Here is a 54,612-nt window from a genome sequence, read left to right as displayed (position 1 = left end):
CAACGAGCGCAATCTGGTGCGCCTGGTCTCGCGCACCGCCATCGACAACCTCGACGTAGTGCTGTCCAACGACGAGCACCGGCAGCTCAATACCTTGCTGCTCCACGCACCGGATGGTCGGCTGCGGTTGCGCAATCTCCTGCCGGCATTCCAGCCGCACTACGATCTGATGCTGCTAGACACTCAGGGCGCTCGCAGTGTGCTGCTGGAAATGGCTCTGCTGGCATCGCATCAGGCCGTATCCCCGGTGACACCGGAAATACTGGCAGCGCGCGAACTGCGTCGCGGCACTTTGCAACTGGTCGAGGACATCGCGCCTTATCGCAATCTGGGCATCACACCGCCGCCGCTGCATCTGCTGATCAATCGGGTGCCAGCTGTGTCTTCCAATGCCCGCCTGATCCAGCAAACCTTGCGCCTGATCTTCAAGGGGCAAGCGGGTATCCAGATTCTGGACACCGAGATTCCGGCGATCGAGGCATTTCCCCGCGCAGCCACTGGCAGTCTACCGGCTCATCGCGTCGAGCGGCGGCGACCGTCCGGCCGCCAGGCACCGTCCGCCCTGGAGGTCGTGTGCGGCCTAGCCAGCGAGTTGTATCCCCAGTGGCGTGAGCAGTTCGCACACGTCACCGGAAAATCCAGCGGGAGGCATGCCCATGTCGAACGCACGTGAGCTGGCCCGAGGCCACAAGCAGTTGCTGCCGTTTATCGAGTACGCCCTGAACGAAGGCTGGGAGGTCGTTCGTACCGCTGGTGGGCATTTGAAGTTCGCAAAGCCCGGCATGCCACCGATCTTCACCAGTTCCACGGCCAGCGATCACCGCGCCGGGCGCAACGCACGCGCCTTGCTGCGGCGAACACAGCTTCAGTTCGGCACGACGGAGCCATCCCCTGACAAGGGAGGCGACAATGTCTGATGCTTCCGTACAAGACCTCGCCGGTAAGCTGATGAGCGAGGGCTTCGCGCGTCGATCGCCAATTGCGGACGCGCTGACCGACCCGATAGCGGAAACGCCGATGGTTGTCACGCTCGACGAACTGGCGCCCTACGAGCTCGATCCGCGACTGACCCGGAACCCACGCTATGACGAGATCAAAGACTCGATACGCGAGCGCGGACTCGACTCGCCACCGTCCATCACCCGGCGTCCAGGAGCGGCCCACTACATCATTCGCAATGGCGGGAACACCAGGCTGGCCATCCTGCGTGAACTGTGGGCGGAGACCAGGGATGAGCGTTTCTTCCGCATCCCCTGCCTGTTCCGGCCCTGGCCGGAACGCGGAGAAATTGTCGCGCTGACGGGGCATTTGGCGGAAAACGAACTGCATGGTGGCTTGTCCTTCATCGAGCGCGCCTTGGGGGTGCAAAAAGCCCGCGAGTTGTACGAACAAGAGACTGGCAAGGCGCTGTCGCAGTCTGAACTGGCAAGACGCCTCAAGGCTGACGGCTACCCCGTTCCCCAGCCCCATATCAGCCGGATGCAAGAGGCCATCCAGTACCTGCTGCCGGCCATCCCGACCGTGCTCTATGCCGGGCTGGGGCGGCGCCAGGTTGAGCAACTGACCAGCCTGCGGCGCGCCGCCGAACGCGTTTGGTCCAGCCGCAACGCGGCCAGGAACCAGAACATCGACTTCCCCACGCTGTTCCAGGATGTGCTGACATTCTTCGATGGAGCGGCGGGCAGTTTCAGCGTCCAGCGCGTACAAGACGAGTTGATCGGGCAGATGGCCGAACAACTACAGGTGGAATACGACACGCTGGCCTTCGAGGTCACCGATTCCGACAAGCGCTGGCAGTTGCTTGAAACATCGCCGACCGCCGAGCCCGACCCACCGACGCCTGCAGCGGCCCCAAAGCCGCTTGCACCAGCACCGAAAGTGCCCGCACCGTCTGCGGAGGGCGCAGCAGTACCGGCTGCAGCTGCGCCAGTACCTTCGCCGCAACCGGACGGTGCAGCATCGGCACCGCCACAGGAAACCGCCGCACCGCCCGTCCGCCCCCCGAAAGAGACAGTCGACGAACACGAAGACGCCGAGCGCCGCACGACGCGCCTGCAGGAGCATATCGTCTCGCCCGCGGGCACGACCGAGCGGCTGGAGTCGATTCAGCGCCTGATCGCCGACCACACTGGCGAAGCTCGTCCCGACTTCGAGCACAACGTCTTGCAAGCCATCCCGGTGCAGGTGGGCGGGCTCTACCCGATCACCGACATTTGGTACATCGAGCCCGCCCTAGACGACCCGGAGCGGCTTCGTACTCATATCGCCCAATTCGCCCAGGAGATCGCCAGCGAAGCCGGCATCCCGCAGGTCATTGAACCGTGCGAAAGAGGCATCGGCTTCCACTGCCTGCCCGCCGATGACACCACAGCCGATCGGCGCTCACAGCAGACTCTGGCGCTGTTACAAGCCCTGAGCGCACCGTATCTGTCCGGGCAGTCGGGCACTGCGCCCGAAAGCGCCATACTGCCCACGCAGTTGGGGCTTCTGCTCCAGGGTGGGCCGGCCGCCACCGAGGATGACAGCATGCCGGCTCGGCTCAGCGACAACGCGCTGGTGAAGCTGTACCGCCTGCTGCGACTCGCACGCCGATTGCGCGATCACGAGGACGGCACACGAGATGGCGACAACGCCATGTCCGAGCCGTAGGGGGCCATCATGTCCGGTCCACACCCTCTCAATCAGGCGGTGATTGCACAAGCGCTCCATGATCTGCGCAACGGTCAGTTGCGCCGGGCCAAGTCGATGGGCTTCGACGATGAGGATCTCGATGCACTCAAACACCCCGCGTTGGCCAGCGTACTGGCCAACGCCAACGTGTCCTGGTGCTCGGTGGCCATCAATCGCGACGTGCTGCGCCGTCTGCTGCATCAGGCCGATGACGTCACGCAGGAGGTGGTCAGGATCGACCGCCTCCTGCGCCTCGGGGCGAGCACTGAACTCATCAGCAAGTTTTTCGGCCTCACCCACCAAGAGATCGCCTTGCGCCGCAGCGTCATCGGCCTGCCAAAGCGCAAGGGCCGCCACCCGGTGCTGACCGAAGAGCAGGACATCGATCTGTGGAAACGCTGGTCCACCGCCGTGAAGGAGCAGGAAGTCGATACCAACGACGACATGGGTATGCTGGACATTGCGGCGGATCTCGCCGAAACCACTAGCCTTCCGTTGTCCGTGATCTGGAGTGCCGTACGTGGATGGATCGACGAAGGACTCATCTGATGGAGGGGCCGCGCCGCACCAGCGGCCCCGTTCGGCTGGGTGACCTGTTCGACAAGGCCGTCACTCAACTGCAGTCCCAATGGTCCGAACCGTCTCGGACACCTGCGCCGAACCCGCGACTTGCGCCGACCGCGCAGGCAGACGGCTTCCTCTTCAGCGGCAACCGTCATGACAGCGTACCGCGCGCCTTGTTGCAGGATCGCCGCCTGACCCCGCTTGAGCGCAACGCCTGGCAAGTTTTCCACCTGATGCTCACCGACGACGGCATCAGCGCCATGCCCACCTACGACCAACTCGCCCCCTGGCTGGCCTCGATGCCATGCGCGACCCGCGCCTCGCACGAGACGGTCGCCCGCACGCTGGCGGTGCTGCGCCTCACACGCTGGATCAGCCTGGTCAGGCGCCGGCGCGATCCCAGAACCGGGCGCATTCTGGGCAACCTCTACGTCCTGCACGACGAACCGCTCAGCCCCTACGAAGCGATCCAGCTCGATGCCGACTACCTGGAACTGGTCAGCCAGTCGCTGACCCACGCCAGCAAGTCCATCCAGCGCGTTGGCGTGCACACCCTGCAAGAGCTGACCCAAGATCCGATGCTCTGCGGACAGGTACTGCCAACCCGGCTGCAGGTACTGTCGCAGCGTCTGGCTGCTCAAGACTGGAACACGGCCTGCGCCCCCGAGCCTGTGGACAACTACGATTCCGAAGACGGGCCACAAGACCTGCTTCGAAATCCGCGGGGTCTTGCTTCGGATTCCGAAGTGGGCGGTAAACCCGGTGAAACCGGCTCACTTCGGAATCCGAAGACCGCCCGTACAGTACGTAAAGAAGAAAATATAAAAGAAGTACGTACAGTACCGCGCACGCTCGCGCCATTGCGTTTGCCTGAGCGCTTCCTGGCCCTCAAGGTCGAGCAGCAGACAGGGGCGTTGGCAGCGTTGCAATCGGTCGAGCGCGAGCTGCAGCAACCCTTGATCGACGAATGGGAGGCGCGCTGTACCTCCACGGTGATTCGCAACCCCACAGGCTACCTGTTCGGAATTATCCAGAAAGCCCTGCGCGGCGAGTTCCATGCCTGGGCCGCACAGAAGGCGCAGCCCGCGCCAACGCCGGCGCGCAAGGAGCCCGAGCCACCCCCTGTCCCAGCCAGCGCCGAGACCGCGATGGCGCACATTGCACGACTTCGCGATCTGCTGCGCACCTAGACACCTGGCCCAGCCCAAAAGCGGAAGGTATGTCCATGGTGTTCCACCGACGCCTATACCACGGGTATAGCGCAATACACAGCCTTCCGTCCATCAGGGGCACTGTGCTGCCAGAGGCAATACAACGCAGTGTCCACTGAAGTCCATAGCCGCCTATACCACGGGTATAGCGCAACAGGATGCCTTCCCGCAGCGTCAAGAAACAGGTTAGCGCCAGTGCGGTTTGATGACTGACGGCCTTCCTGCGACTGCCGATGCTGGCGACTCGTTTCACTACAGAGAGTCGTCACCATGGCCCAAGAGAACAACGCCGCCGAATCCCTCCAGTTGAACCTGGGGTCACTGCGCAGCGCGATGTCGCTGACCCTCCACACCCACCACGCCTCCCGCATCTGGCATGGCCGAGCACCGGCCGAGGGCAAGCCAGGCATCGTCGGCCTGAACGGCTTCGTCTCGATCATGAACAAGCTCAAGCGCGGCGCCGAGCAAGATGACCCGTACTCGGACTGGTGGATGTTGCGCATCGAAGAAAAGCTCGCCACCACCAAGGAGCAGCTTCAAGCCCTGCGCCAGCAGGTGGATCAGGCACTGGCCGATGTACCGCCAGCCCTGAGTCTTGGCGAAAACCTCAACGTGCAGCCTGTGAAGCTCCCGCTGTTCGTCTCCTCCCAGCTCGGTTTCATGGCTGTCTATTTGCTCGCCGACTACGACGATCTTGCGCGCCGGCTGATCCTGGCTCACCACACGGCCCTGATCGACCGCTCGACTCTGGAGCGCTGGCTCCACGATGGCGCCCATGTCCTGCGCAGCCTGTTCTCGCTGTCGCAGCAGTATCGGTACTCGGGCACCACGCGCGATGATTTCGCCGCGAAAAATGCCGCAGCACGGGCAGCGCTGGAGAAGTTCGGCGAGCTGCCCCAGGACGTGCTTGAAGGCAGCCGCCGCAGCCGCTTCGCGCCACCGATCGTGCGGCGTGGTTCGCAGCAGCGCGCAAGCGCAGAACCAGCCCTCACCGACGAGCCTGAAGCGCTGGATACCGCGACAGCCTCCACCGAGGCAGCGGCCCCCGACGAGGGTGAGCCAGCATGACGGTGCGCGACCCAGCCCAACTCAGGCACTTCCATCCGCTGGAACAGACAGACTTCATCAACCTGGAACAGGCTGCCTATCTAAAAGGCCTTTTAAAGCCTTTTAAAAGTAAGAGAGCACTCTCGGACTGGGCCAGTCAATGCCACGCGCTCAGGGGGCAGTTGATCGACCTAGCGCAGCGGCGCGTGCTGGCGCAGGCACGGGGCTATCCCTTCCACCTGCTGCCTGTAGAGCTGGCCCTGCAACACACTGGCGCAGGCACAAGCTTTCTACGCTGGCGCAAGCATGACCGCTCCGCCATGGGCGTGGCCCTGTGGCAGCACATGATGGCGAGCCCGGCCACACCTGCGAATCTGCTCGACGACCTGCTCGCGCTGGAACAGCAGCGCATCGTGTTGAACATGCAGGTCAGCCTGCTGCACACCCTCGGCCGCCAGGCTCAGGACTGCGCCAGCAAAATGGCCCAGGCGGAGGATGCCTATCTGCGCCGGCTCCAAATCCTTGCCAGTGGCAGCCGTGGGCCATCGTCATGCTGAGCGCGCCGCCATCCGCACCGCGTTGGCTCGATCGCACCCATGCAGGCGACTGCCTGCGCCTGCTGCGGCGCATGCACGCCGATGGCGTCAAGGTGCAGAGTTGCATCACCAGCCCGCCTTACTTCGGGCTGCGCAGCTACCTGCCGCCCGAGCATCCCGACAAGCGTCTGGAGATCGGAGCCGAAGACACGCCCCAGCAATATATCCGGCGCCAGGTGCAGGTGTTCAGGGCCGTGCGCCAGCTCCTGGCCGACGACGGCACCCTGTGGATCGTGATCGGCGACAGCTACGCCGCACGGCGCACCTACCAGGCCGCCAGCACCAAAGGCGGATGCAAGCACGCGGCGGCCCAGGCGGCCGTTGGTGCGATTCGTCCGGGACGCGACATCAAGGCCAAGGACATGCTGGGCATCCCGTGGATGCTCGCCTTCGCACTGCGCCGGGACGGTTGGTATCTGCGCCAGGAACTGATCTGGCACAAACCCAACGTCATGCCGGAAAGCGTGACCGACCGCTGCACGCGCTCGCACGAGCACATCTTCCTGCTCGCCAAGCAGGCCCTGTACTACTTCGATCACCAGGCCATCCGCGAACCCTCTGTCGATCCGCGCGGGCCGGGCAACCAGCGCCCGGTGCGCCAGCCTCCGTACGGACGTACTTCCGGTGTCAACGGCAACCTGCGCGGCAACCTACACAAGATCGGCGCCCGCGAACTGCGCAACAAGCGCGACGTATGGACCGTCGCTCCCCGCCCATACAAAGGCGCCCATTTCGCTGTGTTTCCCGAGCAACTCATCACGCCCTGCGTGCTAGCAGGCTCGCGCGTGGGGGACACAGTGCTCGATCCGTTCATGGGCAGCGGCACCACTGCGACTGTGGCGCGGCGGCTGCAACGGCATTTCATCGGCTGCGAACTGAACCGGTCGTTCATCGACCAGCAGCGCCCACATTGACCAATCTCGATGCGGGCATCTTTCACCAACCAGGAGTCATCCACATGAGTACACATTTCAGTGGCGAAGGAAACATCGGCTCTGCGCCGGAGTTCCACGAATATCCCAACGGTAACGAGGAGCCGCGCCGTGTCCTGCGCCTGAACATCTACTTCGATAATCCCGTGCCCGGCAAGAACGGCAAGTACGAGGATCGCGGCGGCTTTTGGCGGCCCGTCGAATGGTGGCATCGCGATGCCGAACATTGGGCTACGTTGTTCCAGAAGGGCATGCGCATCGTCGTCCGTGGACGCGAGGAGCGCGACGACTGGACCGACGAGAATAACAATCCGCGCACGACCTACCGGGTCAACGCTCGCAGCGTGGGCATCCTGCCGTACCGCCTGGAATCCGTGGTGCTCAGCCCGAAGCAGCAGGAAATCGAGGAGGAAGCGAAGCCGACCGAAGCTGCGCCGCCGAAGGAGGCGAAGGCGAAGAAGACCAAGGACTAACCAGCCCGCGAGGGCGGCTGTAGCAGCTCACAGCCGCCCTCCATGCGCCAGCGCCCGTATTGCCAATGCCCTGTGCTTTTTTCCGCAGCTATACCACGGGTATAGCTCCATCAACGTCCAGCGATTTCCACGCGCTCCTGCGCATTGCGGCTCCCGGTCCGCATGCCCCCGGCCACGCGCCATCCCCCGCACAAGCCATTCCACACCGTGAAAGCGGTTGCCACCGCATTCCCCTTGTTTACTGCCCGACACGCCTCCCCCGGACATGCTGCTGACCATGAACCAGAGCAACCAGAGCAACCAGATGGGGATGGAACAGCATGCGCCTGTACCTCTGCGAGAAGCCCTCCCAGGGTAAAGACATCGGCAACATCCTGGGCGCGCGGCAGCGCGGCAACGGCTGCCTAAATGGCCCCGGCGTCATCGTCACCTGGTGCATTGGCCATCTCGTTGAGACCGCACCGCCCGAAGCGTATGACGAGCAATACAAGCGCTGGTCTCTTGAGCAGTTACCCATTGTTCCCGAGCGCTGGAAGGTCGAAGTCAAACCCAAGACCGCCGCGCAATTCAAAGTCGTCAAACAGTTACTCAAGCAGGCGACCGAGCTGGTCATCGCCACCGATGCCGATCGCGAAGGCGAGCTGATCGCGCGCGAGATCGTCGAGCTCTGTGGCTATCGCGGGGAAATCCAGCGGTTGTGGCTCTCAGCACTGAACGATGCCTCGATCCGCAAGGCGCTGGATGCTCTCAAGCCGTCGTCGGAGACGCTGCCGATGTACTACTCGGCGTTAGCGCGTTCCCGTGCGGACTGGCTGATCGGCATGAACCTCAGCCGCTTGTTTACGCTCTTGGGCCGGCAGGCTGGCTATAACGGCGTGTTGTCAGTCGGCCGCGTGCAGACGCCCACGCTGAAACTGGTCGTCGATCGCGATCGTGAAATCGCGCGGTTCGCGCCCGTGCCGTTCTGGAGCATCAACGTCGCGCTGGCAGCCAGTGGCAGCCATGCCTTCACCGCGCAGTGGGTTGCCCCTGCGTCCTGCACCGACGATGCCGGACGCTGCCTGCAGGAGGCTGTCGCGCAACAGGCAGTACAGCGCATGCGTGCCGCCGGCAGGGCGCAGGTGGTCTCGGTCACGACAGAACGGATGCGTGAAGGCCCGCCGCTGCTATTCGATCTCGGCACGTTGCAAGAGGTGTGCTCGCGCCAGCTAGGCCTCGACGTACAGGAGACGCTGGACATCGCTCAGGCACTGTACGAAACGCATAAAGCGACGACTTATCCACGCTCCGACTGCGGTTACCTGCCCGAGAGCATGCTCGCAGAAGTGCCTGCGGTGCTCGACAGTCTGCTCAAGACCGACCCGGGCCTGCGGCCGGTGATCGAGCAGCTCGACCCCGGCCAGCGCTCGCGTGCTTGGAACGACACAAAGGTCACTGCGCATCACGGCATTATTCCAACTCTGGAACCGGCGAATCTCGCTGCGATGAACGAGAAGGAGCTGGCGGTCTACCAACTGATCCGCGCTCACTATCTCGCACAGTTCCTGCCGCACCATGAGTTCGACCGCAGCATGGCGCAACTGTCGTGCAGCGGAGAAGTACTGCAAGCCGTCGGCAAGCAGATCGTCGTCCCAGGTTGGCGTCTGGTTTTGGCCGAGCCCAATCCCGACGGCCCCGAGCACGGCGATGGCAACGATGCCACCGCCCGCAGCCAGGTGTTGCCGCCTCTGCATGAAGGGCTGGCCTGTCAGCTCGGCAGTGTCGATCTGAAAGCGCTCACGACCAAGCCACCCAAGCCGTTCACGCAGGGCGAACTGGTCAAAGCCATGAAAACCGTCGCGAAGCTCGTCTCCGATCCGCGCCTGAAGCAAAAACTCGAGGACACGGTCGGCATCGGCACCGAAGCGACGCGGGCCAACATCATCAGCGGCTTGATCGCACGTGGCTACCTCGTGAAGAAGGGACGCGTCATCCGCGCTTCGGACGCCGCCTTCACCCTGATCGACACCGTACCGGCAGCAATTGCTGACCCCGGCACCACGGCAATCTGGGAGCAAGCACTAGACATGATCGAGGCTGGCCAGATGACGCTTGACGTGTTCGTCGAGAAACAGTCCGCGTGGATTACTCAGCTCGTGCAGCAGTTCCGTGGCGTATCCCTGTCCATCAAGGTGCCCCAGGGGCCCCCGTGCCTCGAATGCGGCACACCGATGCGTCAACGTCCCGGCAAGAGCGGGCCGTTCTGGTCATGCCCGCGTTACCCGGAGTGCAAGGGTTCGCAGCCCATCGAGTCAGGCAAGGGCAAACGCGGCGCCCCGCGCAAGCGCCGTAGTGGTTCCAAGACCGCCTGACAGGCGCTAAATCCCGCTGCCACGTCGGCTCTCCACGACGTGACCACCGTCCTGCCATCCCATGGCAGGGCTCCCAGCACGCAACGCCTTCGACCGACAGTGTGCGCGCCTCGCTGTGCCAACCCGGACAGCGAGGCGAGAAGGTGCCTTCTCCCCCCATCGCGCCCGGCGCATGTCTTGATCGCGTGTTCCCGTCCGCCGCGAGGGGTCTCCTGGTGCCTTGCCGGTTCGCCGCCAGGCGAGCCACCAGGAGATCCCTTGGGGTCGACGGTATTCGGCGCCGTGCCCAACGGCGAAAAACTGGGCTCCGTTTGTGCGCGGATGTGCGCCAGAAGATGCCGACCCCAGCCACGACACGGGTCGGGTGTGTGCTGATGCAGTGACAGGCTCTACCGACGGCCCGATCCCTGCGCCAGACCATGGGTGGTTTTTTTCTCCTGAGCTGGGGGCTCGCCAACAGGCGGCCTCCGGCCTCTTTTTCTCCTGACTTCCCGCAACGCCCGACCGAGTACGGCCCTGGGCCAACGAACAGGAGATACCCCGATGAACCCCCAACCAACACCCCATGCGCTGCAGTACGGCAGCGTTTGCAGTGGCATTGAGGCCGTGAGCCTCGCGTGGGAACCGCTCGGCCTGCAAGCCGCCTGGTTCTCTGAAATCGACCCCTTTGCCTGCGCCGTGCTCGCACACCGTTACCCGAGCGTGCCGAACCTGGGCGACATGACGGGGATTGCCAGCCAGATCCGCGCCGGCCAGGTCGCCGCGCCGGACATCCTGGTCGGCGGCACGCCTTGCCAATCGTTCAGCATCGCCGGCGCGCGACGGGGTCTGGATGACCCGCGCGGCGCCTTAACCCTTGCCTACGTGGAGTTAGCCAATGTCATCGACCAAACCCGCCGCAAAAACCGCCAACCACCTGTCACGCTCGTCTGGGAAAACGTCCCGGGCGTGCTCAGCGACCGCTCCAACGCCTTTGGCTGCTTGTTGGGCGCTTTGGCCGGAGAAAGCCATGCGCTCGAACCGCCAGGGGCGCGCTGGACGTACGCAGGTTGTGTGTCTGGTCCCAGGCGCCGTATCGCTTGGCGCGTCCTCGATGCTCAACATTTCGGCGTCGCCCAGCGCCGCAAGCGCGTGTTTCTTGTGGCAAGTGGTGGAGACGACATCGATCCTGCCGCGGTACTTTTTGAGCCCGCTGGCGTGCTCGGGGATTCTTCGACGGGCTTCGCGCCGTGGCAAGACGCTGCCCGCACTGCTGGATTTGGCGCTGCGGCAGCAGGCGGCTTCGGAGGACTGAAGCCACCCTATGGCAAGGCCACGATGACGTTTGGTTTCGGCGGTGGAAATACTGCGGGCCCCATCGACATCGCCGCCTGCATGACGGCACAGGTCGGCACCAAAGGCGACTTCGAGGCCGACACCGTGCTGGTTCAGTCGGTCGGGGGCGCCATCAGCCACGCGCTGAATACCGCCAACAACGGCAAGGGCTGCAGTGAGGACGGCACTGGCCGCGGCATTCCGATCATCGCCTTCACCGCCCAGGACTATGGCGCGGACGCCGCGGTGGGACTGGCACCGACCATGCGCACGAAGGTGATGCCCGCGATCGCCTTCGCGCAGAACTCGCGCGGCGAACTGCGCTTGGAATCCGGCCATGGCCAGATCGCGGGCGCACTCTCCACGGGCGGCGGCAAGCCCGGCCAGGGCATGCCGCATGTGCTGATGCCTGACCTCGAAGCCCATTTCCGCTACACGCCGATCAAGCCGGACGGAAGCAACTGGCTGCAGTGGAAGGTACGGCGGCTCATGCCGGTCGAATGCGAGCGCTTGCAGGGAATGCCCGATGGTTGGACTTTGGTGCCGTACCGCGGCAAGCCAGCGGCCGACGCGCCCCGCTACAAAGTCATCGGCAATTCCATGGCGGTGCCGTGCGTGGCCTGGCTGGGCGCACGCCTGCTGCAGGCTCTGGACAACGCGGGCGGTGCGGCTGCGCATTGATGTGCGACATCGCGTAGCGTCAGGCGCATCGTCGCACCTGCATCGCTGATCCGTCAGCTCGTGCCAGCAGCCATGGTCGTTCAGGCTGCGCCGCGGTTACTCCGCGTCGACCGTCCTTGTCCGCACCGCATCGTGCCGCGGACACGCGCCCCCGGCGTCGATGCCGCTTTTCCTTCGGGCCGATCGGCCCATTCCCTTCCGGCAATCCACCTGACCAGTGCCTCACGGCGCCGGGCAGTGTTGTCGGCTTCCACTTTTCCAAGGAGCCATACCATGAGCACCATTCATCTCAAGACCGACCAGAACCGCCTGATCGCCAACCTGCGCCACGCATTCAACCCATCCTCGATGCTGGGCGAATTGTTACAGAACGCCCGGCGCGCCCAGGCCGAGCACATCCACGTGACCGTCGAAGGCGACACCCTCACCGTCAGCGACGACGGCATAGGAATGGACGACCTGCAAGACCTCATTTTCATTGCACATTCCAACTGGTGTGAAAAACTGCAAGCTCGTGAGAATGCTTTCGGCTTCGGCGCGCTGTCCACGCTGTATTTCGCTGACCGCCTGAGCGTGCATTCCCGCGACCTGGCCTTTACCGCCAGAACCGAGCAGATCATCAGCGGCGATAGCGTCGTGGTCTATCACAAGAGCTACCGCCCCGGCACCGAGCTCCGTCTCGAAGGCGTCAAGCCGGCGCAGGCAGGACAGGATCTGACTGCCTGGGTGGAGCAGGAACTCCAGCGCCTGTGCGAGGCGTTTCCGGTGCCGATCTGGTTCAACGGCGCAGAAGTTCCTCGCCCTTTGACCAGGCCCGGCCTGCGCTGGCGGGAGACCTCCATGGGCAAGGTACGGATCAACCTCGCCGGCCGCCATACGCAGTGGCGCTGCTTCCTGCAAGGGCTGCCGATCGGCCGGATGCCCAGCTACAACGAGCACCAGGTCGTTCTGCTACCTGACAATACGCTGGCGAAACTCCCGGATCGCCAGCATCTGCTGAACGAAGCGGAAGAGCACCCGCGTATCCAGGCTGCAGTGAACGAGGCCTACCGCGCAGCGCTGGTCGAGGTGAAACAGACCCTGACCGCGAGCGAGTTCGTCGAACACTACGCCCAGGAGTGCCTCAACTCGCCCAACGCCGATCTGCTCAACGACGTGCCTTTCGTCCCCCGCGGCTGGTTCCGGGATTGGAGTTTTGAGCCGGCCGGGTTTCGTCACTACTGGCGACACTACATGCCCAACGGCATCCTGGCGCGCGAAGTCGTGGAGCAGCTAGGCGTCTGGCAGATCGAGAACGAGGAGGACGACGCGCCGACGGCTGAGGTCTATCTGGAGGCTGCCGGTGCCTTGTTGTTCGAAGAGCCGGGTCTCGATGACGGCCATTGGCTCAAGCGCCTGATCAGAACAGTCACTCCTGAGCAAGTCCAGGTCAAGATGGGCGCTGGCCTTCATCGGGACAGTGACCCTGGCCTGGCCGACTATCAGGTCGAACTGGAACTGGTCGAGACACTGCACGTCCGCCTGGAGGGCGCGCCCGAGTACGCCGTGCCGGCGTTGCGCAAGGGCTGCACACTGTACCTAACCGCAGCGGCGGACGGAGTGACCCGATTGGTCAGCGACTACATCTTTGATGATCGCTATGCCGAGGATCGCGAGGATGAAGACGCCCGCTACATCGCGACCTTCATCGCTGTGGGCTGCTCGTCGTCACCGGATCGCGTCGTCGAGGCCTTGCTGCCGGATGCACTGCGCCATACAGCGCAGCCGAAGCTGGCCGGCGCTGTCATTCACCTCACATTCGATGAGACAGGCAAGCTCCAATCGGTCAGTGCCTGAGCCATATCCATTCTTTACGCCCCCGCACGCCGGGGGCTTTTTTTTGCGCGGGAATCCGGTAGCGCCGATTTCTGCTTTCCGCATGACGCCAGGCCCCTCCAATCCCGATCCTTGTACCCGTGCTCGCTGACGCTGTCAGCAACACGCCAGCAGCCAGGGTGCCAGGCTGCCGTGGAGTTCCGCTCCATGCCACCCACCAGTTCGCCTCCGCATCGCTCGGGCGAACGCTGCCCAAGCGGGCACCGATGCCTCTTTCTCCAACCCTCGGGATGAGTGCCTCGTCCCGCCTGGGGCATGGCGTTTCCCGGCTGATCTCACAGGAATACCCCATGGAAACCACCATCAAGCAAGACCGCATCGCCTTGAAAAACCTCAAGGCTGCGGACTTCGCCAGCGAAGAGACGCTGTGCTTCACCGCTACGGTCCTCTTCGATGGCATCGCTATCGCCGAAGCCCGCAACGACGGGCAGGGAGGCATGACATTTGTTCATGCGCATAAAGGCAAGGCCGTGAAATTGGCCGAGGCCGAGCAATTCGCAAGGAGCCTGCCACCCGACACCCTCGAATGCGGCACCTCCGGCGAGGACGACGAACCGATCGTCATCAACGTCACCCTAGACTACTTGGTCGACCAGTTGGCCGAGGCGATGCACGCCGACCGCAAGCTACGCACCGCGTACGCCCGCAGCATCAATAACAAGGTGCTGTTCGTCAAGAACGGCAAGCTGCTCTTTCTCAAGGGCACCAAGCTGAAGGCGATCGCCGATCAGCCAGCCTTCTTTGCCGCGCTGCGCACACGGCAGAAAGAACCCATCGTCATCCTGGCCGAACTGCCGCCGGACGAAGCCTTCGCCTTGTGGAAGCAGCATGTTCTGGGAGACGAATATTCCTGACCACCGTCGCCCTGCGCGGCCGCTGTTCCAAGAGGAGATTCACCATGCAGACCCATCTGCTTTACTTGAAAAGTGTAAGTCCTTGCCTTACACTTTACGCATCGTGATCCGGTCATTCCGGCACAAGGGATTGCGAGCGCTGCACCAGCGTGGAGACACTTCCGGCGTTCGCGCCGACCATGTCTCCCGCTTGCAGCGTTTGCTGGCATCCCTTGAAGTTGCCAAGAGCCCGAACGACATGGATCGTCCCGGTAACCGGTTGCACCCCCTGAAAGGGAAGCTCGCCGGTTACTGGTCGGTCAGCGTGTCAGGCAACTGGCGCGTCATCTTCCGGTTCGACGGCTCGGATGTAGAGCTTGTCGGTTACCTCGACTATCACTGAGCAGGAGGCCCACATGGCTATGCACAATCCTCCCCATCCGGGTGAAGCGCTGCGCGAGGACGTTCTGCCGGCGATCAACATGACGGTGGCGGGCCTGGCCCGGCACATCGGCTACTCGCGCGGGCAGCTCTCCACCGTACTGAACGGCCACGCAGCTATCAGCGCGGATCTGGCGCACCGGCTGGAACTGGCAGGCCTCGGCAGTGCGCGGCAGTATCTCGCCGAGCAGACAGCCTATGACCTGTGGCAAGCCGAACACCGCGAACATCCACCCATCGCACGGCTGCAGTTCGCCTGATTCCAAGCCCCGCTCGTCGGGGCTTTTTCCTGTCTGGCACAAGGAAATCTCATGCGCGCGCTCAAGCTGTCCAAAGCCTTCACCCTGATGGAGTCCGGCCCGGTGGTATTGGTCAGTACGCACGACGGGCACAAGGCCAACATCATGACCATCTCCTGGACGATGGTCGTGGATTTCACGCCGGTCTTCGCTATCAGCACAGGGGCCTGGAATCACTCGTTCGTCGCCCTGCGCGAACAGCGTCAATGCGTCATCGCCATTCCCACCATCGACATGCTCGATACCGTCGTCGGCATCGGCACCTGCTCAGGTGCGGACACCGACAAGTTCGCCGCGTTTGGCCTGTCCGCCAAACCAGCCAGGCACGTCCGGGCCCCGTTGATCCTGGAATGCCTTGCCAACATCGAGTGTCGGGTGACCGACATCGTTGAACCGCACGGCATCGTCGTCCTGGAAGGCCTGGCCGCTTACCTCGACCGTCAACGAACCGAGCGCCGTGTCATCCATGCCGTAGGCGACGGAACCTTCATCGCGGATGGCCAGCGCTATGATCGCCGCCGCATGATGGCCTCCAAGTTACCTCCCGGACTCTGAGCACATCCTGCCCCAGGATCTGACAGCACCGCCTGCGGCGCACCGGGCAAGCGAACACTCATTTCTGGCACCAATCGGCGCCTCAGCCCCGTCAATGCGGGTCTGACAGAACTCCCTTTCCCACCTGACACCCTCCGAACGGCGGGGCAATCTGCGCGCGTGTGTTGCTGACGTTGTCAGCGCCATGCCAGCAGCGGGGTCTCAAGCTGCGCCGGGGACAGTCCCCTCGACCCACCAGTCCGCCATCGCATCCACCTGCGGACGAGCACCCTCGCGGTGCCGATGCTTCTTTCTTCAACCCTTGCGGGAGCTGCCATCCCGATAAGGGATCAGGCCGTCTCCCCCGCCTCAGCTACGGAGATGCCCATGCCTCGTTCAGCCTCATTCGGCCATCTGGCCCTCAACTACGCCGGCAAATACCTGCCGCTCGAAGTCCTGCACAGCGCTGCAGGTCACTACATCGGCACGCGCGACCTTAAAGGCCCGGTCTCTCGCGAGTCCACCGAGTACTTCCGCAGTGCGGCCTCTGCCCAGCACGCCCTCTCAAGGGGCAGTTGGACTCAACTGCGCACCCCCTTGATCACTGTTTAAAGGAGAACGCCATGAATCAGCTTCTGCCACCAGAAATCGTTGATCAGCTCGTGCGGGAGCAGCGGCATTTTGCATGTGCGCCCCAGGCCTTCTTCTTGGCCTGGAAGCGCGGTGCGCAGATCGCCGGCCACGAATGGTTTGGTGATGGCACTCGCGAAGGCCTGCGTCGCGCCACCAACAAGTCGGATTTGCGTCCGAACATGCTGATGCTCAATGACGCCCTCGGTGTCCTGAGCGGCGGCCAGCGCCTGTTCCTGTCAGCCATGGTCAGTTTCTACGACGCCCGTGAGGGTGCGGCCATGCTGCGGCGCTGCAGCTATGAAGGGCTTGCAGACCTGGGCAGCCTGGATCTGGAACGGCGTGAAGTCATCGCCGATCTTGTTCTCAACTACAGCGTCTGGTGAGTCCATACCGACCTGCCCTCGCATTTTCTTCACTCCCAGAGGGACGTCCGTTCCTCCAGGACGGTGTCCCTCCATTCTTCTTACAGGAGCGATCCATGTCCCGAAATCCATCCTTTGCCGTCGTTCTCGAAGGCGGTCTGTCCAGACCATCGTTGTGCAGGACTGGCCCGATCATCTTCCGCTGCCGCCATTCGTAGTGGTGGACTACGACACCGAAGGCGCGGCCAACGATGAAATCGGCCACTTCGATATCGGCAACACCGAAGCCGAAGCGCTGTGCCGCAGCGACACGCCCACGGTGTTCGAGTCCTTGCCGGACGCGCTTTCACCGCGGGCCGTGCTCGCCGCGCTGGACGAACCAGTGCAGGACGACATGCCGGCACCACTGGCAATCGCCCGCCGTTTGCGTCAGGCCATCCTGGATCTGGATGCCGACATCAATGCGGCTGAGCGCTCGCCAACCGGTGACGACTACAACGACATCTATCTACAGGCCAACTGCGGTCTGATCGAACTGCTGAAGCCCCTGGGCGACCCATCGACTTCGGCGAATAGCGCTTTCTCTACCATTGTCCGAGGCCACGGCTTCGGTTCATCCTCGCGGATGCCACGTCCGCAGGGGCTGGCTCCGCACCAACAACCAGGAGCCTTCCCATGGCGAACAACTACTACGAAGCCACTGGCCTTCTCGTGCTTGATCAAGTCACTCCAATCATCACCGCGCTGTTCGGCGGGCTGAAGCTGGATGCCTCATACCCCGGCGACGGCCAGGCTTACATAGCCCTCAACTACCAAGACAGCTGCGCACACTGGGACACCATCTGCGAAGACCTGGCAGCAATTGCGACATCGCTGGGCCTGTCGAATCCCGATGAGCAGACGCTACCTTCGATAGATCAAATCCTCGAAGTGCTCTCCCACCACTTCGGTGCCGATCAGGATGAAGCGCTGGAAAACCTGATAGAACACCATCCGTTCGAGGATGTCGTCCAGCTCGACGCATTGTTCCTGATCGCAACACGGTTCGACGATGGCCACGGCCTCAAGGAAATCCGCATGCAGGGCTGCTGGGGTAGCAGCAAGCCGCGGCTTTTCGAGTTCGGTGGCGACGGGTATTTCCTTAGCCGCGAATGCACGGTGTCCAGTGACTCCTCGCAAGCGGTGAATCTCGGCAATGACCTCCGCAAGGCGTTGCTCATCAACGACCTGAATGGTGCTGCCGACGTATTCGTGCGTGAAGCACGGCGCATGCTCGATGGCGTGAATGACGACGCGCAACGCGCGCAACTGCAACAGCGCCTTTCCGACCTGCTGCGCTAACGGACAGCACCGTCAGCGCGCGTAGCTAATCGAAAACCGCACCGGGTTCGAGTTCCGGTGCCGCTTTTCTTTCCCAGCGGGGCTCATCCCCCGATGGGGGTTGGCCCTGCGCCAACCCTCACCGGAGAATAGAACCATGGATCATCCATCCAACCCTTTCGCACGCGGCTATTACGGTTTCGAGATTCGGCGCCTCGTCGTCATCAGCTATGACGAGCGCCACCCGCAAACCTTTCTGCCACTGCATCCATCACAGGCCCACCTGGCCGATGACCAGGTGGTGTACCAAGCATGCATCTTCAACGATTATTTCGCGGTCATCACCGAAGGCCAGACAGTGCCGCCCGAAGTTGACGATCTCTGCGGCGGCAGCGGCGCCGTCCAGGCTGTGTACCACAGCATCTATGGCCGAACCCTGGACAGAGGCCTCATCCACATGGGCGACAGCTACACACTGGAATCCGCCCAAGAAGTCGTGCGCAGTCTACAGTTCGAGACGGGCTTCTACAGCCGATGCTGGGAGATCAGTTCCGCGCATATCACCGAAGAGACCTTGCGCTATCTGGCAGGGCTAGTTGTCCTCACCACGCCGATCCGCATGCTGTTCGTCGCGTTTCACATTCCGGACAGCCGAGCGATCGCCGTCAAGTTGATCGCGACGCCCTGGACTGATGAGAACCTGATGGACATCGAAGGCATCACCGCTGACCAGTTGCGTCAGGAGCACCTGTCCAAGGGCATGCCCGAGGATCTGGCCGACGTACTGGCACTGGCCGGGCAAGCCGACATCAGGATGCTGGTGTTCGATGCCGACGCATCACCGCTGGAAGGTCTGCCGCTGTACGAGGAGCAGCCCTGACAGCTTGATCCACTCTTTCATCCCTCTCGCGGGCTTCCACGTCCGCAAGGGCAAGGAGTCCGTTTCATTTTCTCAGGAGCACTCCCAATGCCTGATCGACAGTTCGCGTCTCGCAACCGCGCGAAGCCTCATAAGTCCTCAGCCTCGCGCCCCTTGTACTTACCCGGAACGGTACGCATGCGCCGCTGGTACGGCCAGGGCGACGTGCGTGCGCATCTTCCGGCTTCCGGCTGGTCGGCACAGGCCGTACTGGTCGACATACATCCCATCAGCGGTCAGCCACTGCCGAAGTCGGAGTGGTGGATCGTTGAAACAAAGCTGTAACCGTATTCCCTTTGCACTCCAAGGGAGCTTTCCATCGACCTTGTGGGCCGACACCCGCAGGGTGCCGGTTCGCCCCAAATCAGGAGTATCACCATGCCTCATCAGAACGTGACCTTGCACAGCTTGCTGCTGCAGCTCGCGAACATCGTCTGCGACCTGTGCCAGCGGTGCCAGCGGGGGATCGACAAGGACAGGCCGCTCGACCACCTCAACCTGGAAGTCATCGTTGCCGACCTGCTGCGCGAGCATGGCCTTGAGCCGGACTTCGACCAGCAGCTCGGCACCTGCATCAACGCCATGTCCCAGGAAGATGCTGTGGGCCAGACCCTGGTGTTCGATCGCTACCATGGCAGCTTGCGCATGCGCCAGATCGAAGCGCTGAGCCTGCTCGATGCAGACGTCCAAGCCTACGAGATGGTTTTGTTTGACGGCGGAAACACCCACGGCGATCGCTGGAAGCATGTGTTCTTCCCCGCGCAGCACGTGCATCACTTCGTCTACGAGGATTTCTGACCTCTCCATCGGCCCCTCCAATCGAGGGGCTTTTTCTTTCAATCAGGAACTGCACAACAACAACTGTCGAATGCTTCGTTCGAGCGCCGGCTGGCCTGTCTGGGCAAGATCATTGGTGACACAGTCGCCGCAGCCGAGCCGGGCTAGGCGTTGCATGAACTGGATCGCTGATTTCTCGATGTCCGGGCCGATGTAGAGTACGTCGATGCGACCGGGAAGGTTCCGCGCGGCAGCCAGCGCCCACTCTTCGTCATCCGGCTGGCCGTCGCTGATAACCAGCGTTGCTCGTGGTCGGTGCCGTGCGGCGCAGTCCAGCGCCAAATGCAGCGCCGTGCTCCCGCTCAACGCCTCGCGTGGGAGTTGCGAGATGCCATCGACCGGCGTCCCGGCAAAGGCGATCAGTCGTACTGGTTCCCGAGCATTGCCCAGGATGGAATCGACCGCCTCGCATAGTAGGTCAATCTTGCGCCGCTGGCCCCAGGCCGGGCTTTCCATCGAGCCAGATAGATCAGCCAGGATGATCCGCGGTCCGTCAGTGCGATTGAGCCTTTCCTCGTAGCGGGCAACGGTGCCGGTGGTGGCCGGCAGCGTCGAAGCTGACTTGCGAATGAGCGCCTGCAAAGGATTGGAAAGCTGTTTGGACATGTGAGGTGCTACTCCTTGTGCCAACGATATTCGCTGCCGGATAAAAAGCTGTCGGGTGGCAGTACCGCCGCAGCCGCGGCGCAGAAGTCAATGAGTTCCTGCTTACGCTTGACCAGTGCCTGCACGGTTCTGATGGCTGCCGTCCTGATGTGATAGTCGACCAAGTGATTGCGGGCATAGCGATACCAACCGGGATTGATCATCAGGCGCATGCCGCTGGCGGTGTGGCAGTGCAGGATGCTGATGTCGCCGGGGCGCTTGTTGACCATCGCGGCGGCCTGACGCAACAACGTCATGTCCCGGTGACGCTGTTCTGCGGCAAGTATGCGCGCTCGCTCGGCGGCCTGAGCTGCCGACGCGGCCCGCTGCGAGGCCGTTCGCCGCTCTTCCTCGTAACGTGTCTGCGCGGCGGCTTCGCGGGCTATGCGCTCCCGTTCACGCGCGCGCGCGGCCCGGATTTCCGCCTCGCTGGCCTCTCGCGCGATCCGCGCCTTCTCGGCTTCGGACAGCATCATGTCGCGCATGGCCTGTGCGGACGCAGGGCTGCGTCTGAGCGCCTCCAGGCAACAAGCCCGGGCCAGTTCCACAAGTTGGTCGTCAGTGACATCCGAGAAGTCGAGGCCGTCCATTTCAGTCCTCTTCCCAGGTTTCAACGGCCTCGACCATCACCGCCTCGGAAATACCCAACGCAGCCGCATAGACGGCCTTGGCATTACCGTAGCGGCTCAGCAACGCATGGGTAACAGCATCGATTTGCTTGCGGGTGATGCGCGAGTGGCGGCTTCGCGGGTTCTGCATCGTGTAGACGATGCTAATGATCTTCTCGTCCCCCAGGGTTTTGGCGAGTTCCAGCAATTGCGGGGCGATGAACTCTCCACCCCGCTGGAACAGACCGGTTTCCACGGCGTACTTGTCCGCGTCTCCCGGCATGTAACGGTCATCACCTCGCCGGATGAGGCCCGCCACATAGTTTGTGAAGGCGTCCATTCGGTTCTCCAGTCGGGCGTGTTCCTGTATCTCGCCACAGATGGATCGCGTGCAATCAACCTGTCCCACGCGAAGCCTGCGCTGCGGCACGAACACTGCGTATCCAATCAATGGGTTTTCCAGGGGGCCAAACACGGAATCTCCCGGACCTTTCGGTACTTTCCGGGCAGTCGCAGTTGCTCGCCTTCGCGTGTCCATACTGTGACGACGAAACCGCCGCCCTGATCTTTGTCGGGCAGACGCCGATCCGACTGTTCCGCGACCAGATGCAGGCAATAGGGGGCATCACTGCCGTCCTCGAAAAGTAGCTCCCAGGCATCACGCCCGTCTTTCACCCGCCAAGGCCCCTGGCTCACGATGACATAGTGCGCCGCGCGCATGTCGGGCAACGCCGATACCAATGCGGCCGGTAGAAGGATACGGCCGGCGCCAGCATTCCATGAAAGAAATGCGTAGCCAGCAGCAGCGTGTTGACTATCCCAGTAGTTCGTGCCGGCGATGGCCTGGCCTTCGTTCTCGATGATGTGCACACGGATGTCCTCGTGGAAACGGCTGAACGGACCGGTTCTCGATGAATACGAAACGGCGTGATTCCATTTGTTCATCGACGCTCGCCAGGCACATGGCGAACCATTTCGGCATGTTCGTCGGCGTTGCCGGCTGCATGCCCAGCAGTCGTGGCCCTCTAGACTGCGGCGCGCGTTGTCGCGCGGGCCATCATCATCCACGGACGCATGTCGCGTCCACCACCCACAAGGGATTTTTCTTCCCTTGTGGCGGGAAGTCCCTTGCTTCTTTGGAGACTTCCCCATGGATCATCAAGTCATTCGCAATCAGATGCCGCTACTGGTTCGCGGCCATGTGCCGTCCAATGCCCGTACCTTCAAGTACGAGATCTTCGACGGCCAGCCCAAGGTCTCGACAATGGGCTTCCACATCGATCCCAAGCCTTTCGATGGCAAGATCATTGCCAAGACGGAGGACGCCATCATCGTCAAAACGGGCCGGATCGAGTTCGCGGTGCTCGACCGCTGCCTTGTGACCGAAGACCCCGACGAAGGGGCCAAGGTAGAAGTCGAACCCTATGCCCGCCGCCGCTTCGACGGCCTTCGTGCGGACACGCCCGAGGAACGCACCGAGTACACCAGCGACGGCCAGCCCTACACGCTGCAGACGTACGTGCTCGGCTCCGCGCCGGCGAAGTTGCCGATCCCACAGCCACGCTGCCCGGAACTGCAGGAACTCATCACGCAGTTGGAAGAGTTGCCGGCACCCGATGGCTACCGGCGCATCACGCACCTGCTGGTTGATGCCGGCGCGCGGGATTTCACCTGGCTCGATCCGCTGCCCAAGGACATCATCGCCACGCCACCGGCCATCAGCTTCAACGTGTCCACGATGAAGTTCGAGGGCCGCGTCACAGTGCTGTACGAGCGTGGCGACGACCTTTATGCAGTGGAGCTGAGCCGCGATGGGGAGTTGATCGAACGGGTCGGCGGCGTGTTCTTCGACAACCTCGGAGACTTGCTGCAGGCGCTGGTCGACGATGGAAGCTGGCGCCGCATAAGCGTGCGCACGATCCAAAAGCCGGTGCGGCGTAAACCGCAGGCGGCCTCCGCATGAACGTGTCAGCCGAACCGCAAGAGCACTGACCTCTCCACAGCCCCCGCTTGCGGGGGCTTCCTTGTTTCCGAGGCCACAGCCGTCGCTGCGCGCCCGCACTCGTCTCCAGCCCCGTCCAGGGGTCGCTTCTGCCGGCACCCGCCGGCACACCTGCCCGGAGACAGCCCATGCGCGACCCTTTCGAGATCGACTATCCCACCTGCATCAGTTTCAGCGGCGGGCGCACCAGCGCCTACATGCTCTGGCGCGTGCTACAGGCCAACAGCGGCCTGCCTGCCGACACCGTGGTCTGCTTCGCCAACACCGGCAAGGAAGTCGAGGCCACCTTGCGCTTCGTGCGCGATTGCGCCGCGCACTGGGAGGTGCCAATCCACTGGCTCGAATACCGAATCGAGGAACCGGGCTTTGCGCTGGTCGATTTCGCCAGCGCCAGCCGTGAGGGAGAACCCTTCGAGGCACTTATCCGCAAGCGCCAATATCTCCCTAACCCCGTGGCACGCGGCTGCACGACCAGTCTGAAAATCCGTCCCATGCACAAGTTCGTGCGCAGTCTGGGCTGGACGCAGTGGGATCAATTCATTGGCATCCGCGCGGACGAGCAACGGCGCGTCGCGAAGATTCGCGCCCGCGGTCACTCGACGGAATCGGCCAGTGAAACGATGTGGATGCCACTGGCAGAAAGCGGCGTCACCGTGCGCGACGTGACCGCGTTCTGGCAGGCGCAGCCGTTTGACCTGGAACTGCTGACCGTGAATGGCCGCACCCTCGAAGGCAATTGCGACTTGTGTTTCCTCAAGCCGCGCGGACAGCGCCTGGCGCTTATCAAAGCCAGGCCGGAAGCCGCCGTGTGGTGGATTCGCATGGAATCGCTGAACCTGGCCAGCAAACCCAGCGGCGCCCGCTTTCGCGCCGACGGCCCTGGCTATGCCGAGCTGGCGCGATTCGCCGCCAGCCAGGGCGATCTGTTCGACCCGACCGAAGAGGCGATCGCTTGCTTCTGCGGCGATTGAATGCGGTCAGGTGGCAGTACCCATTGGCGGTGGCCTGCGCATCCGCCCGGTGCGAGGCTTACCTCATGCTTGCTGACGTTGTCAGCGACATGCCACGCAACCACGGTCTTTCAGGTTGCGGTGCGGTGAAAGCCGCATGACCGAGCCAGTTCGCACAGCATCCTCGCGCGAACGACCATCGGCCTGCCGTTGGTGGATGCGATCGTTTTATCAACCCATCGCGGGGTTACGCACCTCTCCCCGCATGATCGGGCTGGTGTGTCTCCGCTTTCATCCTATGGAGATTCACCATGACCAACACCACTTCTTCCGCGAAAGGCTTCTTCGACATCCATACCGATGGCATCGGCTATTTGCAGCGTGCCCGCCTGGTTCCTGTCAAAGGCGGTCGCAAGGCAGATCCCTACCTTGCATGCACCATCGCGGCCCAGGTCGGTCCGGTTCACGATCCGATCACCCGCTACCTCGATGTCAGAGTTGCCGGCAGCGAGGCCAAGAACTTTGTTCGAGGCTATCTCGACACCGATGAGTCCAAGCGCCCGCTGGTTCGTTTCAGGAGCAGCGATCCCTGGGGCGATGCATACTTTCGCACCGGCGAAGGCCATGAAGGCGAGCCTGGCGGCACCCTCAAAGGCCGACTGCTCAAGATCGAACTGTTCGACAAGACTGAACTGGCACAGCTCGAACGGTTTGAACTCATCACCCGAGGTATCGGCTACCTCAACAAGCCTCAAGAGGTCGAGCCCGAAGACCGTGACCCGTTCCTCTCATGCGTCATCGCCGCGCTGACCGGGCCTGTCGATATTGGCCAGGAGAAACGCGAGTACCGCTACTTCGAGACCATCGTCGCCACGCCTGAAACGCGGAATCTGGTTCGCCGCTGCGTGCCAGCCATTGATGACAAGCGCAAGGTATTGATTGCTTTCCGTCTCGACGACATGAAAGCCGATCCTTTCATCTATCCCAAGGGCGACCGTGCCGGCCAGCCTGGCGTGAGTCTGAAATCCACGCTGACCCACATCAGCCTGATCAAGATCGACGGCCACCAGGTTCATCCCAAGCTCCAGGTGCAAGCCGACACGCCGACGTCCGAGGATGCGAATGCACCCGAGGACGAAGGTGTCGACGGCAGCACTGCGGACGTGCCGCCTTCCTCCCCCGCGCCAAGCGAGGCCGAAGTGCAGACACCGGAGCGTGAGCTGGCGCAAGCAGCATCGTTCTGACCCACACGGACCTCGCCCCCCTAGGGCGGGTCCGCTTTCTTCCCTACCCACGATCTGCCACATGCATTGGCGATCCCATTCATCACAAGGAGATTCACCATGGCTAAACCTGCCACTATGTCCGGGCCTCCCGTCACCGTGGGAGGTCATCTCGCTATAGTCACCATCCACGGTCAAAATGGCCCGTTCAAGGTGGGTAACCTCGTCACACCCATCGGCAAGTTCACCGTTAAAGATCCCGAGCTGGATCAATATCCAGAAGGCAAATACCAAGGTGAATTCATCGTCCGTTACTGCTTCATCAAGCCGATTCGGCTTCGGAATGGCGGCATTTTCTTCGAGCATCGCGCCAATCTGGACGGCATGACCTTGTCGGGAATCGACAAACTGAGCAAAGCCGAGGCACGTGCCTTTGTGACGCACGATGTTGATCCGCTCGACGAGGAAACGAGTATGCCACCGGCCATTGAGCCGACAGCACCTACCAAGCCGAAGCCGAAACCGAAGTCGAAGCCAAAATCCAGGCCCGCGACGGTACCGGCGACGGAAGATCCTTCGCTCGACACCACACCTTTCGGTGTTGATCTACCTCCCGCCGCGGTTGCCACCAGCAGCGCTGCAGGCAGCGACGACGCTGCGTTGTTCGGCATCCTCTGGCCGCTGGGAGAGTCCGTGAAGCTGGACTCGACCATCGACCGCCGCACGCTGCGCCTGCAGATCGCGCGGCTGGGCAAGCTGGGCTATGAGATCGACCCGATAGCCCAGCAATGGAACCGAAAGCCTGAACCCCAGGCTGCTTGATCGTCCTGCCGCAGCCGCGGCGCTTCATCCACCCGCCGGGGTTCCGACCCCGCTGGGGAGGACTCCGGTTTCTTCTGGAGGACTCCAGCATGTCCACGATCGATTGCAGTACATCTTCACAAGCCCTCGATACCCGTGTCGCGCTCGACGAAACCGCGTGGCAGGCTGTCTGCGAGACGGCCGCCAGGCAAGCCCTCGATGGCTGCGGACAGTCTCACGACTGGTACGTGGAACTGTTCAGTTCCGAAGTTGACGCGCAAGTACGCCGGTTACCCGAGCATCAGCAGGCATATGCCCTGCAGATAGCACAGGAATACGGGGACTACGCAACACCCGCCGAAAGGCAGGAGACCCAGGACTGGAATGCCGAAAACGGCATTTGCATGCACGGCATCGATCGGGATTGCTGCCCGGCCGGTTGCGGTGATCTTGAGTACTGACAGGCGACTTCATCGCTGCTAACGCGGCATTTCACCGAGCGGGAACTCTGAGTAGCCCGCGTTCATTCATCCCCTCGGGGCAGTCACTGCCCCTGTGGCGGAGCTGCCCCTCATTTCATTGAGGACTCCAGCATGCCTGCACTTTCTTCTACTCCAACCCTCTACCGCATCGACGAATGCAGCGACCTGATGGCCGATGCCTGCGTCTGCAGCGATCAGGGGGATCTGATCTTCCTCTCGGTCTGGGCGCGCGACACGGCGATCCAGCAGTTCATCGCCCGGCTCACCCTGGGCCGCGACCAAGACGGCCTGGATCAGTTTCACCTCTTCACTGAGCAGGGCGGTTCCGTTCCTGTGTTCATCCCATCGGTCGAGCGCCTTGAAAAGCGCCTGACCCGCAGTTATCGGCGCACCTTGTTCGGCTCCATAGTCAATCTATGGCTGTTCGACCGGCGCTGCATCCGGCCCGACAAGAGCACGGCCAACGCGCTCGCGCTGCTGCCACGCTCGGCGGCCGATCCCACGTCGCGCCTGTGGCGACTTGTGCAGGACACGTGCCCGCTGCCTCTGCTGGATCACTGGCAGGAGGCGGTAATGGCGCTACTGCGCTCGCGCGACATGCTCCATGACCTGCCCGTGGCCCTTGGGCCGCTGCAGGGCTATCGCCTGAGCCTGGATGTTCCGGCGCTCACCGAAGCGCTGGGCGATCTCATCCGCGGCAACGTCCTCACGGCCTATCCGTATCCGGCCCGGATCTGGACACCGCAAGCGGTGGCTTGATCGTTCCACGGCAGGCGCACGCTCCGCGCGCCTGCACCTTCATTCATCACCGCCAGACAGGAGAATCCCATGGCACTCATGTTTCCCCGGCTCGCGAGAAATTTCGTGAAAAACGGCTATTTCCCGACCGACGAGCCCACGCTCGAAAGAGCACTCACCGCATTGGCGCCCAGCGATGGGCCGATGTGCATCATCGATCCTTGTGCAGGCGAAGGCGTTGCGATCGCCGAAGCCGCCCATGCCCTCGGGCCTGATCAAACCCGTTCGTATGCAGTGGAGTACGACCAGGAGCGTGCGAACCATGCACGGCTGATGGTCGATCGCTGTATCCAGGCTGATTTGACGGATACGCTGATCTCACGACAGTCGTTCGGCCTGCTCTGGCTCAACCCGCCCTATGGCGACCTGTCCAAAGATGCCAACGGCAACATCGGCTACGACGGCAAAGGCCGCGCGCGGCTAGAAAAGTTGTTCTACCAGCGGACGCTGCAACTGCTGCAGTACGACGGCATCATGATCTTCATCATTCCGTTCTATGTGCTCGACCAGGAAATGGTCGGATGGCTGACGCGCCATTTTGCCGACCTGCGTATCTACCGTGCTGTGGAGGCGCAGTTTAAGCAAGTGGTGTTGTTTGGTCGCCGTGTTCGTCAGCGCGAGCTGATGAGCGACGACGTGAAGTCCATCCGGGCCCGGCTGTTGCAGATCGGCCAGGGCGAACTGGAGGCGGAAGAATTGCCGCCCGAGTGGCCATCGGCTCCGTATGTGGTTCCCTGCACCCCGGCCGAGCCGGAGCACTTTTATCGCATCAGCATGGAACCGGCGCAGTTCGCCGAGGAAGTGCAACGCCTGCGTGGATTGTGGCCGGCATTCGAGACGCATCTCGGTGCCTCCCAACAGTCGCTGCGCCCGCCCGCACGGGCCTTGTCTCACTGGCACCTGGCATTAGCCCTCGCGGCCGGCGCCATCTCGGGTGTCGTGCAGTCCAAGAGCGGCCGCACTCTGGCCGTCAAGGGTGACACCTACAAGCAGAAGGCGACCACGACCGAGTATCGCGAACGCGACGACGGTTCGATTGCCGAGACGCGCATCCTCACCGACAAGTTCGTGCCTGTGATCAGGGCCTGGGATTTGTCCACCGACTCAGCCACGCAGGGCCGGATTCTCACCATCCATTGATCCCCACCGGGCGGCTTGCCGTCCTGCTGTTCTCATCCCACAGAAGGAGTACCACCATGCTTCCGAGGTTTTTCCAGCGGCGTAAGCCGCAGGCCCAGCCTCTGTTCGCACTTGGTTCGCTGCAACTGAGCGAGAAAGTGCACTGGCTCGCAAGCAAAGGCCTGATCGATCCCTTGCCTTATGTACAGCGCCATGTGCGCGGTGATTGGGGAGAGATCGACAAGACCAGTCGTCAGGTCAACGATGTAGCGCTCGATCAGGACAACTCCATGATCTCTCGTTACCGGATCACGCCGCACCTAGTGCTGGTCGTGATGACCAGCGAAGACCACAAGACAACCGTCATCCAGTTGCCCGAAGAGCAGTCCTTGATCTGACGGCAAGCCATGTCTTATTCATTTAGCTGATCGGGAGCGGATTCCCGAAGGGGCGCCGCCCCGGTATGAAAGAAGGAGTGCAACCCATGGCTACCGCCAATCCCAACGGCCACGGCCGCAGCCTGTTGTTCCCCATTGGGGCACTGATCTTCAGCGAAGGCATCGACCGTCTTCTGCGCGAAGGCCGCATTGAGCCGCTTCCCTATCTCCAACGTCACATCCGTGGCGACTGGGGAGACGTCAGCGACGAAGGCTGGCAAGCCAACAATGACGCCCTGCAATTCGGGGCGCGGCTCGAATCGATTTATGTGATCCACCGTGAGCTGAGCATCCGCATCGTTACCGAGCCGGATCGCAGCGCCACACATATCCTGCTGGCCGCCGAACAAACCTAGTTCCACGCCAGCTCATCTTATCCACCCACCGGGGCCATGTACCCCGGTTGGGGGCCATGGCCCTTTCTTCTATTGAAAGGAGTAATCCCATGGCCAATAGCGTCGTTTCTCCACTCCACCTTTATCTTGATCCCCGGGTTCGGTTTTTTCCGGGCGAGATCGTCGTAACCGCAGGCGTGGTTCATCTGATTCAACTACGGCAGCTCGAATCGAGCCGGTACCTGCGTCGCCATCTCAGTGGCGATTGGGGCGACCTCGACGAGAACGACCGGCAGTTGAACGACGCCGCGCTGGCGTCGGGCGAAGACCGGTTGTTTTCCTCCTACCAAGTCGATCGTGACCTGACGCTCTGGATCATCACTGAGTGGGATCGCAGCGTCACCACGCTGCTGTTGCCCAGCGAATACTGATCCTTTCCAGGGCGGCCTGACGCCGTCCTTCCACCCCCAGGGGCATGCCATCGCCCCTGGGGGCGGTGCGTGCCCCGTTTTCTTTGGAGCACCACCATGACCATGCAACTCGAAGCGGCTTCCGCCGCAACCAACGCGCCCGCCATGGGCGATCTGCTCGATCCTGCGAATGACGACCTGTCGATCAGCTTGCAGGACTTTGTCACCGAGTTCGGGGACGAATTGCTGGAATCCCTCAACCGGGCAAATCCTCCCGTATACAGCGGTGTGCCCCGCGCAAACCGTCAGCTCGTACTGGCCGGACTCAAGCGGCAGTTGTTTCCCGCCCAGGCTGAAGTCGTGCATGCGGCTGCGGAACTGCTCGTCAACCAGGGCGAGCGCGCAGCGATCGTCAACGGCGAGATGGGCACGGGAAAAACCACCGTCGGCATCGCGCTGGCGGCGGTGCTCAACGCGGAAGGCTATCGCCGCACGCTCGTCCTCAGCCCGCCTCATTTGGTCTACAAGTGGCGCAGGGAAATTCTCGAAACCGTCGCAGGTGCGAAAGTCTGGGTGCTCAACGGCCCGGACACGCTGCTCAAGCTGATCAAGCTGCGCGAGCAACTGAACGTGCCGGCAGAGGGCCAGGAGTTCTTCATTATTGGCCGGGTCAGGATGAGGATGGGCTTTCACTGGAAGCCTTCATTCGTCCGCAAGCGCACGAGGTACGGCGAGGTCGGGGCCTGCCCGCACTGCGGCACCGTCGTCCATGACCTCGACGGCGAGCCCGTCAGCGCGCTGGAACTGGAAGCAGAAGAGGTTCGGCGCAAGTGCGGAGTCTGCGACAGCGCACTCTGGACGCTGATGCGGCCGCGCAGCCTGTCTGGCAGCGATCAGTCCTCGGCCGTACTGCGGGCACTGAAGCGGATTCCCACCATCGGCGAGGCCACCGCGGCCAAGCTGATGACGACGTTCGGCGACTCGTTCCTTGCCTCGATGCTCGGCGACAACCTGCACAACTTCATCAACCTGATGGACGAGCGCGGGGAGTTGGTGTTTTCAGACCGGCAGGCCCAACGCATGGAACGCGCGATGGCCTCGATGGAATTCGGCTTCGGCGAGGGCGGCTACCAACCCAGCGAGTATGTGAAGCGGTATCTGCCGCAAAGCACCTTCGACCTGCTCATCGCAGACGAAGCGCACGAGTACAAGGCGAGTGGCTCCGCGCAGGGACAGGCCATGGGCGTCATCGCGGCCAAGGCCCGCAAGACTCTTCTGCTCACTGGCACCCTGATGGGTGGCTACGCAGATGACTTATTTCATCTTCTGTTCCGGGCCTTGCCCAACCGCATGATCGAAGACGGCTACCGCCCGAGTGCCAGCGGCAGCATGAACGCCGCCGCAATGGCTTTCATGAGGGATCACGGCGTTCTGAAGGATATCTATTCCGAGAGCGACGGCCCGGCCCACAAGACCGCCAAAGGCTCGAAGGTCACAGTTAGAACGGTCAAAGCCCCGGGGTTTGGTCCGAAAGGCGTTCTGCGCTGCGTCGTGCCGTACACGATCTTCCTCAAGCTCAAGGACATCGGCGGCGTACTGCCGCCGTACGACGAAGAGTTCAGGGAAGTCGCCATGGACGCCGAGCAAGCCGACACCTACCGCAAGCTGGCCACCAGCCTGACGGCGGAACTCAAGGAGGCCCTGCGCAAGCGGGACACCACCTTGCTGGGCGTGGTCCTCAATGTGTTGTTGGCGTGGTCCGACTGCTGCTTCCGTGCCGAATCCGTGCGCCACCCGCGCACGCGCCAGGTGCTGGCCTTCACCCCGGCTCAGTTCAACGAGTTGCAGGTGATGCCCAAGGAGCGGGAACTGATCGACATCTGCCGCGAGGAGAAGGCAGCGGGTCGCAAGACCTTGGTCTATTCGGTCTACACCGGCACGCGGGACACCACCAGCCGGTTGAAGATGCTGCTGGAGCAGGAAGGCTTCAAGGTGGCGGTGCTGCGCGCAAGCGTTGATGCCAGCCGCAGGGAAGACTGGATCGCCGAGCAGCTCGACCGAGGCATCGATGTCCTCATCACGAATCCGGAGCTCGTGAAAACCGGCTTGGATCTGCTGGAGTTCCCGACGATCGTGTTCATGCAAAGCGGGTGGAACATCTACACGCTGCAGCAGGCCGCACGTCGTTCCTGGCGCATCGGTCAAAAGCTGCACGTGAAGGTGATCTACCTGGGGTATGCGGCCACGTCGCAGATGACGTGCCTCGCCCTCATGGCGAAGAAGATCCTCGTCTCGCAGAGCACATCCGGTGATGTCCCGGAATCGGGGCTCGATGTGCTCAACCAAGATGGCGACTCCATCGAGGTCGCCCTGGCCCGGCAACTCGTCGCGGCCTGATGTTCCTTCCTCGGCCTGCTCCCTATGGGGTGCAGGCCTTTTCTTACCATCCGGCAGACATCCTATTCCATCGAAGCAGCCGGCACACCTGTGCCGGCTGTGCTGTGTCCCCTGGGCGACGATGACGTCCAAGGAAACCGGCCAATGGTCATTTCGTATTCTTTGCTGATCGCATCAAAGCGCCAGACGAAGGTATCGGCTCATTGCAACTCGCAACCGAGAGCCGAGCCATGCCAACCATTCCCCCCCCACAGCAACTGATCAGTGCCAGCCTGCTGGCCGCCGCCGCGCTGACCAGCGGCTGCGCGACCACTGCCGCGCCGACCGCGCCGCCTCCCATCGAGGAGGTCGCCACCACCCCAGAGCCCGCTACGCCGGAGCTGATTCCGGTCGTGCGCTACGGTCGCTACACCCTCGTCGAACTGGCGCCTACTGCTGCCCAGCGGGATCTGCTGCTGCAGGTGATCGATGTCAGCATGCCCGAGGAGGCCCGCGCCACCGTCGGCGACGGCCTGCGCCACCTGCTCCGGCGCAGCGGCTACCAGCTCTGCGAAACGGCGCATGCCGTCATCGAACTGTATTCGCTGCCGTTGCCGGCGGCGCACCTGCGCATGGGGCCGCTGACCTTGCGCGACGCACTGCTGACCCTGGCCGGCCCCGCCTGGGATCTGCAGGTCGACGACCGGCGCCGCCAGGTCTGCTTCATCCGCCCCGGCGATTCCCTGGACGTTGCACCGGCGAGCGAGTCCGTAGCCGAACCGGCCGAAACCTTTCCCGTGACGGATGGAGGACAGCCATGAAGCCATCGTACGCCATGCGTTCGCGCGCGGCCTCCGTAGCGCACATCCTGCTGTGGCTGTGGATGACCGGGCTGACCGCGCTGGTTCTCATCAGCTTTCGGGTCGCCGGCGATCTGGCCGCACAAGAACAACTCGATGCGACGCTGCGGCAATTGCAGCTGCTTGAGGTGAGGGTGGGGGAACTGAACGACGCCCATCAGGCTGAGCAGGCACAGCCCCAGGCCGTCACTGCGGCGGTGCTGGAAAGCACGCGCCAGGCCCTCGATGCACGCCTCGGGCAACTGGAGCAAGCCCTGGCCGGACGGGCCGAGGCCGCTGAACTGGAAGCGTTGCGGCGCGAGGTCGAACAGCTCAAGACCAGTCGCACAGTAGCCCGCCCCGCCTCTCCCGCCCCCGCCCGTGCAATCCGGCCAGCCACCGCCGCGACCAAGGAGTCGACGATTCCGTTCCGGATCGTCGGCCTCGATCTGCGGGCGGGACAGCGCACGGTGTCGGTCGCGCCGGCTACCGGCGAATGGTCGGCCGCGCAGATCCAGGTGGTACTGCCCGGCGAGTCCGTGGGCCAGTGGCGCCTGGATGCCATCGATGGCGACACGGCGGTGTTCAGCCGCGCCGGGCAGACACGCCGACTGGCGATCCCCTGACGGAGCGCACGCCATGAAACGCCAGACGATGTTCATCGCGGCTGTGCTGGTCGCACTGCAGGTGCCTGCCATGGCTCAGCCAGCCACTACCACCCAATCCCGTGTCGTGCCGGCCCAGATCGAGCAGCACCGGGACGAACGCCTCGCGCAGGACTGGGGACTGCGCGACGACGAGTGGGCGCGCTACCGCGAACTGATGAAGGGGCCACTCGGCATCTACTCGCCCAACCTCGACCCGCTTTCCGCCCTGGGCATCGAAGCGCGCAATGACGAAGAGCGCCGCCGTTATGCGGAGTTGCAGGTGCAGGTCGAGGCGCAGCGTGTCGAGAAATTGCTGGCTTATCAGCGTGCTTATGACGACGCCTGGCAACGCCTGCACCCCGACGCCCAGCGCGTGAATCTGCCGGACGCGACGCCGGGCGGTTTCGCCGCAACCGGCAGCGGGCGCACGGCGGTGTTCGTCAAGGAGGGCTGTGCCCCCTGCGGTCAGTTGGTGCGGCGCCTGCAAGCCAGCGGCGCCGAGTTCGACGTCTACATGGTCGGCAGCCGCCAGGACGACGCCCGCATCCGCGACTGGGCCCAGCGCGCGCAGATCGATCCGGCGCGGGTGCGCAGCGGCTCCATCACGCTCAATCACGACGGCGGTCGCTGGCTGTCGATAGGGGTGTCCGGCGAGCTACCCGCCGTGGTGCGCCAGGTGAACGGTCAATGGCAACGCCAGCCATGACCCACATGCGCTCGGCGCTGGCCATGCTGATGCTGAGCGGCCTGACGGCGAGTCCGATCCAGGCACAGGAAACGCCGCCACCGGCCTACCAACTGGCCGCGCAGAGAGCCGGCATCCCCGCGACCGTACTCTATGCGGTGGCACTGCAAGAGAGCGGCATCCGACGCGGCAACCGTATCGTTCCGTGGCCCTGGTCGCTGAATGTCGCTGGAGAGTCGCACCGTTATGCCACCCGCGCCGAGGCCTGTGCGGGTTTGCAGCAGGCGTTGCGCCAGGTGCCGCCCACCCGCGTCGATGCCGGCCTGGGGCAGATCAACCTTGGCTATCAGCAACACCGCTACCGCCGCCCCTGCGATCTGCTCGATCCCTATGCCAACCTGGCCATCGCCGCCGAGATTCTGCGCGAACAGCACCAGCCTGGCGAGGATTGGCTGCTCGCCATCGGCCGCTACCACCGACCCGCTGGGGGTGCGCCCGCTGCACGCTACCGACGCAGCGTGTCCCAACACCTGGCCCGCGTGACCGGTGAATCACCGCCAGGCATCGTCAGCGGAAAACAAGGGCCTTGAACGCACTGTCGGGATCAAAGCTCCAGCGCAGTGCCAAGATGCCTGAAGACGGCCGAGACCCGGCGCAGGTGCCGCGACTCCTGATGCGTCAGCACCCAGAGATCGGTCTGGCACTCGTTGATCACCTCGGTGACCTGCTGCAGATCGGAGCGGCCCTTGGTGAGAAACAGCGGCAGGATGCCCGCCCATCCCCATGCCCAGGGCGACCAGCTCCATGACCGTGAGATACCGAAGGATAGCCGCACTCTCCCAGGGCCGTGCCCGTTGAAAAACGGGCACGGAGCAAATCCCATTCCTTGCTGATCCTGTTTGCCCATGGCGTGAAGGTAGCTGCTCCCTGACTCAAGGAGCAGTTTCATGTCCCGCACCGCCCCTGTCCCAACGATCCGGCCCTTCAGCGGCCCGCCATTTCCCCGCAGGCTCCAGGCTGCTGTCGCATTGCTGGCGGCGCTCCTGGCATCGCATGGCGCCAGCGCGGAATCCACGCCGCTGGTCGTCGTGGAAGACCGCGGCGGTGCTTCCGCGCTGCCGTACTACGAAACACTCAACCTGCAGCCACGCTCGCCCGACGCGGCGCGCCCGCCCATTCCCATGCCGGTCGCACTGGCGAAGCTCGCCAGCGAGGCGGACATGCTGCCAGTGCGCAGCCCGACGCTCTCGCCGGGCATCGTTGCTCGTCGCGTCATCGAGGCGCCGGGGCTGCAGCCGTTCTTTCTGATCGGCGACGACGACACCTCTCATGCCTGGCTGCGCCGCCACGCCACGGCGCTGCGCGAACGCGGCGCCGTAGGCCTGGTGGTCAACATCGATACCCCGGCCGGGCTGACCCGCCTGCGCGAAGCGGCGCCCGGATTAGAGCTAGCGCCGGTGGTCGCCGACGATCTGGCCGCGCGCCTGGGCGTACAACACTACCCGGCGCTGATCACCAGCACCGGTATCGAGCAGTGACGCGATGGCGCAGACGCAACCGGTGGAGGTTCTGCTGCGGCCAGCGGTTGAACTGTATTCCGTCGTGGTCTGCGCCGCCGCCGCGGCGTTGTCCCTGGTGGCACCGTGGTCGCTCGCGCTGACGCCGGCCATCGGCATTGGCAGCGTGCTGGCCTTCGCCGCCTTCGGAGCCATTCGCCTGCACCAGGCGCTGGCGATCTTGCGCTACCGCCGCAATATTCGCCGGCTGCCGCGCTACGTGATGCGCAGCCGCGACGTACCAGTCAGCCAGCACCGCCTCTTCATTGGGCGTGGTTTCATGTGGGAGCAGAAGCACACCCACCGGCTGGTGCAAACCTACCGCCCCGACTTCCGGCGCTACGTCGAGCCGACCCCGGCCTACCGCTTTGCCCGGCGCCTTGAGGAACGGCTGGAGTTCGTGCCGTTTCCGCTGTCGCGCCTCGCGCGCCTCACCCGCTGGGACGTACCGATCAATCCGGTTCGGCCGCTGCCGCCCGTCGGCGGCCTGCCGCGCTTGCATGGCATCGAGCCAAACGAAGTCGATGCAAGCCTGCCACTGGGCGAGCGAGTGGGCCATTCACTTGTCCTGGGCACTACGCGGGTCGGCAAAACCAGATTAGCCGAGCTGTTCATCACGCAGGACATCCGCCGCAAGAACGCTGCTGGCGAACACGAAGTTGTGATCGTGTTCGACCCCAAAGGGGATGCGGATCTGCTCAAGCGCATGTACGTCGAAGCCCGCCGCGCCGGGCGCGAAAACGAGTTCTACGTTTTCCATCTGGGCTGGCCGGACATCAGCGCACGCTACAACGCGGTGGGCCGGTTCGGCCGCATCTCCGAAGTGGCAACGCGCATTGCTGGACAACTCTCCGGCGAGGGTAACAGCGCAGCATTTCGCGAGTTCGCCTGGAGGTTCGTGAATATCGTCGCGCGGGCCTTGATCGAGCTGGGGCAGCGGCCGGACTACCTGTTGATCCAGCGTCACGTGATCAACATCGATGCCTTGTTCATCGAGTACGCCCAACACTACTTCGCCAAGCAGGACCCCAAGGCCTGGGAAGTCATCGTTCAGATCGAATCCAAGCTCAACGAGAAGAATATCCCGCGCAACATGATCGGGCGCGAAAAGCGTGTGGTGGCGCTTGAGCAGTACCTTTCCCAAGCGCGCAACTACGACCCGGTGCTGGACGGCTTGCGTAGTGCCGTGCGCTATGACAAGACGTACTTCGACAAGATCGTCGCCAGCTTGCTGCCATTACTGGAGAAGCTCACCAGCGGCAAGATTTCACAACTCCTGGCGCCGAACTATGCCGACCTCAACGACCCCAGGCCCATCTTCGACTGGATGCAGATCATCCGAAAGCGCGCCATCGTCTATGTGGGCCTGGATGCGCTGTCGGACGCCGAAGTCGCTGCCGCGGTCGGCAACAGCATGTTCGCCGACCTCGTGTCCGTGGCAGGTCATCTCTATAAATTCGGCATTGATGACGGGCTGCCCGATGCGCGCCCCGGCGAGCGGGTGCCCATCAATGTCCACGCAGATGAATTCAACGAGCTCATGGGTGATGAATTCGTGCCGTTGGTGAATAAGGGCGGAGGTGCCGGGCTCCAAATCACCGCTTATACCCAGACCCTGAGCGACATCGAGGCGCGCATCGGCAACCGGGCGAAAGCGGGCCAGGTCATCGGTAATTTCAACAATTTGCTCATGCTCAGAGTGCGGGAAACCGCTACCGCCGAGTTGTTGACCAAGCAGTTGCCGAAGGTCGAGGTCTACACCACGACGGTAGTCAGCGGCGCGACCGACAGCTCGGACATTCGCGGTTCGACGGATTTCACAAGCAACACCCAGGATCGGATCAGCATGTCGAGCGTGCCGATGATCGAGCCCGCACATGTCGTGCAATTGCCCAAGGGCCAGTGTTTTGCACTGCAGGAGGGCGGCAATCTCTGGAAAATCCGCATGCCGCTGCCGGCTCCAGACCCCGATGAAGTGATGCCCAGGGATCTGCAACAGCTCGCGGAGTACATGCGCCAGAGCTATACGGAAGCCGGGCGCTGGTGGGAGAACCTGGACACGCCGGGGCGCCAGGAAGAACCCCTGCCGGACGATCTGATCGATGATCTGTCCGAGGCCGACAGCACTGCCGCCGAGACACGTCCATGAGCGACGCCTCCTCCACCGCGCAACAGCAGCAGGGCCGCCGGCACGGCCTGATCGTCGGCCTGATCACCTTGCCGTTGCGGCTCTTCGGGGTACTCGTGGCCTCGCTGTTGCTCTCCATCATCATCGAGTGCATCGGCATGCACACACTCTGGAAAGACCAAGGCTGGCGGCACTCCCAGGCGATGCTGCAATACGAACTCGGCCATCTCTCCAATCATTTCACCCGCAGCGCCATCGTGCGCGAGCCCGGCCGCACGGCGCACCAACTGGTCGATACCGGCTTTGAATGGACGTTCGTCAGAACCGGATTGCTCGACCGGATGAACGACACCGCCGAGCGCGCCAGGCGCCCCGGCCGCGAGAATGCGCGCAACTTCCGCTACTACATCAGTCAAGCCTACATCTGGTCCGAGAAATACCTGATCGCCGCCGCCTTCATCACGCTGACATTTCTGGTGCGTCTTCTGGTGCTGGTGCTGACCTTGCCGCTGTTCCTCACGGCGGCGTTCGTCGGTTTCGTTGACGGGCTGGTACGCCGTGACGTGCGCAAATTTGGGGCCGGCCGGGAGTCCGGCTTCATCTACCACCGTGCAAAAGCCGCATTGCTACCGCTGGCCGTACTGCCCTGGGTGATCTATCTGGCGATGCCGATTGCGGTGCACCCGCTGCTGATCCTGCTGCCCAGCGCGGCACTGCTGGGGCTCGTCGTGGCCTTGGCTGCCAGCAGTTTCAAGAAATACCTATAGCTCTGCACATTCCTTCCTACACGCGCCCCGGCATGATGAACACACAGCGTTGGGTCGCGCGACGGGGGCTACCGCCTACTTCTGGCAGAACCGCAGGATGGCCTCGGCAACGCGCTGCGGCATTTCCCTCTGCGGGAAATGCCCCACGCCATCGAGCACCTGTCGCGCATAGCCACCCTGGAAGAACGCCTCCCGCCCCTTAGAACTGTCGGAATGATTGCAGGTATCGGCGCCACCATGCAGCACCAGCGTCGGCACCGTCAGAACCGGCGCAGAATGCAGACACGCTTCATCCTCGGCATAGGCCGGATCGCCCTCGGCGAAGCCCCAGCGGTGGCGGTAGGAGTGCAGCACGATCTCGGCCCAATCTTCTCCCTGGAATGCACGCGCCGCCTCGTCGAAGTCGGCCGGATCGTACCAGCCTGCCGGCGCCCAGGTGTCCCACATCATGCGGGCGAAGGTTTCACGCTCATCACGCATCACCTGCGCACCGCGCGGCGTGGCCATGTACCAGTGATACCAGTAGTCGCGTGCTTGCTGCAGCGCAAGCTGCTGGTTCGGGGTGTTGGTTCCGTAGCCGATCGACAGCAACACCAGGTGCGAAGCGACACCTTCTTGCAGGCCGCAAGCGTTGGCGGCGGCGCGCGCGCCCCAGTCATGGCCGATCAGTGTGGGCTGTGCCAATCCAAGCGCCTTGATGAAATCCAGCAGGTCGCGCCCCAGGGCGGACAACTGTCCACTGCGCGGCGTAGCTGCCTCGCGGAACCGGGTCGGTGCGAAGCCACGTAGCGCAGGCGCCAGCACGCGGTAGCCGGCCTCGGCAAGAACCGGGGCAACAGACTTCCAGGTCTCGGGGCTATCCGGCCATCCATGCAACAGAATGGCGGTTCGTGCTCCCTGCGGATTCCATTCGAGATAGGCAATGTCGAGCCGTTCGGTCGAAGCAAATTGATAGTTGTCCATAGGATTTGTCTCTCAGCATGAATTTGCCCCGGCGTTGCGGGACGACTGCGTGCGACTTGCAGGACGGGGCGATTTCCGGTGACGGGATCACGCTACCGCGCCCAATCCCCGGTCGATGTAGCTGGTAAAGAGCTTGTAGAGCTTGCCGGGTCGCGTCACGCCCAGTACGAGTTGAATGGCCGGGACGCTGGGTGCGCCATCCTCCGGAGTCAGCACATACAGATCCTCGGACAGCGCGCTCCTGGGTAGCAGGCCAATCCCAAGCCCGCTCGCCGCGGCGCTGCGGATGTTATCGAACGACCCACTCACATAGGAGAAGTAGTACGGGCGCCCGACATGCTCCAGTGCGGACATCGCGCATTTGCGGATGACGCAACCGTCCGGGAAGGTGACCAGCGGCACCTCGTCCATCTCGCTGAAATGCACAGCGCCTGAGCTCACCCAGTGCAGGGATTCGACGCGCAGAACCCGTTCCGATTCGGAGATCAGTGGCTGACCGGCCATGCCCTTGAGGATGACGACATCCAACTGCTGCTGCGCCGCCATGGCCGACAGCACAGTGGATGAGGCGGCCGTGATCTCTACCCGCAGGCCGGGGTTCTCTTCCAGGCACAGCGAAATGATCTCGTGCAGATTTCCTATCTGGAAATCATCAGGCACGCCGAGCGCCACGCGGCCTTTCAGGTGGGTCTTCTTCAACGCGCCAATCGCCCGGTTGGTGCGCAGCAGGATGTCGCGCGCGGCGGGCAGCAACTGCTGGCCATCCTCAGTAAGACCGAGGATGTGCCCCTGGCGCCTTTCGATCAGGCGGCAGCCCACATCCTCCTCCAGGCGGCGAAGACCAGCGCTGAGCGTCGATTGCGTGCGCCCCAACTCCTCGCCAGCACGCCCGAAGCCGCCGTACTCGGCAATGAATACGAACGCGCGCAACTGCTCCAGCGTGATGCCTCGCCCCTCCAGCCTATCCGTTTGTGCCGTCAACTTCATGATGCCCTCGACCTCGCCTGCTATCGACCCAATCGATTATAGCGAGACCATAATTCATTTAACAGATCATGACACCTCAAGCAGACTCATGTAGCCGGCGTTTTCCCAACTCAATACTTCAGGTGAAACATGCTTCATTAAAGGAGTAAGTAAATATGGCCCTTCTCAAATTTCCTGATAATCACACCCCGCGTTACTGTGATTTCAGCATTGACGGAATCCTGGACGAGACTCTCCGGGAAGGCGCAGAGCGCTGCGCTTTCTCCGTACCTGCACAAGACAAGATTCCGCTGATCTCCAAGATTCTCCAGTCTGGGGTGCGGGACATTGTTTATGGGTCCGGCCCGAAAGACCCGACATATCTCATCCAGACCATCAACGATCTTGAGGAAAATGGCGGTCTGCCCGCAGGAACGCGGTTCTCGTTCATCATGTTGCTGAACTGCCATGAACCCATCATGCCGCAGTTCGAGTCTTTTCCGGATGCATTGAAGGACCACCTGACCATCAGCTTCGGCATGGTGTCCCACAAATCGGATGAACAATTGTTCGAGCGCACCACGGGACAATTGCGCGCATGGGGTTTCAATAGTTTCCGCGTCAGTTTGCTAAACAACTTCAGCACCGGCATCGACGAAGAGTCATACGAAAAGATCACCAGGGATATTGATCGATCCATTGCACAGGACATTCAAACCGTCCGCATCAACGATTCCCTTGGCACGCTCTATCCCGAAGCAATGGCGGTACTGGCGGCCAATTTGCGCCATCAGTATCCGGACACCGATTTCTGTCTCCACGCGCACAATGATCGCGGACTGGGCCTGCAGAACGCGCTGGCCTCGCTCTACCACGGATTCAACATCATCGAAGGTGGTTTTGCCGGAACCGGAAACCGTTCTGGCCTGCCGGCGATCGAGATCCTGGATCTGATCTTCAAGGAGCGGAACATCACCATCAACCAACACTCCCTGGACTCTGCTGCAGTCGTCGAGGCAGCACGACTGTCAGAAAGGACATTCCTCTCCATGCCCGACCTGTACCGGCCGGTCAGCGGGCATATCGTCAACCAGGAAAACATGGGGGTGGCCAACATTCCGGCGTTCCTGGGTGCTGCGCGCGACATCCCGTATTTCCTCAACAGCACAGGGCTCCATGACGCCACGGTACAGCGGATTCTTCAGGACGAGGGTCTCGAACCGGAGGCCAACGACGACGCCACCGTGCAACTGGTCAAGCAAAAGCTCGACGCCATTCTGACGGATGCCTATACGAGGAAGCATGAAGAGTTCGAGCGGATACGCGGGGAATTGATCCGGTTCTACACCTCCGATGTCCTCTATGCAGCCACTGTCGGCCAGTATGCAAGGGACTTCATCGAGTAATCACAGGCCGGCCTCGGGACATCCCCGGGGCTGGCTTTTTTCACATTCTGACAATGCGAGGAGGTTCACCCATGTTTCTGATCGTCGCCCCCATCTTTCTGGTCATCCTCGTCGGCTATGGCTATGGACGACTGAAGCCTGACAGCGGCGGTGCAGACAAGCTGATCAACGACTATGTCCTGTACGTGGCGCTGCCGGCCTTGCTGTTCATTGCCGTGGCCCGCGCTGACGCGGGAGAGCTCAAGCAGTGGGGCTTCATCCTCTCCACCCTGATCGGGATCGCAGCGTCCTACGTCATTGCCACCGTGCTTGCGAAAAGCATGAAGATCGGGCTGCCGCAGTCCTCCATCCTCGGCATGGGTGCATGCTATGGGACGACCGGCTACATGGGCGTGCCGATTCTGATTTCCGTCTATGGCGAGCAGGCAGCACTGCCCGCGGCGCTGGCGACGATCCTGCACAACATCCCCGCCATCATGGCCGTGATCATCAGTTGGGACGTGTTCTCCAAGCACGCGCGCGAAGGCCGCACACCGTTGCTGCAAAGCGTGGGCAGTGCAGCGCTGACCACTGTGAAAAACCCGTTGACCATCTCGGTGCTGGCCGGACTCGCCTTCGTCCTGCTCGACATCCGTGTGCCCGTCTTCATCGAATCCTTTGCGCGATTCCTGGGCAATGCGGCAGGCCCGACAGCACTGTTCGCGCTGGGCCTGGGCCTTGCCCGACTCAATGTCAGGGAGCACTTGAATCCCACGGTCGGAAAAATCGTCCTGCCCATGATCGCACTGAAGCTATTCGTGCAGCCTGCCGTCACCTTCGCGGCGGCGGTCTATGTCTTCGGCATGGGGCAGGAGCAAGGCCTCTGGCTGGCTGCAGCGATTGTGATGGCCGCGCAGCCGATTGGCGCCGGCGTGTATGTCTTCGCCAAGAAGTACGACTATCAGCAGGACGTGATTTCGCTGTCCATCATCGTCTCGCTGCTGCTCGCACTGGTAACCATTCCGCTGGTGCTGAACCTGTTTCCCGCGCCATGACGGTCATGCCGCATCCGGGGAGGAACAGGTTCATTCCGGATGCCGGCATGCCCGGCTGATCCCATGCACGCAAGGCCCCGGGCAATCCGCGGCCTCCATGCGCTCACCCATTGCAGGCTAGGTGCTGCGAGTCTGACGCGCCATCAGCGCCTTCCAGGCCTCAAGAGCCGCCACCTGGGCGGTATCCATTTCCTGCCGCAGTTGGGCCACGATCTCGGCATGTCCAGTCTCAGCCTCTTCCCAGAGCGAATAGCGCCGCATCGTATCGAGTGGATCGGGGCCTGCGAAGACCATGGTCTCGAACAGTACCGGAACCTCATCGTTAGACAGCGCATTGTGATTGTGATCCAGGCCTAGGAACACGGTGGAAACACGAAAATCGTCGATCCACGTTTCGGCCACTCGGCGATCAGCAATGGCGAACCATCGCGCCCATTCGGCGATGTCGGGACACGGCACCGCCCGCCTGCCTTCCAACCGGTAGTGCCACATCATGCTCAGGAAGTGTTTTCCGATCATGGGTGGACGATACCCCGCCTTCCTCCCGTTCTCAAAACCCCGCTACAGCCCACCAATACGGTAGCCACGCAGTTCCCATTGTTTGCGGTCTGAGCGCGCCTGTCTCGCCACGATCGAGCCATTGCTGATCTGACGAGGAATTGCGCGATGGTGCTTCCGCTTCGGCTCCGCGCCGCACGCTGCGGCGCGACCGTTCTGTTCATGACCGCCCTGATGGCCGGCGTGCCACTGGCCGCCCAGGCCGACACAGCGGCGCAACGCCAGGAGCTGGCGGCGGCGCTGCGCCAGCTCGACGCGCTGGACCGCTTCATTGCGCAGAGTGCGGCCGATGCGCCGGTCACACCGGGCGAGCGCTACCACTTCGACTACCCGCGCCTGCTCGATGACCTGGCGCGTGTGCGTGCCGGCCTCCAGGCCTACCTCTCCCCCTCTCGTGCCCAGCCGCGCGATCCCGCCGCGCTGACCGGCGACTACCACGTCGACGGCGCGGCCACCGCGATGCCGGAGGCCCGGCCATGACCTCTGCCCAACTCTCCGCCTTCCAGGCCAACAGCGGCATCGCGCCCGCGCTCATGGCGACCGTGCTGGTCGGTCTGGTGTTCGCCGTGCTGCTGCTCTGGGGCGCATGGGCCATTCGCACGGCCTACGTCGGCTGGGCTGAGGACCGGATCAATCAGCGTCAGTTCCTGGGCGTCATCGTGAGGTTCCTCGCGATGTACCTGGTGCTGACTTTTTTCCTCCTCTCGTAACCAGAAAGGGTCAGACCATGGAAACTCGCTTCTCTCCCACCCGCCTCGTCCAGCGCGCCGCGCTGGCGCTGAGCCTCTTCACGCTGCCCGCGCTGTCATTCGCGCAGGGCCTGCCCACGCTGGAAAACCCTTCGCGGGGCACCGGCGGCGGCATCATGGAAACGATCAGGAACTACGGCTACGACATCGTGCTGCTGGTCGCGCTGCTGGTGGTCGCCAGCATGTTTATCGGGGTGTGCTACCACGCGTACGGCACCTACGCCGAGATCCATACCGGCAAGAAAACGTGGGGGCAATTTGGCCTCACCGTCGCAGTCGGCGCTGTGCTGCTGGTGATCGGCATCTGGCTGCTGACTGAAGCCACCGGCATTCTGTAAGAGGCCGTGGCCATGTCCGAGCATCATGTCCGCGCCGACGGCACGGTGTCCTTTCTGCCGCACAGGCTCAACCGGCATCCGGTGGTCGTACGCGGTCTGACAGCCGATGAGCTGTGGATCTGCTGCGGCCTGTCCGGCACGGCGGGACTGCTGCTCGGCGCACCACTGGCCTGGCTGTTCTCGACCATCGCACTCGCACCGACCTGCATCGTGCTGGGCATCGCCTGCGGCGTGTTTGTCGGCGGCGGCATGCTGCGCCGGCAGAAACGCGGCCGGCCCGACACCTGGTTGTACCGCCACCTGCAATGGTGGATCGCGTCCCGGTATCCCTTGCTGGCCGGCTGGGTCGGCGGGCATGTGCTGATCATGCGCAGCGGCTTCTGGTCGAACCGGAGGAACGTGCGATGAGCCGGTTCCGCAACGAGGTGACCCACCTGCAGGCGCACATCAGGACGCTGCGCATCGGCGCCGGTGCCTTGCTGCTGGTCGCTCTGGTGATGGGCGCAGGCTGGTGGAGCGCGCCACGCGATCTGACGATCCACGTCCCGCCCGATCTGCGCTCAGGCAGTACGCGGCAATGGTGGGAAGTGCCGCCGGAAAACGTCTACGCCTTCACCTTCTATGCGTTCCAGCAACTCAATCGCTGGCCCACCAATGGCGAAGAAGACTACGCGCGCAATCTTCATGTGCTCTCTCCGTATCTGACGCCAGCCTGCCAGGCCTTCCTGAAAGCCGACTACGACTACCGCCGCAGTACCGGCGAACTGCGTCAGCGCGTACGCGGCATCTACGAAATTCCTGGCCGCGGTTACGGCGACAACCCCACCGCCCGGGTGCGCGTGGTGTCCGACCGCGATTGGGTCGTGACGCTCGACGTCAGCGCCGATGAGTACCACGGCCCGGAGCAAGTCAAGCGGGCCCTGGTGCGCTACCCGATCAAAGTCGCGCGCGCCGACGTCGATCCCGCCCGCAATCCCTTCGGCCTCGTCCTCGACTGCTATGACGGCGCGCCACAACGTATCGCCACCCCGGCGCCGGAGGCACCGGCACGTGGTGGCCTGGGCACGCAAGGAGAGAACCCATGAAGCATCTACTCATCACCTGGCTGGGTGTGTTGTCGGTGCTGGCAGCACCCATCGCCCAGGCCATGGAGATTCTGCGCTGGGAACGATTGCCCCTGGCCGTGCCGCTGGTGGTCGATCAGGAGCGCATCGTGTTCATCGACCGGAATGTTCGCGTGGGCGTACCTGCCAGCGTGGGTGATCGGCTGCGCGTACAGAGCGCGGGCGGCGCGATCTACCTGCGCGCCAGTGAGCCGATCGAGCCAACGCGCCTGCAGTTGCAGGACGCAGACAGTGGTGCGCTGATCCTGCTCGATATCGCCGCCACACCGGCCAGGGACGGCGAGCCGCCATTAGAGTCGGTGCGCATCGTCGAAGGTAACGCCACGCCACAACGCTACGGCCAGCAGCAGGGCGCTGAGACCGCGACAGACGCCACGGAGCCGGCACGCCCACCCCGGCGCGAGACGCCGGTGCCGGTGGTGCTGACCCGCTATGCCGCGCAGAACCTCTACGCGCCGTTGCGCACCGTGGAGCCGGTGGCGGGGATCATGCGCGTGAACCTGCGCCGCAACCTGTCGCTCGACACGCTGCTGCCGACTCTGCCGGTGCGCGCCTCCGCGCTGGCGTCGTGGCGCCTGGAAGACCAGTGGGTGACCGCGGTGCGCCTCACCAACACCAGCAGCGGCTGGCTCACCCTTGATCCGCGTGCGCTGCAGGGCGACGTCCTCACCGCCACGTTCCAGCATCCCAGTCTGGGGCCACGCGGCACGCCGGAAGACACCACCGTGCTGTACCTCGTCACGCGCGGCCGTGATCTGGCGCAGTCGCTGCTGCCGGCCATCCAGCGCTTCGATCCGGCGGTGCATCTGCCGAATGCGCCCGATGACACCACGGAGGCCGACCATGCGCAGTAACGGTCTCTTGAAATGGCTGATGATCCCGGTGGTGGTGCTGGCGTTGTTCTTCGGCATCCGCCTGTTCTCCGGTGGTGCGCCCGAGTCGGGAACCCTCGACGCTGGCAACCGGCTCACGCCGGAGGAAATGCAGGCGCTGGGCATCGAAGGCGATACCCCGAGCGATACCGTCGCGACCCTCGTTGCACAAGTCAAGCAGCTGCGCACCGAACTGCAGACGGCCACAGCCGACAACCGCACGCAGCGCGAAGAGAATCAGCGGCTGCGCCAACGCGAAAGTGCCATTGACCAGCGCATCAACAACGCGCTGGAAGCTGAACGCGCCAACCTGCGGCGCGACCAGCAGCAACTGGCCAGCGAACGCCAGCAGACCGAGGGATTGCTGGCAGATCTGCAGCGTCGGCTCGAAAGCATTGGCGGCGGCCATACCGATCTGCCCGTCGGCCTCGGCCTGCGCGACGGCGACGCCGAAGGATTCGCCAGCGAGGACGCGATCCGCTGGGTGGAGCCGGACGACGCGAGGCCGAGCGACGGGCGCAGCGGCAGCGGCGGCCTGAATTTCCCGACCAGCTTCGGGCCGGCGCAGAAGACCCTGGAGACGGCTATCGGCAGCGTAGCCGACGCAGGTGCCCGCGCAGCCGGCGTAAGCAGCGCCAAAGCCGTCTATACGGTGCCGACGAACTCGACGCTCATGGGGTCGGTGGCGATGACGGCGCTGATCGGCCGCGTACCGATCGACGGCACGGTCAATGACCCGTACCCATTTAAAGTCCTGGTCGGCCCCGACAACCTCACCGCGAATGGCATCGATATTCCTGACGTCGCCGGCGCCGTGTTCAGCGGTACTGCCAGCGGTGACTGGACGCTCTCGTGCGTGCGCGGCCAGGTGCGCAGCATCACGTTCGTGTTCCACGACGGGACGATCCGCACCATCCCCGAAGACAGCGAGCGCGGCAACCAGCAAAACAACAACCAGGAAGGGCTGGGCTGGATCAGCGATCCATTCGGCATCCCGTGCGTGTCCGGCGAACGCCGCAGTAACGCCCAGCAGTATCTCGGTACGCAGGCCCTGATCACCGCGGCCGGTGCGGGCGCAGCATCGCTGATCGACTCGGACAGCGGACAGATGTCTTACGCCGGCGCCGATGGCTCCATCGGCACTGTTGGCATCAGCAGCAACGAGGCCGTGGGCCGCATCCTCGCCGGTGGCGTGCGCGACATGTCCGATTGGGTCAACAAGCTCTACGGCCAGGCCTTCGCGGCGGTCTACGTCCAGCCCGGCGCGAAGGTCGCCGTTCACCTCGAAAAACCCCTTGAGATCGACTACGACCCCGAGGGCCGGCGCGTCGATCACCGCGCAGGAGAATCCCATGCACTCGAACTGGACTAAGCCGCTGGCGGTGACGCTCGCCGTGGCCGTGCTGGCCGGCTGCGCCACCCGCAAGGAAGACCTGCTGCCGCACGGCAACCGGACCATGCAGGACATCTGGCACCAGGAAGCCGGCGACGGCGGCACTGGCCAGGTGGCCCGCCGCCAACTGCTCGATGCCCGCCAGCAGTTGCGCCGCCCGCTGAGCGATGCGGATGTCCAAGCCGCTGCGGCGGAACAGGTGCGTTACACGCGCACTGCCGCCAACGAGGTTCGCAGCCAGTTCCACCGCCTGCCCAACCCCGATTTGCTGATGTACGTGTTTCCTCATCTGGCGGGCACCGACCCGGTGCCTGTGCCCGGCTACACCACCGTCTTCCCCCTGTACCAGCGCGTGCAATACGCCATGCCTGGCGAGCGCGTGGAGGATTACTGATGACCTGGACGCTGCCCTGGCGCAGGGCGACCGCCGAGCGCAACGACGCTGAGCACGACCACCCGGATCGCTGGCAACGGCATGTCGAAGCGTTGCGTGAAGCCGGCATCCCAGAGCCCGGCGCTGCCATCCAGGGACGCAGGCCGGCCACGCAGGCCGACGAGCAGGCGCTGTACGACACAGCCCCGTCGTTCGTCGAGCTACTGCCCTGGACGGAATACCTGCCCGCCTCGCAGTGCATGCTGCTGGAGGATGGGATCTCGGTCGCAGCGTTCTTCGAGTTGACCCCGCTGGGCACCGAAGGCCGCGAGGCCGCCTGGCTTGCCCAAGCCAGGGATTCGCTTGAAAACGCGCTGCAGGACAGCTTCGATGAACTCGACGACAACCCCTGGGTGGTTCAGTTGTACGCCCAGGACGAAACCAGCTTCGACCAGTACCTGAACACCTTGCACGGCTACGTGCAGCCGCGCGCGCAAGGCACGCGCTTCACCGACTTTTACCTGCACTCCTTCGCCCACCATTTGAGTGCGGTGGCAAAACCTGGCGGCTTGTTCGAGGACACCGCCGTGACACGCCTGCCGTGGCGCGGCCAGAGCCGTCGGGTGCGCATGGTGATCTACCGTCGCGTGACCGGCCATGCCGCGCGCCGCGGCCAGACGCCGGAGCAGGCCCTGAACGTGGTCTGCGACCGCCTCGTCGGCGGCCTGGCCAATGCCGGTATCCGGGCCCGTCGCCTGGACGCTCCGATGATCCATGATTGGTTGCTGCGCTGGTTCAATCCCAAGCCCACGCTGTTGGGGCCTGCCCCCGACGACCGCGCACGTTTCTATCACCTGACCGCGTACCCGGATGCGGCGGAACCCGACGAGATCGAGCTGGCCAGCGGGCGCGATTTCGCCCAGAGGCTGTTCTTCGGCCAGCCGCGCTCGGACACCAGGCAAGGCCTCTGGTACTTCGACGGTCTGCCGCACCGGGTGATGGTGACCGACCGCCTGCGCACGCCGCCGACGACTGGCCATCTGACTGGCGAAACGCGCAAGGGCGATTCCATCAACGCGCTGTTCGACCAGATGCCGGAAGACACCACCATGTGCCTGACGCTGGTCGCCACACCCCAGGACGTGCTGGAAGCACACCTCAACCAACTGGCCAAGAAAGCGGTCGGCGAGACCCTGGCGTCAGAGCAGACGCTGCAGGACGTGCACGAAGCGCGCTCGCTGATCGGCAGCGCGCACAAGTTGTATCGCGCCAGCCTGGTGTTCTATCTGCGCGGCCAGGATGAGGCAGTGCTCGACAGCAGGGGGCTGCAACTGGCGAACGTCATGCTCAACGCCGGGTTGCAACCCGTTCGCGAGGAAGACGAAATCGCACCACTGAACAGCTACCTGCGATGGCTGCCTTGTCTCTACAACCCCGCGCAGGATCGCAAGCGGTGGTACACACAGCTCATGTTCGCGCAGCACGCTGCGAACCTCGCCCCGGTATGGGGTCGCAGCCAGGGCACGAACCATCCAGGCATCACGGTGTTCAATCGGGGCGGTGGCGTCATCACATTCGATCCGCTGAACCGCTTGGATCGGCAGATGAATGCTCATCTTTTCCTGTTCGGCCCCACCGGCTCGGGCAAGAGCGCAACCCTCAATAGCCTGCTCAACCAGGTGACTGCGATCTACCGGCCAAGGCTGTTCATCGTCGAAGCCGGCAACTCCTTCGGGCTGCTCGGCGACTTCGCACGCAAGCTCGGCCTGACGGTCAATCGCGTCAAGCTCGCGCCTGGTTCGGGGGTGAGCCTCGCGCCGTTCGCGGATGCGCGGCGGCTGATCGAGACCCCAAGCGATGTGCAGACGCTCGATGCCGATGCGCTGGACGACGAGCAAACCGATGATGTCGGCCCGGCGGAAGCGGACGAGCAGCGCGATGTACTCGGCGAACTCGAAATCACTGCGCGGCTGATGATTACCGGCGGTGAGGAGCGCGAGGAAGCACGGATGACGCGCGCCGACCGCTCGCTGATTCGACAGTGCATCCTCGACGCCGCACGGCGCTGCTCGGACAAACAGCGCACGGTGCTCACCCGCGACGTGCGCGATGCGCTGCGCGAGCGCGGCCGCGATACGACGCTGCCGGAAACCCGGCGCACGCGCTTGCTGGAAATGGCAGACGCGATGGATATGTTCTGCCAAGGCAGCGATGGTGAGATGTTCGACCGCGACGGTACGCCGTGGCCCGAGGTCGACATCACTATCGTCGATCTCGCGACGTACGCACGCGAAGGCTACAACGCCCAGCTCTCCATCGCCTATGTCTCGTTGATCAATGCGGTCAACAACATCGCCGAGCGCGATCAATTTCTCGGGCGCCCGATCATCAACGTGACCGACGAAGGGCACGTGATTACGAAGAATCCGTTGCTCGCGCCCTATATCGTGAAAGTTACAAAAATGTGGCGAAAGTTGGGGGCCTGGTACTGGCTCGCGACACAGAACATTGACGATCTGCCGAAAGCCGCTGAGCCAATGCTGAACATGATCGAGTGGTGGATCTGCCTGTCGATGCCACCCGATGAAGTCGAGAAGATCGCCAGGTTCCGCGAGCTGTCGCCCGCGCAGAAAGCGCTGATGCTGTCGGCGAGAAAAGAAGCCGGCAAGTTCACCGAGGGCGTCATCCTGTCGAAGAGCATGGAGGTGCTGTTCCGTGCCGTGCCGCCCAGCCTCTATCTCGCCCTAGCCCAAACAGAACCCGAAGAAAAAGCCGAACGTTACCAGCTCATGCAGCAGCTCGGCATCAGCGAGCTGGAAGCGGCCTTCAAGATCGCCGAAAAGATCGACCGTGCGCGCGGCATCACGCCGTTGCCGTACGACGACGTGTTCGCCTGAGACGCGGAGCCGACCATGCTGACGTCACTGCCACCCCTCTCCAGCAGGTCCCGGCGCCGCCGACGGACGCTGTTTGTCACCGGCGCCGTGCTCGCCGCAATCCTGATCGCCGCGCTGCTTGCCGCTCTGCTGGCCGGAAGCAGAACCCCGGCCGCCAAGGACGTTGCCGTGTCCGTCGAACAGCCCCCGCCCGGCCCGCCATGGCGCCATGGCCCCGTGACCGCCCGCTTCACCATCGTGGTGTATGCGGATCTTGAATGCCCATTCTGCCAGGCCTACGTGCCGGTGCTGCGAGCCTGGATCGATACGCAGCCCGACGTCAATCTGCAATGGCACCACCTGCCGCTGTCTCTGCACGAACCTGCGGCGGGAGCAGCGGCCCGCTGGGCCGAGTGCGTGGGCGAGGCTTTTGGTCACGCGCGTTTCTGGGACGCCGTGATCTGGTTCTACCAGCACACCCGCGGCAGCGGGCAGGGCCTGTCGCCAGGCACGGAATTCCCAGAGCGCGACCAGGCCGTGAGCGCCTGCCTGGCGAGCGAGCATCCCTCCCTCGCCGTGGCTACGCAGGTCAGTCAGGCACGCGACGACGGTATCGATGGCACGCCATCGCTGCGCCTGATTGACCACGACAGTCAGCGCACGATGACCCTGGCCGGGCCGGTCGTCGGTGATGCGCTGCTGTCGGCGCTCGACCTGCTTGCATCGCCGATTTCCGATGAGGAGCCTGCCGATGTTCAATAGTCTGGCCCACACCCGCCTGACCGCGACCTGCCACGGCATCGCCAGCGACGATGCCTGCCCGGAAAGCAAGGGCACGCGGTTTTCGCTGCCGGTGGAAATCGGCCACTTCGGCCAGCTTGACGATGCCATGCACGCATCCATGTGCTACGTGGCCGAACAGCGCTACGAACAGCAGCGCGATCCCGAACACTTCATCGCCATGGCGACGCACGTCGATATCCGCGATGAACAAGGCGCTCTGGTGCTGCGCGGCATCGTGCTCGGCGCGCTGGTGGACTGGTGCCCACCGGTGCGCTCGCGCAAGGAGGTGCGCAACATCCGCCAGCAGGTCGATCGGCTCTCCGAGGAATACGTCCATCAGGATTTCCTCGTCGAACGGGAGACTGCAAAGCGCCTGGGCATCGACCATGTGGAGCGCATCGCCGAGCACATCACCGTTCTGGAAGGAGGCCTTGTCGCGCCTGCCTGGCGCGACAAGGCCTCCTGGGCCGTCAAGAAGCACCTGCGGCAAGTAGCGATCGCCCACCCCGAGAAAGCATTTTGACCGCCGATCCCATCGGCGTCATCCCAGGTAGCCGGCAATCTTGAAGGCTACGACGCGGCTTGCGCCACGTTGATTGCACAGCCAGTCCGCATCGCATCCCCTGCGCGGACGACTGCTCGTTTCAGGGTAGTGGATGCTCACTCATCAATGACCCCGGAGGGCTTGCCCTCCAAGGGACGCCTCCGACTCAAACCTGAAGAAGGAGGTAACTCGTGACCAACAACCTTTCCGTCGAAGACAGCGCCAAGCTGCTCGAAATGCTGGATACCCAGCACGAAGACTGGATCGTCGCCCGCGCCATGGAAATCCTGGAGCGGCGAGTTTTCCGCCGGGGCCAGGCAATGTGCGCCCCGGCCGCGGTGAAGAACTTCCTGCAGGGCAAACTGGCTCACCAGCGCAACGAAATATTTGCAGCATTGTTCCTGGACAGCCAGCACCAGTTGCTCGCCTACGAAGAGCTCTTCCAAGGCACGATCGATAGGGCCCAAGTCTATCCCAGGGTCGTGTTGAGCAAAGCGCTGGAACACAACGCGGCAGCGATCATCTTCGCGCACAACCATCCCTCGGGCGAGATCGAACCGAGCCATGCTGACCGTGCACTCACGGCCAAGTTGAGATCCGCTCTGGAGCATGTCGACATTCGTGTGCTCGATCACTTCATCATTGGTAAAGGACAGCCATATTCCTTTGCCGAGCGCGGCTTGATCTAACCACAACTGTGTCCCCATGCTGTGGCGCATCTGCCTACATGGCGTCGGCGTCCGCATGATCCCCAAGGGAGCCACTGGCTCCCTTTTTCATGCTCATGAAGAACGCCAGCCACCCGCCCAGCGCCACTGCGCCATCCCTATCAAAGCGGGAGCCATGGATTCCCGTTTGTTTGTCGTCCGTTTCGCTGTTCTGGAGTCGACTACCGCCATGATCAATTTCGCGGTAGTTCGACATGCAGACACCTGCTCGTGCCTCTATCCCTTGGCGACACACACTCGTCTCCGGCCTGTTCGCGGCGCTGCTGAGCCCGTTGGCACAAGCTGCTGAAGTCCTGGTTGTCACCGACACCCAACATCCCATGCAGAATCTGGGCAGCGCCCGGGTCATCGAACTGGATCGGCCTTCGCGCATCGAGGCCGAACTAGCTGCCGACCTTCCCAAAGACCCGGTTCGCAGCGCAGATATCGTGCAGCAACGTCTGAAAGAGGGCGGCACGGCGCTGCAGCAGCGTATCGGCGAAGCCTACCAGGGGGTTGTCGATGCCTGGAGCCTCGGCATCACCACCATTCCGGCCGTGATCGTCGATCAACGCTATGTGGTTTATGGCCAGTCGGACGTTGCCAAGGCGGTCGCGCGCATCGACGCACACCGGGGGACTCAGCCATGAGACTCCACCGCCGCCTGCGCGCCGGCATCGCCACCATCCTGCTGACGGTGCTGACGGCGGCCACTTCATCGTTCGCCCTCAACACCGCGAGCATCGTCTCCTCGACCTTGTCCCCTGACTGCCTCGAATATCGGGTCACCGGGATCTGTTACTGGCTGTTCTGCACGCAGTTTGGCTGCTCGGTGCGAACTTCCACGAAGGTGCGCCACTACGTGCCGGATGCCGTCGTCTCCAGCTACTCCAACACGGGTGAAAACCCATGGATCGAAGTGCGCTCCATGAGCGCACCTAACGCCACGGCCCAGGCTGGCGGCGATGGCACCACCAACGAAGACCACGAAAACAACCTGGCGAAATTCAAGAATGCCGACGTCGTGGGCCATCCTGGTGGCCAGGTGTTCGGCCAGTTCGCCTCGGCCTCTGGATATGCCTGCCAGGGTGCCGGCACGGCGTTTGTGCCGTACCTGCTGAGCACGCTCGATACTGTCGCGTGGCGCTACAACATCCCCGAAGCCGTGTACCCCGAGGCGCTGATTCCTGGCATGCGCGAGATCGGCGCGCGCACCTCCCTGAACC

The 54,612-nt window shown here is 63.2% G+C and carries 66 protein-coding genes (2 of these 66 running past the window's edge); 57 read left to right on the top strand and 9 right to left on the bottom strand.

The genetic code is table 11. The annotated features are described in order from the left end of the window. From JG725_RS17415 to JG725_RS17305, 23 genes are all read left to right on the top strand, one after another. Nucleotides 1-673 carry the 3' portion of a ParA family protein gene (locus JG725_RS17415; RefSeq protein WP_199379122.1) on the top strand. Its footprint begins 191 nt before the window's first position, so 673 of the gene's 864 nt are visible here — the last part of the coding sequence; its start codon lies beyond the left edge, outside the window; its stop codon occupies nt 671-673. Continuing rightward, nucleotides 657-917, top strand: coding sequence for a type II toxin-antitoxin system HicA family toxin (locus JG725_RS17410; RefSeq protein WP_199379120.1), 261 nt, complete (start codon nt 657-659; stop codon nt 915-917). Before JG725_RS17415 ends, JG725_RS17410 begins: the two co-directional genes overlap by 17 nt. Continuing rightward, nucleotides 910-2,649: a ParB family protein gene (locus JG725_RS17405; RefSeq protein ID WP_199379118.1), complete on the top strand. Its 1,740-nt coding sequence runs from the start codon at nt 910-912 to the stop codon at nt 2,647-2,649. The genes JG725_RS17410 and JG725_RS17405 overlap by 8 nt, the downstream gene beginning before the upstream one ends. Before the next feature lie 9 nt (nt 2,650-2,658). Beyond that, nucleotides 2,659-3,219, top strand: a complete 561-nt coding sequence (locus tag JG725_RS17400) for a DUF2857 domain-containing protein (protein ID WP_199379116.1) — start codon at nt 2,659-2,661, stop codon at nt 3,217-3,219. After that, nucleotides 3,219-4,424: an STY4528 family pathogenicity island replication protein gene (locus JG725_RS17395; protein ID WP_199379114.1), complete on the top strand. Its 1,206-nt coding sequence runs from the start codon at nt 3,219-3,221 to the stop codon at nt 4,422-4,424. Before JG725_RS17400 ends, JG725_RS17395 begins: the two co-directional genes overlap by 1 nt. Before the next feature lie 291 nt (nt 4,425-4,715). Then, nucleotides 4,716-5,513, top strand: coding sequence for a PFL_4669 family integrating conjugative element protein (locus JG725_RS17390; RefSeq protein WP_199379112.1), 798 nt, complete (start codon nt 4,716-4,718; stop codon nt 5,511-5,513). Further along, on the top strand, nt 5,510-6,049 hold the full coding sequence (locus JG725_RS17385; RefSeq protein ID WP_199379110.1) for a DUF3158 family protein: 540 nt from the start codon (nt 5,510-5,512) through the stop codon (nt 6,047-6,049). The genes JG725_RS17390 and JG725_RS17385 overlap by 4 nt, the downstream gene beginning before the upstream one ends. After that, entirely contained in the window at nt 6,043-7,002 is a 960-nt protein-coding gene (locus JG725_RS17380; RefSeq protein ID WP_233356466.1) for a site-specific DNA-methyltransferase, read from the top strand. The genes JG725_RS17385 and JG725_RS17380 overlap by 7 nt, the downstream gene beginning before the upstream one ends. A gap of 44 nt (nt 7,003-7,046) precedes the next feature. Further along, nucleotides 7,047-7,493, top strand: coding sequence for a single-stranded DNA-binding protein (locus tag JG725_RS17375; protein WP_199379107.1), 447 nt, complete (start codon nt 7,047-7,049; stop codon nt 7,491-7,493). A gap of 320 nt (nt 7,494-7,813) precedes the next feature. Beyond that, the gene (locus tag JG725_RS17370) at nt 7,814-9,844 is read left to right on the top strand and encodes a DNA topoisomerase III (protein ID WP_199379105.1); all 2,031 of its coding nucleotides are present in this window, start codon (nt 7,814-7,816) and stop codon (nt 9,842-9,844) included. Between the two features lie 543 nt (nt 9,845-10,387). Continuing rightward, entirely contained in the window at nt 10,388-11,839 is a 1,452-nt protein-coding gene (locus JG725_RS17365; RefSeq protein ID WP_199379103.1) for a DNA cytosine methyltransferase, read from the top strand. A 273-nt stretch (nt 11,840-12,112) separates the two neighbouring features. Further along, complete coding sequence (locus JG725_RS17360; protein WP_199379102.1) at nt 12,113-13,675, top strand: ATP-binding protein; 1,563 nt, start codon at nt 12,113-12,115, stop codon at nt 13,673-13,675. Between the two features lie 329 nt (nt 13,676-14,004). Continuing rightward, nucleotides 14,005-14,568 carry a hypothetical protein gene (locus JG725_RS17355; RefSeq protein WP_199379100.1) on the top strand — a complete coding sequence of 188 codons (564 nt, stop codon included), beginning with the start codon at nt 14,005-14,007 and terminating at the stop codon, nt 14,566-14,568. A 103-nt stretch (nt 14,569-14,671) separates the two neighbouring features. Next, entirely contained in the window at nt 14,672-14,950 is a 279-nt protein-coding gene (locus JG725_RS17350; RefSeq protein ID WP_199379153.1) for a type II toxin-antitoxin system RelE/ParE family toxin, read from the top strand. Nucleotides 14,951-14,963: 13 nt separating this feature from the next. Further along, the gene (locus JG725_RS17345) at nt 14,964-15,248 is read left to right on the top strand and encodes a HigA family addiction module antitoxin (RefSeq protein WP_199379098.1); all 285 of its coding nucleotides are present in this window, start codon (nt 14,964-14,966) and stop codon (nt 15,246-15,248) included. Between the two features lie 51 nt (nt 15,249-15,299). Further along, entirely contained in the window at nt 15,300-15,842 is a 543-nt protein-coding gene (locus tag JG725_RS17340; protein WP_199379096.1) for a flavin reductase family protein, read from the top strand. Between the two features lie 366 nt (nt 15,843-16,208). Beyond that, nucleotides 16,209-16,433 carry a hypothetical protein gene (locus JG725_RS17335; RefSeq protein ID WP_199379094.1) on the top strand — a complete coding sequence of 75 codons (225 nt, stop codon included), beginning with the start codon at nt 16,209-16,211 and terminating at the stop codon, nt 16,431-16,433. Nucleotides 16,434-16,444: 11 nt separating this feature from the next. Then, a complete protein-coding gene (locus JG725_RS17330) occupies nt 16,445-16,837 on the top strand; it encodes a hypothetical protein (protein ID WP_199379092.1) in 393 nt (130 codons plus the stop codon). A gap of 154 nt (nt 16,838-16,991) precedes the next feature. Then, a complete protein-coding gene (locus tag JG725_RS17325) occupies nt 16,992-17,576 on the top strand; it encodes a hypothetical protein (RefSeq protein ID WP_199379090.1) in 585 nt (194 codons plus the stop codon). Further along, a complete protein-coding gene (locus tag JG725_RS17320) occupies nt 17,492-18,157 on the top strand; it encodes a hypothetical protein (protein WP_199379088.1) in 666 nt (221 codons plus the stop codon). The genes JG725_RS17325 and JG725_RS17320 overlap by 85 nt, the downstream gene beginning before the upstream one ends. A 136-nt stretch (nt 18,158-18,293) precedes the next feature. Beyond that, on the top strand, nt 18,294-19,016 hold the full coding sequence (locus JG725_RS17315) for an ABC transporter substrate-binding protein (protein WP_199379086.1): 723 nt from the start codon (nt 18,294-18,296) through the stop codon (nt 19,014-19,016). 153 nt (nt 19,017-19,169) lie between these two features. Beyond that, nucleotides 19,170-19,340, top strand: coding sequence for a hypothetical protein (locus JG725_RS17310; RefSeq protein WP_233356474.1), 171 nt, complete (start codon nt 19,170-19,172; stop codon nt 19,338-19,340). A gap of 93 nt (nt 19,341-19,433) precedes the next feature. Continuing rightward, nucleotides 19,434-19,853, top strand: a complete 420-nt coding sequence (locus JG725_RS17305; RefSeq protein ID WP_233356465.1) for a hypothetical protein — start codon at nt 19,434-19,436, stop codon at nt 19,851-19,853. Nucleotides 19,854-19,895: 42 nt separating this feature from the next. Here JG725_RS17305 and JG725_RS17300 read toward each other — a convergent pair whose 3' ends face one another. The 4 genes from JG725_RS17300 to JG725_RS17285 form a co-directional block, all read right to left on the bottom strand. Continuing rightward, nucleotides 19,896-20,498: a vWA domain-containing protein gene (locus JG725_RS17300; protein ID WP_199379082.1), complete on the bottom strand. Its 603-nt coding sequence runs from the start codon at nt 20,496-20,498 to the stop codon at nt 19,896-19,898. An 8-nt stretch (nt 20,499-20,506) separates the two neighbouring features. After that, nucleotides 20,507-21,127: a hypothetical protein gene (locus JG725_RS17295; RefSeq protein WP_199379080.1), complete on the bottom strand. Its 621-nt coding sequence runs from the start codon at nt 21,125-21,127 to the stop codon at nt 20,507-20,509. A gap of 1 nt (nt 21,128) precedes the next feature. Next, nucleotides 21,129-21,485: a hypothetical protein gene (locus JG725_RS17290; RefSeq protein WP_199379078.1), complete on the bottom strand. Its 357-nt coding sequence runs from the start codon at nt 21,483-21,485 to the stop codon at nt 21,129-21,131. A 107-nt stretch (nt 21,486-21,592) separates the two neighbouring features. Next, nucleotides 21,593-22,090: a hypothetical protein gene (locus JG725_RS17285; RefSeq protein ID WP_233356464.1), complete on the bottom strand. Its 498-nt coding sequence runs from the start codon at nt 22,088-22,090 to the stop codon at nt 21,593-21,595. 205 nt (nt 22,091-22,295) lie between these two features. Between JG725_RS17285 and JG725_RS17280 the strand changes: the two genes are divergently transcribed. From JG725_RS17280 to JG725_RS17210, 15 genes are all read left to right on the top strand, one after another. Continuing rightward, a complete protein-coding gene (locus JG725_RS17280) occupies nt 22,296-23,108 on the top strand; it encodes a GTPase (protein ID WP_199379076.1) in 813 nt (270 codons plus the stop codon). 167 nt (nt 23,109-23,275) lie between these two features. Beyond that, nucleotides 23,276-24,118 carry a phosphoadenosine phosphosulfate reductase family protein gene (locus JG725_RS17275; RefSeq protein ID WP_199379074.1) on the top strand — a complete coding sequence of 281 codons (843 nt, stop codon included), beginning with the start codon at nt 23,276-23,278 and terminating at the stop codon, nt 24,116-24,118. 290 nt (nt 24,119-24,408) lie between these two features. Further along, complete coding sequence (locus JG725_RS17270) at nt 24,409-25,341, top strand: DUF3577 domain-containing protein (RefSeq protein ID WP_199379072.1); 933 nt, start codon at nt 24,409-24,411, stop codon at nt 25,339-25,341. A gap of 99 nt (nt 25,342-25,440) precedes the next feature. Next, nucleotides 25,441-26,142: a DUF3275 family protein gene (locus JG725_RS17265; RefSeq protein ID WP_199379070.1), complete on the top strand. Its 702-nt coding sequence runs from the start codon at nt 25,441-25,443 to the stop codon at nt 26,140-26,142. Between the two features lie 89 nt (nt 26,143-26,231). Continuing rightward, nucleotides 26,232-26,582, top strand: coding sequence for a hypothetical protein (locus JG725_RS17260; protein WP_199379068.1), 351 nt, complete (start codon nt 26,232-26,234; stop codon nt 26,580-26,582). A gap of 132 nt (nt 26,583-26,714) precedes the next feature. Beyond that, on the top strand, nt 26,715-27,362 hold the full coding sequence (locus JG725_RS17255) for a hypothetical protein (RefSeq protein WP_199379066.1): 648 nt from the start codon (nt 26,715-26,717) through the stop codon (nt 27,360-27,362). Nucleotides 27,363-27,431: 69 nt separating this feature from the next. Next, the gene (locus tag JG725_RS17250; RefSeq protein ID WP_199379065.1) at nt 27,432-28,541 is read left to right on the top strand and encodes a DUF6094 domain-containing protein; all 1,110 of its coding nucleotides are present in this window, start codon (nt 27,432-27,434) and stop codon (nt 28,539-28,541) included. 56 nt (nt 28,542-28,597) lie between these two features. Further along, nucleotides 28,598-28,918: a methyltransferase gene (locus JG725_RS17245; RefSeq protein WP_199379063.1), complete on the top strand. Its 321-nt coding sequence runs from the start codon at nt 28,598-28,600 to the stop codon at nt 28,916-28,918. A gap of 86 nt (nt 28,919-29,004) precedes the next feature. Then, a complete protein-coding gene (locus JG725_RS17240; protein WP_199379148.1) occupies nt 29,005-29,313 on the top strand; it encodes a hypothetical protein in 309 nt (102 codons plus the stop codon). Between the two features lie 89 nt (nt 29,314-29,402). After that, on the top strand, nt 29,403-29,723 hold the full coding sequence (locus tag JG725_RS17235) for a hypothetical protein (protein ID WP_199379061.1): 321 nt from the start codon (nt 29,403-29,405) through the stop codon (nt 29,721-29,723). Between the two features lie 96 nt (nt 29,724-29,819). Beyond that, nucleotides 29,820-32,099 (top strand): helicase-related protein, encoded by a 2,280-nt coding sequence (locus JG725_RS17230; RefSeq protein ID WP_199379059.1) that lies wholly within the window; start codon nt 29,820-29,822, stop codon nt 32,097-32,099. 230 nt (nt 32,100-32,329) lie between these two features. Next, nucleotides 32,330-32,899 carry a PilL N-terminal domain-containing protein gene (locus JG725_RS17225; RefSeq protein ID WP_199379057.1) on the top strand — a complete coding sequence of 190 codons (570 nt, stop codon included), beginning with the start codon at nt 32,330-32,332 and terminating at the stop codon, nt 32,897-32,899. Continuing rightward, nucleotides 32,896-33,543, top strand: coding sequence for a hypothetical protein (locus JG725_RS17220; protein ID WP_199379055.1), 648 nt, complete (start codon nt 32,896-32,898; stop codon nt 33,541-33,543). The genes JG725_RS17225 and JG725_RS17220 overlap by 4 nt, the downstream gene beginning before the upstream one ends. Nucleotides 33,544-33,556: 13 nt before the next feature. Beyond that, nucleotides 33,557-34,270 carry a TIGR03759 family integrating conjugative element protein gene (locus tag JG725_RS17215; RefSeq protein WP_199379053.1) on the top strand — a complete coding sequence of 238 codons (714 nt, stop codon included), beginning with the start codon at nt 33,557-33,559 and terminating at the stop codon, nt 34,268-34,270. After that, on the top strand, nt 34,252-34,839 hold the full coding sequence (locus tag JG725_RS17210; RefSeq protein WP_199379051.1) for a transglycosylase SLT domain-containing protein: 588 nt from the start codon (nt 34,252-34,254) through the stop codon (nt 34,837-34,839). The genes JG725_RS17215 and JG725_RS17210 overlap by 19 nt, the downstream gene beginning before the upstream one ends. Before the next feature lie 14 nt (nt 34,840-34,853). On the opposite strand, the gene JG725_RS17205 is transcribed toward JG725_RS17210, so the two are convergent. Then, a complete protein-coding gene (locus JG725_RS17205) occupies nt 34,854-35,198 on the bottom strand; it encodes a hypothetical protein (protein WP_199379049.1) in 345 nt (114 codons plus the stop codon). On the opposite strand from JG725_RS17205, the gene JG725_RS17200 reads away from it, so the two are divergent. Genes JG725_RS17200 through JG725_RS17190 form a run of 3 tightly spaced genes read left to right on the top strand, consistent with a single transcriptional unit; the run spans nt 35,197 to nt 38,700 of the window. Then, nucleotides 35,197-35,787 carry an integrating conjugative element protein gene (locus JG725_RS17200; RefSeq protein WP_199379047.1) on the top strand — a complete coding sequence of 197 codons (591 nt, stop codon included), beginning with the start codon at nt 35,197-35,199 and terminating at the stop codon, nt 35,785-35,787. The genes JG725_RS17205 and JG725_RS17200 overlap by 2 nt on opposite strands. A 4-nt stretch (nt 35,788-35,791) precedes the next feature. Further along, on the top strand, nt 35,792-37,954 hold the full coding sequence (gene traD / locus JG725_RS17195) for a type IV conjugative transfer system coupling protein TraD (protein ID WP_199379045.1): 2,163 nt from the start codon (nt 35,792-35,794) through the stop codon (nt 37,952-37,954). Beyond that, entirely contained in the window at nt 37,951-38,700 is a 750-nt protein-coding gene (locus JG725_RS17190; RefSeq protein ID WP_199379043.1) for a TIGR03747 family integrating conjugative element membrane protein, read from the top strand. The genes traD and JG725_RS17190 overlap by 4 nt, the downstream gene beginning before the upstream one ends. Before the next feature lie 75 nt (nt 38,701-38,775). Here JG725_RS17190 and JG725_RS17185 read toward each other — a convergent pair whose 3' ends face one another. Both JG725_RS17185 and JG725_RS17180 read right to left on the bottom strand, forming a co-directional pair. Next, on the bottom strand, nt 38,776-39,663 hold the full coding sequence (locus JG725_RS17185) for an alpha/beta fold hydrolase (protein WP_199379041.1): 888 nt from the start codon (nt 39,661-39,663) through the stop codon (nt 38,776-38,778). Between the two features lie 87 nt (nt 39,664-39,750). Further along, entirely contained in the window at nt 39,751-40,650 is a 900-nt protein-coding gene (locus tag JG725_RS17180; RefSeq protein WP_233356463.1) for a LysR family transcriptional regulator, read from the bottom strand. Nucleotides 40,651-40,805: 155 nt separating this feature from the next. Between JG725_RS17180 and JG725_RS17175 the strand changes: the two genes are divergently transcribed. Both JG725_RS17175 and JG725_RS17170 read left to right on the top strand, forming a co-directional pair. Further along, nucleotides 40,806-42,035: an isopropylmalate synthase gene (locus tag JG725_RS17175; RefSeq protein WP_199379039.1), complete on the top strand. Its 1,230-nt coding sequence runs from the start codon at nt 40,806-40,808 to the stop codon at nt 42,033-42,035. 71 nt (nt 42,036-42,106) lie between these two features. Further along, nucleotides 42,107-43,069 (top strand): AEC family transporter, encoded by a 963-nt coding sequence (locus JG725_RS17170; RefSeq protein ID WP_199379037.1) that lies wholly within the window; start codon nt 42,107-42,109, stop codon nt 43,067-43,069. Nucleotides 43,070-43,186: 117 nt separating this feature from the next. On the opposite strand, the gene JG725_RS17165 is transcribed toward JG725_RS17170, so the two are convergent. Further along, nucleotides 43,187-43,588: a hypothetical protein gene (locus JG725_RS17165; RefSeq protein ID WP_199379035.1), complete on the bottom strand. Its 402-nt coding sequence runs from the start codon at nt 43,586-43,588 to the stop codon at nt 43,187-43,189. Nucleotides 43,589-43,735: 147 nt separating this feature from the next. Here JG725_RS17165 and JG725_RS17160 point away from each other — a divergent pair, with 147 nt between their 5' ends. From JG725_RS17160 to radC, 12 genes are all read left to right on the top strand, one after another. Next, entirely contained in the window at nt 43,736-44,107 is a 372-nt protein-coding gene (locus JG725_RS17160; protein ID WP_199379033.1) for an RAQPRD family integrative conjugative element protein, read from the top strand. After that, entirely contained in the window at nt 44,104-44,337 is a 234-nt protein-coding gene (locus JG725_RS17155; protein WP_199379031.1) for a TIGR03758 family integrating conjugative element protein, read from the top strand. Before JG725_RS17160 ends, JG725_RS17155 begins: the two co-directional genes overlap by 4 nt. A gap of 17 nt (nt 44,338-44,354) precedes the next feature. After that, nucleotides 44,355-44,714: a TIGR03745 family integrating conjugative element membrane protein gene (locus tag JG725_RS17150; protein ID WP_199379030.1), complete on the top strand. Its 360-nt coding sequence runs from the start codon at nt 44,355-44,357 to the stop codon at nt 44,712-44,714. Between the two features lie 12 nt (nt 44,715-44,726). Further along, nucleotides 44,727-45,122, top strand: coding sequence for a TIGR03750 family conjugal transfer protein (locus JG725_RS17145; RefSeq protein WP_199379028.1), 396 nt, complete (start codon nt 44,727-44,729; stop codon nt 45,120-45,122). After that, nucleotides 45,119-45,799 (top strand): PFL_4703 family integrating conjugative element protein, encoded by a 681-nt coding sequence (locus JG725_RS17140; RefSeq protein WP_199379026.1) that lies wholly within the window; start codon nt 45,119-45,121, stop codon nt 45,797-45,799. The genes JG725_RS17145 and JG725_RS17140 overlap by 4 nt, the downstream gene beginning before the upstream one ends. Continuing rightward, a complete protein-coding gene (locus JG725_RS17135) occupies nt 45,796-46,692 on the top strand; it encodes a TIGR03749 family integrating conjugative element protein (RefSeq protein WP_199379024.1) in 897 nt (298 codons plus the stop codon). The genes JG725_RS17140 and JG725_RS17135 overlap by 4 nt, the downstream gene beginning before the upstream one ends. Beyond that, complete coding sequence (locus tag JG725_RS17130) at nt 46,682-48,082, top strand: TIGR03752 family integrating conjugative element protein (RefSeq protein ID WP_199379021.1); 1,401 nt, start codon at nt 46,682-46,684, stop codon at nt 48,080-48,082. The genes JG725_RS17135 and JG725_RS17130 overlap by 11 nt, the downstream gene beginning before the upstream one ends. Continuing rightward, on the top strand, nt 48,063-48,497 hold the full coding sequence (locus JG725_RS17125) for a TIGR03751 family conjugal transfer lipoprotein (RefSeq protein ID WP_199379019.1): 435 nt from the start codon (nt 48,063-48,065) through the stop codon (nt 48,495-48,497). The genes JG725_RS17130 and JG725_RS17125 overlap by 20 nt, the downstream gene beginning before the upstream one ends. Next, nucleotides 48,497-51,373 (top strand): conjugative transfer ATPase, encoded by a 2,877-nt coding sequence (locus tag JG725_RS17120; RefSeq protein ID WP_199379016.1) that lies wholly within the window; start codon nt 48,497-48,499, stop codon nt 51,371-51,373. Before JG725_RS17125 ends, JG725_RS17120 begins: the two co-directional genes overlap by 1 nt. Nucleotides 51,374-51,388: 15 nt before the next feature. After that, nucleotides 51,389-52,114 (top strand): thioredoxin domain-containing protein, encoded by a 726-nt coding sequence (locus JG725_RS17115; protein ID WP_199379014.1) that lies wholly within the window; start codon nt 51,389-51,391, stop codon nt 52,112-52,114. After that, a complete protein-coding gene (locus JG725_RS17110) occupies nt 52,104-52,658 on the top strand; it encodes a hypothetical protein (RefSeq protein ID WP_199379012.1) in 555 nt (184 codons plus the stop codon). Before JG725_RS17115 ends, JG725_RS17110 begins: the two co-directional genes overlap by 11 nt. 257 nt (nt 52,659-52,915) lie before the next feature. After that, nucleotides 52,916-53,368 carry a DNA repair protein RadC gene (radC, locus tag JG725_RS17105; RefSeq protein ID WP_199379144.1) on the top strand — a complete coding sequence of 151 codons (453 nt, stop codon included), beginning with the start codon at nt 52,916-52,918 and terminating at the stop codon, nt 53,366-53,368. 34 nt (nt 53,369-53,402) lie between these two features. Here the strand turns inward: radC and JG725_RS17100 are convergent, their stop codons facing one another. Beyond that, nucleotides 53,403-53,603: a hypothetical protein gene (locus tag JG725_RS17100; RefSeq protein WP_199379010.1), complete on the bottom strand. Its 201-nt coding sequence runs from the start codon at nt 53,601-53,603 to the stop codon at nt 53,403-53,405. On the opposite strand from JG725_RS17100, the gene JG725_RS17095 reads away from it, so the two are divergent. Then, nucleotides 53,602-54,036, top strand: a complete 435-nt coding sequence (locus JG725_RS17095; protein ID WP_199379008.1) for a TIGR03757 family integrating conjugative element protein — start codon at nt 53,602-53,604, stop codon at nt 54,034-54,036. The genes JG725_RS17100 and JG725_RS17095 overlap by 2 nt on opposite strands. Continuing rightward, nucleotides 54,033-54,612, top strand: partial view of a TIGR03756 family integrating conjugative element protein gene (locus JG725_RS17090; RefSeq protein ID WP_199379006.1) — the 5' portion only. Its footprint extends 365 nt past the window's final position; 580 of the gene's 945 nt are visible here — the first part of the coding sequence; it begins with the start codon at nt 54,033-54,035; its stop codon lies off the right edge, out of view. Before JG725_RS17095 ends, JG725_RS17090 begins: the two co-directional genes overlap by 4 nt.

The sequence above is a fragment of the Brenneria sp. L3-3C-1 genome, assembly GCF_016456245.1.
Lineage (GTDB): Bacteria > Pseudomonadota > Gammaproteobacteria > Enterobacterales > Enterobacteriaceae > Brenneria.
Note: the sequence above shows the minus strand (reverse complement) of the source record. Positions and strands in the feature narration are given on the sequence as shown.

Bases quoted from the DNA above. Each gene is read 5' to 3' on its own strand.
- JG725_RS17110 (WP_199379012.1), top strand. From the start codon at position 52,104: ATGTTCAATAGTCTGGCCCACACCCGCCTGACCGCGACCTGCCACGGC.
- JG725_RS17260 (WP_199379068.1), top strand. From the start codon at position 26,232: ATGTCCACGATCGATTGCAGTACATCTTCACAAGCCCTCGATACCCGT.
- JG725_RS17155 (WP_199379031.1), top strand. From the start codon at position 44,104: ATGACCTCTGCCCAACTCTCCGCCTTCCAGGCCAACAGCGGCATCGCG.
- JG725_RS17360 (WP_199379102.1), top strand. From the start codon at position 12,113: ATGAGCACCATTCATCTCAAGACCGACCAGAACCGCCTGATCGCCAAC.
- JG725_RS17405 (WP_199379118.1), top strand. From the start codon at position 910: ATGTCTGATGCTTCCGTACAAGACCTCGCCGGTAAGCTGATGAGCGAG.
- JG725_RS17115 (WP_199379014.1), top strand. From the start codon at position 51,389: ATGCTGACGTCACTGCCACCCCTCTCCAGCAGGTCCCGGCGCCGCCGA.
- JG725_RS17100 (WP_199379010.1), bottom strand. From the start codon at position 53,603: ATGTCGAACTACCGCGAAATTGATCATGGCGGTAGTCGACTCCAGAAC.
- JG725_RS17250 (WP_199379065.1), top strand. From the start codon at position 27,432: ATGGCACTCATGTTTCCCCGGCTCGCGAGAAATTTCGTGAAAAACGGC.
- JG725_RS17225 (WP_199379057.1), top strand. From the start codon at position 32,330: ATGCCAACCATTCCCCCCCCACAGCAACTGATCAGTGCCAGCCTGCTG.
- JG725_RS17170 (WP_199379037.1), top strand. From the start codon at position 42,107: ATGTTTCTGATCGTCGCCCCCATCTTTCTGGTCATCCTCGTCGGCTAT.
- JG725_RS17135 (WP_199379024.1), top strand. From the start codon at position 45,796: ATGAAGCATCTACTCATCACCTGGCTGGGTGTGTTGTCGGTGCTGGCA.
- JG725_RS17180 (WP_233356463.1), bottom strand. From the start codon at position 40,650: ATGAAGTTGACGGCACAAACGGATAGGCTGGAGGGGCGAGGCATCACG.
- JG725_RS17245 (WP_199379063.1), top strand. From the start codon at position 28,598: ATGCTTCCGAGGTTTTTCCAGCGGCGTAAGCCGCAGGCCCAGCCTCTG.
- radC (WP_199379144.1), top strand. From the start codon at position 52,916: ATGCTGGATACCCAGCACGAAGACTGGATCGTCGCCCGCGCCATGGAA.
- JG725_RS17295 (WP_199379080.1), bottom strand. From the start codon at position 21,127: ATGGACGGCCTCGACTTCTCGGATGTCACTGACGACCAACTTGTGGAA.
- JG725_RS17375 (WP_199379107.1), top strand. From the start codon at position 7,047: ATGAGTACACATTTCAGTGGCGAAGGAAACATCGGCTCTGCGCCGGAG.
- JG725_RS17160 (WP_199379033.1), top strand. From the start codon at position 43,736: ATGGTGCTTCCGCTTCGGCTCCGCGCCGCACGCTGCGGCGCGACCGTT.
- JG725_RS17320 (WP_199379088.1), top strand. From the start codon at position 17,492: ATGGCGAACAACTACTACGAAGCCACTGGCCTTCTCGTGCTTGATCAA.
- JG725_RS17200 (WP_199379047.1), top strand. From the start codon at position 35,197: ATGTCCCGCACCGCCCCTGTCCCAACGATCCGGCCCTTCAGCGGCCCG.
- JG725_RS17235 (WP_199379061.1), top strand. From the start codon at position 29,403: ATGGCCAATAGCGTCGTTTCTCCACTCCACCTTTATCTTGATCCCCGG.
- JG725_RS17095 (WP_199379008.1), top strand. From the start codon at position 53,602: ATGCAGACACCTGCTCGTGCCTCTATCCCTTGGCGACACACACTCGTC.
- JG725_RS17185 (WP_199379041.1), bottom strand. From the start codon at position 39,663: ATGGACAACTATCAATTTGCTTCGACCGAACGGCTCGACATTGCCTAT.
- JG725_RS17335 (WP_199379094.1), top strand. From the start codon at position 16,209: ATGCCTCGTTCAGCCTCATTCGGCCATCTGGCCCTCAACTACGCCGGC.
- JG725_RS17355 (WP_199379100.1), top strand. From the start codon at position 14,005: ATGGAAACCACCATCAAGCAAGACCGCATCGCCTTGAAAAACCTCAAG.
- JG725_RS17330 (WP_199379092.1), top strand. From the start codon at position 16,445: ATGAATCAGCTTCTGCCACCAGAAATCGTTGATCAGCTCGTGCGGGAG.
- JG725_RS17190 (WP_199379043.1), top strand. From the start codon at position 37,951: ATGAGCGACGCCTCCTCCACCGCGCAACAGCAGCAGGGCCGCCGGCAC.
- JG725_RS17145 (WP_199379028.1), top strand. From the start codon at position 44,727: ATGTCCGAGCATCATGTCCGCGCCGACGGCACGGTGTCCTTTCTGCCG.
- JG725_RS17255 (WP_199379066.1), top strand. From the start codon at position 26,715: ATGCCTGCACTTTCTTCTACTCCAACCCTCTACCGCATCGACGAATGC.
- JG725_RS17380 (WP_233356466.1), top strand. From the start codon at position 6,043: ATGCTGAGCGCGCCGCCATCCGCACCGCGTTGGCTCGATCGCACCCAT.
- JG725_RS17205 (WP_199379049.1), bottom strand. From the start codon at position 35,198: ATGAAACTGCTCCTTGAGTCAGGGAGCAGCTACCTTCACGCCATGGGC.
- JG725_RS17345 (WP_199379098.1), top strand. From the start codon at position 14,964: ATGGCTATGCACAATCCTCCCCATCCGGGTGAAGCGCTGCGCGAGGAC.
- JG725_RS17365 (WP_199379103.1), top strand. From the start codon at position 10,388: ATGAACCCCCAACCAACACCCCATGCGCTGCAGTACGGCAGCGTTTGC.
- JG725_RS17395 (WP_199379114.1), top strand. From the start codon at position 3,219: ATGGAGGGGCCGCGCCGCACCAGCGGCCCCGTTCGGCTGGGTGACCTG.
- JG725_RS17220 (WP_199379055.1), top strand. From the start codon at position 32,896: ATGAAGCCATCGTACGCCATGCGTTCGCGCGCGGCCTCCGTAGCGCAC.
- JG725_RS17290 (WP_199379078.1), bottom strand. From the start codon at position 21,485: ATGGACGCCTTCACAAACTATGTGGCGGGCCTCATCCGGCGAGGTGAT.
- JG725_RS17175 (WP_199379039.1), top strand. From the start codon at position 40,806: ATGGCCCTTCTCAAATTTCCTGATAATCACACCCCGCGTTACTGTGAT.
- JG725_RS17130 (WP_199379021.1), top strand. From the start codon at position 46,682: ATGCGCAGTAACGGTCTCTTGAAATGGCTGATGATCCCGGTGGTGGTG.
- JG725_RS17140 (WP_199379026.1), top strand. From the start codon at position 45,119: ATGAGCCGGTTCCGCAACGAGGTGACCCACCTGCAGGCGCACATCAGG.
- JG725_RS17315 (WP_199379086.1), top strand. From the start codon at position 18,294: ATGGATCATCCATCCAACCCTTTCGCACGCGGCTATTACGGTTTCGAG.
- JG725_RS17165 (WP_199379035.1), bottom strand. From the start codon at position 43,588: ATGATCGGAAAACACTTCCTGAGCATGATGTGGCACTACCGGTTGGAA.
- JG725_RS17300 (WP_199379082.1), bottom strand. From the start codon at position 20,498: ATGTCCAAACAGCTTTCCAATCCTTTGCAGGCGCTCATTCGCAAGTCA.
- JG725_RS17275 (WP_199379074.1), top strand. From the start codon at position 23,276: ATGCGCGACCCTTTCGAGATCGACTATCCCACCTGCATCAGTTTCAGC.
- traD (WP_199379045.1), top strand. From the start codon at position 35,792: ATGGCGCAGACGCAACCGGTGGAGGTTCTGCTGCGGCCAGCGGTTGAA.
- JG725_RS17150 (WP_199379030.1), top strand. From the start codon at position 44,355: ATGGAAACTCGCTTCTCTCCCACCCGCCTCGTCCAGCGCGCCGCGCTG.
- JG725_RS17265 (WP_199379070.1), top strand. From the start codon at position 25,441: ATGGCTAAACCTGCCACTATGTCCGGGCCTCCCGTCACCGTGGGAGGT.
- JG725_RS17285 (WP_233356464.1), bottom strand. From the start codon at position 22,090: ATGAACAAATGGAATCACGCCGTTTCGTATTCATCGAGAACCGGTCCG.
- JG725_RS17125 (WP_199379019.1), top strand. From the start codon at position 48,063: ATGCACTCGAACTGGACTAAGCCGCTGGCGGTGACGCTCGCCGTGGCC.
- JG725_RS17230 (WP_199379059.1), top strand. From the start codon at position 29,820: ATGACCATGCAACTCGAAGCGGCTTCCGCCGCAACCAACGCGCCCGCC.
- JG725_RS17120 (WP_199379016.1), top strand. From the start codon at position 48,497: ATGACCTGGACGCTGCCCTGGCGCAGGGCGACCGCCGAGCGCAACGAC.
- JG725_RS17280 (WP_199379076.1), top strand. From the start codon at position 22,296: ATGGATCATCAAGTCATTCGCAATCAGATGCCGCTACTGGTTCGCGGC.
- JG725_RS17410 (WP_199379120.1), top strand. From the start codon at position 657: ATGTCGAACGCACGTGAGCTGGCCCGAGGCCACAAGCAGTTGCTGCCG.
- JG725_RS17305 (WP_233356465.1), top strand. From the start codon at position 19,434: ATGCCTCATCAGAACGTGACCTTGCACAGCTTGCTGCTGCAGCTCGCG.
- JG725_RS17240 (WP_199379148.1), top strand. From the start codon at position 29,005: ATGGCTACCGCCAATCCCAACGGCCACGGCCGCAGCCTGTTGTTCCCC.
- JG725_RS17385 (WP_199379110.1), top strand. From the start codon at position 5,510: ATGACGGTGCGCGACCCAGCCCAACTCAGGCACTTCCATCCGCTGGAA.
- JG725_RS17390 (WP_199379112.1), top strand. From the start codon at position 4,716: ATGGCCCAAGAGAACAACGCCGCCGAATCCCTCCAGTTGAACCTGGGG.
- JG725_RS17210 (WP_199379051.1), top strand. From the start codon at position 34,252: ATGGCAACGCCAGCCATGACCCACATGCGCTCGGCGCTGGCCATGCTG.
- JG725_RS17270 (WP_199379072.1), top strand. From the start codon at position 24,409: ATGACCAACACCACTTCTTCCGCGAAAGGCTTCTTCGACATCCATACC.
- JG725_RS17340 (WP_199379096.1), top strand. From the start codon at position 15,300: ATGCGCGCGCTCAAGCTGTCCAAAGCCTTCACCCTGATGGAGTCCGGC.
- JG725_RS17400 (WP_199379116.1), top strand. From the start codon at position 2,659: ATGTCCGGTCCACACCCTCTCAATCAGGCGGTGATTGCACAAGCGCTC.
- JG725_RS17215 (WP_199379053.1), top strand. From the start codon at position 33,557: ATGAAACGCCAGACGATGTTCATCGCGGCTGTGCTGGTCGCACTGCAG.
- JG725_RS17370 (WP_199379105.1), top strand. From the start codon at position 7,814: ATGCGCCTGTACCTCTGCGAGAAGCCCTCCCAGGGTAAAGACATCGGC.